At 70.0% G+C, this 56101-nt stretch carries 52 protein-coding genes and 3 tRNA genes (1 of these 55 cut by a window edge); 31 read left to right on the forward strand and 24 right to left on the reverse strand.

Annotated elements, in window-relative coordinates; all coding sequences use genetic code 11:
• Nucleotides 1-244 precede the first annotated feature (244 nt).
• Genes KIP79_RS30300 through KIP79_RS30310 form a run of 3 tightly spaced genes read right to left on the reverse strand, consistent with a single transcriptional unit; the run spans nt 245 to nt 4410 of the window.
• Complete coding sequence (locus KIP79_RS30300) at nt 245-1666, reverse strand: acyltransferase family protein (RefSeq protein ID WP_250214081.1); 1422 nt, start codon at nt 1664-1666, stop codon at nt 245-247.
• A gap of 38 nt (nt 1667-1704) precedes the next feature.
• Complete coding sequence (locus KIP79_RS30305) at nt 1705-3159, reverse strand: tryptophanase (RefSeq protein WP_214108370.1); 1455 nt, start codon at nt 3157-3159, stop codon at nt 1705-1707.
• Between the two features lie 24 nt (nt 3160-3183).
• Complete coding sequence (locus KIP79_RS30310) at nt 3184-4410, reverse strand: FAD-binding protein (RefSeq protein WP_308169971.1); 1227 nt, start codon at nt 4408-4410, stop codon at nt 3184-3186.
• Between KIP79_RS30310 and KIP79_RS49715 the strand changes: the two genes are divergently transcribed.
• The 5 genes from KIP79_RS49715 to phoH2 all read left to right on the forward strand — a co-directional run bounded on the left by KIP79_RS49715 (nt 4318) and on the right by phoH2 (nt 10816).
• Entirely contained in the window at nt 4318-4539 is a 222-nt protein-coding gene (locus KIP79_RS49715) for a hypothetical protein (RefSeq protein ID WP_308169973.1), read from the forward strand. The genes KIP79_RS30310 and KIP79_RS49715 overlap by 93 nt on opposite strands.
• A 372-nt stretch (nt 4540-4911) precedes the next feature.
• Entirely contained in the window at nt 4912-7737 is a 2826-nt protein-coding gene (locus KIP79_RS30315) for a helix-turn-helix transcriptional regulator (protein WP_214108372.1), read from the forward strand.
• 106 nt (nt 7738-7843) lie between these two features.
• The gene (locus KIP79_RS30320) at nt 7844-8404 is read left to right on the forward strand and encodes a hypothetical protein (protein ID WP_250214084.1); all 561 of its coding nucleotides are present in this window, start codon (nt 7844-7846) and stop codon (nt 8402-8404) included.
• A 61-nt stretch (nt 8405-8465) separates the two neighbouring features.
• On the forward strand, nt 8466-9248 hold the full coding sequence (locus KIP79_RS30325) for an isoprenyl transferase (protein WP_214108373.1): 783 nt from the start codon (nt 8466-8468) through the stop codon (nt 9246-9248).
• A 233-nt stretch (nt 9249-9481) separates the two neighbouring features.
• The gene (phoH2, locus tag KIP79_RS30330) at nt 9482-10816 is read left to right on the forward strand and encodes an RNA 5'-3' helicase PhoH2 (protein WP_372453714.1); all 1335 of its coding nucleotides are present in this window, start codon (nt 9482-9484) and stop codon (nt 10814-10816) included.
• A gap of 7 nt (nt 10817-10823) precedes the next feature.
• Here phoH2 and KIP79_RS30335 read toward each other — a convergent pair whose 3' ends face one another.
• From KIP79_RS30335 to KIP79_RS30345, 3 genes are read right to left on the reverse strand one after another with little or no spacing between them, the layout of a single operon-like run.
• The gene (locus KIP79_RS30335; protein ID WP_214108374.1) at nt 10824-11351 is read right to left on the reverse strand and encodes a hypothetical protein; all 528 of its coding nucleotides are present in this window, start codon (nt 11349-11351) and stop codon (nt 10824-10826) included.
• Complete coding sequence (locus KIP79_RS30340) at nt 11348-12769, reverse strand: ATP-binding protein (RefSeq protein WP_308169967.1); 1422 nt, start codon at nt 12767-12769, stop codon at nt 11348-11350. Before KIP79_RS30340 ends, KIP79_RS30335 begins: the two co-directional genes overlap by 4 nt.
• Nucleotides 12766-13440, reverse strand: coding sequence for a response regulator (locus tag KIP79_RS30345; protein WP_214108375.1), 675 nt, complete (start codon nt 13438-13440; stop codon nt 12766-12768). The genes KIP79_RS30340 and KIP79_RS30345 overlap by 4 nt, the downstream gene beginning before the upstream one ends.
• A 255-nt stretch (nt 13441-13695) precedes the next feature.
• On the opposite strand from KIP79_RS30345, the gene KIP79_RS30350 reads away from it, so the two are divergent.
• Nucleotides 13696-14439, forward strand: coding sequence for an aggregation-promoting factor C-terminal-like domain-containing protein (locus KIP79_RS30350; RefSeq protein WP_214108376.1), 744 nt, complete (start codon nt 13696-13698; stop codon nt 14437-14439).
• Nucleotides 14440-14516: 77 nt separating this feature from the next.
• Complete coding sequence (locus tag KIP79_RS30355; protein ID WP_214108377.1) at nt 14517-16442, forward strand: glycosyltransferase family 2 protein; 1926 nt, start codon at nt 14517-14519, stop codon at nt 16440-16442.
• Between the two features lie 30 nt (nt 16443-16472).
• Here the strand turns inward: KIP79_RS30355 and KIP79_RS30360 are convergent, their stop codons facing one another.
• The 6 genes from KIP79_RS30360 to KIP79_RS30385 all read right to left on the reverse strand — a co-directional run bounded on the left by KIP79_RS30360 (nt 16473) and on the right by KIP79_RS30385 (nt 24541).
• On the reverse strand, nt 16473-17117 hold the full coding sequence (locus tag KIP79_RS30360; protein ID WP_214108437.1) for an SDR family NAD(P)-dependent oxidoreductase: 645 nt from the start codon (nt 17115-17117) through the stop codon (nt 16473-16475).
• 66 nt (nt 17118-17183) lie between these two features.
• The gene (locus tag KIP79_RS30365) at nt 17184-18572 is read right to left on the reverse strand and encodes a class II fumarate hydratase (protein ID WP_214108378.1); all 1389 of its coding nucleotides are present in this window, start codon (nt 18570-18572) and stop codon (nt 17184-17186) included.
• Between the two features lie 60 nt (nt 18573-18632).
• Nucleotides 18633-20594, reverse strand: coding sequence for a serine/threonine-protein kinase (locus KIP79_RS30370; RefSeq protein WP_214108379.1), 1962 nt, complete (start codon nt 20592-20594; stop codon nt 18633-18635).
• Between the two features lie 55 nt (nt 20595-20649).
• The gene (locus KIP79_RS30375; protein WP_214108380.1) at nt 20650-21855 is read right to left on the reverse strand and encodes a serine/threonine-protein kinase; all 1206 of its coding nucleotides are present in this window, start codon (nt 21853-21855) and stop codon (nt 20650-20652) included.
• A gap of 125 nt (nt 21856-21980) precedes the next feature.
• A complete protein-coding gene (locus KIP79_RS30380) occupies nt 21981-23621 on the reverse strand; it encodes a fumarate hydratase (RefSeq protein WP_214108381.1) in 1641 nt (546 codons plus the stop codon).
• Between the two features lie 50 nt (nt 23622-23671).
• Nucleotides 23672-24541 (reverse strand): DMT family transporter, encoded by an 870-nt coding sequence (locus tag KIP79_RS30385; RefSeq protein ID WP_250214085.1) that lies wholly within the window; start codon nt 24539-24541, stop codon nt 23672-23674.
• Nucleotides 24542-24625: 84 nt separating this feature from the next.
• Between KIP79_RS30385 and pdxR the strand changes: the two genes are divergently transcribed.
• Complete coding sequence (gene pdxR, locus KIP79_RS30390) at nt 24626-25966, forward strand: MocR-like pyridoxine biosynthesis transcription factor PdxR (protein ID WP_308169968.1); 1341 nt, start codon at nt 24626-24628, stop codon at nt 25964-25966.
• Here pdxR and KIP79_RS30395 read toward each other — a convergent pair.
• Nucleotides 25957-27195, reverse strand: coding sequence for an MFS transporter (locus tag KIP79_RS30395; protein WP_308169969.1), 1239 nt, complete (start codon nt 27193-27195; stop codon nt 25957-25959). The genes pdxR and KIP79_RS30395 overlap by 10 nt on opposite strands.
• A gap of 375 nt (nt 27196-27570) precedes the next feature.
• On the opposite strand from KIP79_RS30395, the gene KIP79_RS30400 reads away from it, so the two are divergent.
• Complete coding sequence (locus tag KIP79_RS30400; RefSeq protein WP_308169970.1) at nt 27571-28194, forward strand: DUF1707 SHOCT-like domain-containing protein; 624 nt, start codon at nt 27571-27573, stop codon at nt 28192-28194.
• Between the two features lie 203 nt (nt 28195-28397).
• Here KIP79_RS30400 and KIP79_RS30405 read toward each other — a convergent pair whose 3' ends face one another.
• Nucleotides 28398-30377, reverse strand: a complete 1980-nt coding sequence (locus KIP79_RS30405) for a M3 family metallopeptidase (RefSeq protein ID WP_214108385.1) — start codon at nt 30375-30377, stop codon at nt 28398-28400.
• 136 nt (nt 30378-30513) lie between these two features.
• Here KIP79_RS30405 and KIP79_RS30410 point away from each other — a divergent pair.
• The 5 genes from KIP79_RS30410 (at nt 30514) to KIP79_RS30430 (ending at nt 31923) form a co-directional block, all read left to right on the forward strand.
• Nucleotides 30514-30585: transfer RNA gene (locus KIP79_RS30410), tRNA-Gln, on the forward strand.
• Nucleotides 30586-30655: 70 nt separating this feature from the next.
• A tRNA-Glu gene (locus KIP79_RS30415) sits at nt 30656-30731 on the forward strand.
• A 53-nt stretch (nt 30732-30784) separates the two neighbouring features.
• Nucleotides 30785-30860 (forward strand) — tRNA-Glu (locus KIP79_RS30420).
• A gap of 175 nt (nt 30861-31035) precedes the next feature.
• Nucleotides 31036-31284 carry a hypothetical protein gene (locus tag KIP79_RS30425; RefSeq protein ID WP_214108386.1) on the forward strand — a complete coding sequence of 83 codons (249 nt, stop codon included), beginning with the start codon at nt 31036-31038 and terminating at the stop codon, nt 31282-31284.
• A gap of 138 nt (nt 31285-31422) precedes the next feature.
• On the forward strand, nt 31423-31923 hold the full coding sequence (locus KIP79_RS30430) for a PaaI family thioesterase (protein WP_250214086.1): 501 nt from the start codon (nt 31423-31425) through the stop codon (nt 31921-31923).
• A gap of 3 nt (nt 31924-31926) precedes the next feature.
• Here the strand turns inward: KIP79_RS30430 and KIP79_RS30435 are convergent, their stop codons facing one another.
• Nucleotides 31927-33633, reverse strand: a complete 1707-nt coding sequence (locus KIP79_RS30435) for a hypothetical protein (RefSeq protein ID WP_214108387.1) — start codon at nt 33631-33633, stop codon at nt 31927-31929.
• A gap of 36 nt (nt 33634-33669) precedes the next feature.
• The gene (locus tag KIP79_RS30440; RefSeq protein ID WP_214108388.1) at nt 33670-34386 is read right to left on the reverse strand and encodes an IclR family transcriptional regulator; all 717 of its coding nucleotides are present in this window, start codon (nt 34384-34386) and stop codon (nt 33670-33672) included.
• A 141-nt stretch (nt 34387-34527) separates the two neighbouring features.
• On the opposite strand from KIP79_RS30440, the gene leuC reads away from it, so the two are divergent.
• The 4 genes from leuC to KIP79_RS30460 all read left to right on the forward strand — a co-directional run bounded on the left by leuC (nt 34528) and on the right by KIP79_RS30460 (nt 37199).
• Nucleotides 34528-35922, forward strand: a complete 1395-nt coding sequence (gene leuC / locus KIP79_RS30445) for a 3-isopropylmalate dehydratase large subunit (RefSeq protein ID WP_214108389.1) — start codon at nt 34528-34530, stop codon at nt 35920-35922.
• Between the two features lie 101 nt (nt 35923-36023).
• Nucleotides 36024-36611 (forward strand): 3-isopropylmalate dehydratase small subunit, encoded by a 588-nt coding sequence (leuD, locus tag KIP79_RS30450; RefSeq protein WP_214108390.1) that lies wholly within the window; start codon nt 36024-36026, stop codon nt 36609-36611.
• A complete protein-coding gene (locus KIP79_RS30455; protein ID WP_214108391.1) occupies nt 36590-36841 on the forward strand; it encodes an SCO5555 family protein in 252 nt (83 codons plus the stop codon). Before leuD ends, KIP79_RS30455 begins: the two co-directional genes overlap by 22 nt.
• Before the next feature lie 58 nt (nt 36842-36899).
• Nucleotides 36900-37199 (forward strand): HU family DNA-binding protein, encoded by a 300-nt coding sequence (locus KIP79_RS30460; RefSeq protein ID WP_214108392.1) that lies wholly within the window; start codon nt 36900-36902, stop codon nt 37197-37199.
• Nucleotides 37200-37242: 43 nt separating this feature from the next.
• On the opposite strand, the gene KIP79_RS30465 is transcribed toward KIP79_RS30460, so the two are convergent.
• A complete protein-coding gene (locus tag KIP79_RS30465) occupies nt 37243-37455 on the reverse strand; it encodes a cold-shock protein (protein ID WP_214108393.1) in 213 nt (70 codons plus the stop codon).
• 16 nt (nt 37456-37471) lie between these two features.
• Complete coding sequence (locus KIP79_RS30470) at nt 37472-38203, reverse strand: TetR/AcrR family transcriptional regulator (protein ID WP_214108394.1); 732 nt, start codon at nt 38201-38203, stop codon at nt 37472-37474.
• A gap of 143 nt (nt 38204-38346) precedes the next feature.
• On the opposite strand from KIP79_RS30470, the gene KIP79_RS30475 reads away from it, so the two are divergent.
• A complete protein-coding gene (locus KIP79_RS30475) occupies nt 38347-39822 on the forward strand; it encodes an MFS transporter (protein ID WP_214108395.1) in 1476 nt (491 codons plus the stop codon).
• On the opposite strand, the gene cofC is transcribed toward KIP79_RS30475, so the two are convergent.
• Nucleotides 39811-40455: a 2-phospho-L-lactate guanylyltransferase gene (gene cofC, locus KIP79_RS30480; protein WP_214108396.1), complete on the reverse strand. Its 645-nt coding sequence runs from the start codon at nt 40453-40455 to the stop codon at nt 39811-39813. The genes KIP79_RS30475 and cofC overlap by 12 nt on opposite strands.
• Nucleotides 40456-40536: 81 nt before the next feature.
• Here cofC and KIP79_RS30485 point away from each other — a divergent pair, with 81 nt between their 5' ends.
• Genes KIP79_RS30485 through KIP79_RS30500 form a run of 4 tightly spaced genes read left to right on the forward strand, consistent with a single transcriptional unit; the run spans nt 40537 to nt 44672 of the window.
• The gene (locus tag KIP79_RS30485; RefSeq protein ID WP_214108397.1) at nt 40537-41247 is read left to right on the forward strand and encodes a lysophospholipid acyltransferase family protein; all 711 of its coding nucleotides are present in this window, start codon (nt 40537-40539) and stop codon (nt 41245-41247) included.
• A gap of 4 nt (nt 41248-41251) precedes the next feature.
• Nucleotides 41252-42274 (forward strand): NAD(P)H-dependent glycerol-3-phosphate dehydrogenase, encoded by a 1023-nt coding sequence (locus KIP79_RS30490; RefSeq protein ID WP_214108398.1) that lies wholly within the window; start codon nt 41252-41254, stop codon nt 42272-42274.
• 33 nt (nt 42275-42307) lie between these two features.
• Nucleotides 42308-43537: a trans-sulfuration enzyme family protein gene (locus tag KIP79_RS30495; RefSeq protein ID WP_214108399.1), complete on the forward strand. Its 1230-nt coding sequence runs from the start codon at nt 42308-42310 to the stop codon at nt 43535-43537.
• A gap of 40 nt (nt 43538-43577) precedes the next feature.
• On the forward strand, nt 43578-44672 hold the full coding sequence (locus tag KIP79_RS30500) for a D-alanine--D-alanine ligase family protein (protein ID WP_214108400.1): 1095 nt from the start codon (nt 43578-43580) through the stop codon (nt 44670-44672).
• On the opposite strand, the gene KIP79_RS30505 is transcribed toward KIP79_RS30500, so the two are convergent.
• A complete protein-coding gene (locus tag KIP79_RS30505) occupies nt 44669-45100 on the reverse strand; it encodes a DUF3515 domain-containing protein (protein ID WP_214108401.1) in 432 nt (143 codons plus the stop codon). The genes KIP79_RS30500 and KIP79_RS30505 overlap by 4 nt on opposite strands.
• Nucleotide 45101: 1 nt before the next feature.
• Nucleotides 45102-45335 (reverse strand): Lrp/AsnC ligand binding domain-containing protein, encoded by a 234-nt coding sequence (locus tag KIP79_RS30510; protein WP_214108402.1) that lies wholly within the window; start codon nt 45333-45335, stop codon nt 45102-45104.
• 64 nt (nt 45336-45399) lie between these two features.
• On the opposite strand from KIP79_RS30510, the gene KIP79_RS30515 reads away from it, so the two are divergent.
• From KIP79_RS30515 to thiD, 5 genes are all read left to right on the forward strand, one after another.
• Nucleotides 45400-46335 carry a thiamine-phosphate kinase gene (locus tag KIP79_RS30515; RefSeq protein WP_214108440.1) on the forward strand — a complete coding sequence of 312 codons (936 nt, stop codon included), beginning with the start codon at nt 45400-45402 and terminating at the stop codon, nt 46333-46335.
• Nucleotides 46336-46406: 71 nt separating this feature from the next.
• On the forward strand, nt 46407-47630 hold the full coding sequence (locus tag KIP79_RS30520) for a hypothetical protein (protein WP_214108403.1): 1224 nt from the start codon (nt 46407-46409) through the stop codon (nt 47628-47630).
• Nucleotides 47630-48550: an ADP-ribosylglycohydrolase family protein gene (locus KIP79_RS30525; protein WP_214108404.1), complete on the forward strand. Its 921-nt coding sequence runs from the start codon at nt 47630-47632 to the stop codon at nt 48548-48550. The genes KIP79_RS30520 and KIP79_RS30525 overlap by 1 nt, the downstream gene beginning before the upstream one ends.
• 9 nt (nt 48551-48559) lie before the next feature.
• A complete protein-coding gene (locus KIP79_RS30530) occupies nt 48560-48931 on the forward strand; it encodes a RidA family protein (protein ID WP_214108405.1) in 372 nt (123 codons plus the stop codon).
• Between the two features lie 130 nt (nt 48932-49061).
• Nucleotides 49062-49862, forward strand: coding sequence for a bifunctional hydroxymethylpyrimidine kinase/phosphomethylpyrimidine kinase (gene thiD, locus KIP79_RS30535; protein WP_250214087.1), 801 nt, complete (start codon nt 49062-49064; stop codon nt 49860-49862).
• A 267-nt stretch (nt 49863-50129) separates the two neighbouring features.
• Here the strand turns inward: thiD and rpmB are convergent, their stop codons facing one another.
• Nucleotides 50130-50315, reverse strand: a complete 186-nt coding sequence (rpmB, locus tag KIP79_RS30540) for a 50S ribosomal protein L28 (protein WP_030456605.1) — start codon at nt 50313-50315, stop codon at nt 50130-50132.
• Between the two features lie 253 nt (nt 50316-50568).
• Between rpmB and KIP79_RS30545 the strand changes: the two genes are divergently transcribed.
• Together KIP79_RS30545 and recG are read left to right on the forward strand one after the other, a co-directional pair.
• The gene (locus KIP79_RS30545) at nt 50569-52119 is read left to right on the forward strand and encodes a DAK2 domain-containing protein (protein WP_214108407.1); all 1551 of its coding nucleotides are present in this window, start codon (nt 50569-50571) and stop codon (nt 52117-52119) included.
• A 34-nt stretch (nt 52120-52153) separates the two neighbouring features.
• The gene (gene recG, locus KIP79_RS30550; RefSeq protein WP_214108441.1) at nt 52154-54319 is read left to right on the forward strand and encodes an ATP-dependent DNA helicase RecG; all 2166 of its coding nucleotides are present in this window, start codon (nt 52154-52156) and stop codon (nt 54317-54319) included.
• A gap of 3 nt (nt 54320-54322) precedes the next feature.
• Here the strand turns inward: recG and KIP79_RS30555 are convergent, their stop codons facing one another.
• Both KIP79_RS30555 and KIP79_RS30560 read right to left on the reverse strand, forming a co-directional pair.
• Complete coding sequence (locus tag KIP79_RS30555; RefSeq protein ID WP_214108408.1) at nt 54323-54457, reverse strand: WD40 repeat domain-containing protein; 135 nt, start codon at nt 54455-54457, stop codon at nt 54323-54325.
• Between the two features lie 217 nt (nt 54458-54674).
• The gene (locus KIP79_RS30560) at nt 54675-55814 is read right to left on the reverse strand and encodes a winged helix DNA-binding domain-containing protein (protein ID WP_214108409.1); all 1140 of its coding nucleotides are present in this window, start codon (nt 55812-55814) and stop codon (nt 54675-54677) included.
• 160 nt (nt 55815-55974) lie between these two features.
• On the opposite strand from KIP79_RS30560, the gene KIP79_RS30565 reads away from it, so the two are divergent.
• Nucleotides 55975-56101, forward strand: the start of a protein-coding gene (locus KIP79_RS30565) for a LamG-like jellyroll fold domain-containing protein (protein WP_214108410.1). 344 nt of this gene lie beyond the right edge of the window; 127 of the gene's 471 nt are visible here — the first part of the coding sequence; the start codon lies at nt 55975-55977; the stop codon falls past the right edge of the window.

The following is a 56101-nucleotide window of genomic DNA, read 5'->3' on the forward strand; positions in this document are numbered from 1 at the left end:
CGCCCACCCATGTTGACCTTCGGTCGGACCCGGCTCCGCCGGGCTGGTGGGCCTCCCTGCTCCGGCTGGCCGGAAGAGGCCCGGGCGAACGGGAGAACCACGACACCCCAAGCCTTCCGCACACCGCCGTGAGGCGATGGGGGTGGCGAAGGAAGGGGTGAAGTCGTCACCTACGCCGACGGTGGCTGTTGCCCAGGTCGCTTCCTGAAACGACGAAGGTTGGCGGCCGAAGCCCGCATCTCTTCTACCGGTGCATCCGGGGCATTGAGGGCGTTCGCCATAGCTGGTTACTGCCGTGCGCCGGTGGGATCGTTCGGAGGAACCGTACTGCCGCTGCGCCGGAGAGGTAGGCGATCAGTGCTGGCGTTGGCCAGCCGAACAGTGTGGGGATCGTGCTGGGGAGCAGGCTGTTGCTGAGTAGGCCCAAGATGACAGCGGCGAACCCTGTGACGGCCAGTGCCAGGCGTGGTGCTGGGTGGCTCGCTGCTTGGGTCAGGGGGAGTGGGATTCCGTTGGGGGGTCGGGCTCGCTGGGGGGTGCTGCGGAGTTCGATTGGTCCGAAGATTGCGACCAGTAGTGCGAGGACGAGGCTGAACATGATCAGCAATGGGATTCGCCAGGCGTACCAGGTCGCTGAGCCGACGCTGGGAGTGGGCAGGATGCCTGCGAAATGCAGTGTGCCCAGGAGCAGGATCGCGGCGCTGATATGCCACAGGAAGATCGTCAAGATGACGGCATTTACGGCGATCACCCCCAGCCACGCGCGCGAGTGCCGAAGCCACTGTTCAACGCGGTCACGCAGCAGTAGCGCCGCCCCGAGTTGGACGGCGGCCACCGAAAGCAGGGCCAGGCTCGGCGGCGACATGTTGTGCAGCCGCTCCCCTGGCACGTCGATCATGCTGACCGGGTAGGGGCCGACCAGTGTGAGCAGCAGCAACGTACCGAACCCGCCGAACAGCAGCGGCAGCGCCACGCGGGCGCGGTTAGCCGGCAGGCCGTCGCGCCAGGCGAACCCCATCTGGTGGATGGCCAGCCAGCCGAACAGGTAGTTGCCGTTGCCCCAGAACGGCTCACCGAGCAGGCGGGCGAGGTCACCGAGGGCGACAAGACCGACCAACACCAAAGGAACCGCCAGGCCGTACCTGCGGTGCAGGGCGTACATCACCGGGGTCAGCACCACCACGACCAGGTACGCCACGAGGAACCACAGCGGAATCGAGGCGAACCACACCACCAGACGGACCCGGGCGGGACTGGCGTCGAAGAACAGGCGGGCGACCAGCGCGCCACCGGCCATGACCAGCACCAGGGTGGTGGTCGGGCGGATCAGCCGGCCACCCCGGTTGAGCAGCCATTCCGTCGCGTTCCCGCCTCGCCGACGTTCGGCGGCCAGCGACACCGCGTTGGCGTACCCGCCGACGAAGAAGAACACCGGCAGAACCTGCGCCACCCAGGTCAGGGGGTACGCCCATGGCAGGTCCGGCAGCGCCGACGAGGCGGTCAGCTCGCCATGCCTGTCGTAGCCGACCACCGTCACCAGCCAGTGCCCGAGGACCACAGCGAGGATCGAGACTCCCCGCAACAGATCGATGAACCGCTCCCGTGACGGCGGCGTCTGCTCAGCCCGCCGCCGAACACCTCGCAGCGCGGCGCCAATGCCGTCCATGTCGTCAGTGCCTCGTGATGATGGGCATCACCCCACCCCTACCCCCTCATCGCCCGTCCACGTGGCTGATTGCCAGGTGGCAGGTGATCGGAAGGTGGTGCGACGGGTTCGAATCGTGCGAAGAAATGGGCCAGTACGCGCGGCGCCGTCACGAGCCGGTAGGCGGGAGATTTGTGAGCTCCGTCGAGTACGTCCCGCATTGATGCGATGACGTGGTCGAGATGGGCCCTTCCGTAGACGCGTCGCGGTAGGGCGAGCCGGGCGCAGGGAAAGTCCCTGTTCACCAGGGTCCCGCTGGTGGGATCGACGGTGGTGAGATGGAACACTCCGGCGGACATCCGCACGCCGCCGTGCAGATAGAGGTCGGCGGTCAGCGCGATGCCGGGGTTGTCCTCCGGCGTGAGGTGGGGGTAGAGCCTGGCCACGTCGACGTACACACCGGAGCCTCCGGCGGGAGTGCTGACCGGCACGCCGACCTCGCGCATGCCGTCGTGCAGGTACTCGATCTGCGCGACGCGGTGCCGGAGGTAGTCCTCGTCCAGGGCCTCGCGCAGCCCGATCGCCAGAGCCTGCAGGTCCCGCCCGGCGAGGCCGCCGTAGGTGGGGAAGCCCTCGAACAGCACCAGCCGCTGCCGGCACTCGTCGGCGAGCTGATCACTCCGCACCGCGACGAAGCCGCCGATGTTGACCAGGCCGTCCTTCTTGGCGCTCATCCAGCAGCCGTCGGCCAGGGCGAAGAAATCCCGGGCGACATCCGCGACCGGGCGGCCACGCTGACCCGCTTCACGCTGGGTCACCAACCAGGCGTTCTCCGCGAATCTCGACGCGTCGATGAAGACCGGGACGCCGAACCGGTCGGCGAGTTCACGGACGCGTCGCATGTTCTCGAGCGAGACGGGGGAGGAACAGGCGAGATTGTTGACGAGGGTCGCGACGATGGCCGACACCCGGCCGCGATGGTTTTCCAGTGCGGCCTGAAGCTTGTCGAGATCGAAGTTGCCCTTGAACGGGTGCGGCTCGTCGAAATCCCATGCGATGTCGGCCAGCAGGTCCACGGGTAGCGCGTCCCGATACTCGACATGGGCCCGGGTCGTGTCGAAAAGCGTGTTGCTGAGGACGATGCCGCCCGGCCGGGCGATGCTCTGCATCACCAGGTGCTCTCCGGCACGGCCTTGGTGCACGGGCACGATGTGGTCGTATCCGGTGATGTCCCGGACCGTCTGCTCGAAGTCGTCGTAGCTCCGCGACCCCGCGTATGTCTCGTCACCGACCATCAAAGCGGCCCACTGCGTATCGCTCATGGCTCCGGTGCCGCTGTCGGTCAGCAGGTCGATGTAGATGTCCTGGGACTTGAGGTAGAACGGGTTGTAGCCGATGCCCCGTAAAAGTCGCTCCCGCTCGGCCCTGGACGGGAGCCGGATGGATTCGACGACTTTCGTCCGATACGGTTCCCGTACGGGCTCCCGCGGTATCCGTTCGCGTTTATCGTTCATTTCTTGCCTCTGATGGGGGAGACGTCAAAATATTCCTGGCCCTGGGGTCAGGATATGGTCGGGATCGAACCTGGTCTTCGCCTCGGCGAAGCCCTTCCACGCCGCCCCATAGCGATCCCGCCACTCTTCGCTGGATAGCGGTAGGGCAGCGTGCGGGTAATGTGTTCCGTTGAGTTCACGAGCTCGCGCGTAAAGGGACCTGTTGTGGGCCACGGCAGTTTCCCAATGGCCTTCTTCGGCCCATTTCAGAATTCCGAACAGGAAGCACTTGTTCTCCTGGTCCGGCACGCGGAACAACGGGAGATCGAGCTTCCTTCGGTCGACGGCGTACTGGACGACGGGAAAGTAGTGGTCGACCTCCGACGGACTCACCTCGGCCAGGGCGTCGGCGGCGAAGGCCTGGATCTCGGAGGCCGGTACGAAGACGTCGCTCCACACATGGCAGAGCCGGTACCGCCCGTCGGTTTTGAGTTCGTCCAACTGCGGACCCATTCGCATGAGCCAGTCCCGGTAGGTGGAATCCACGGAGGACTCCAGCCCTGACTGGAACTTCAGCCCGGAGAGCACACGATCGTCCGCCGGGCGTTCCGCGGACACGTAGGAGACCAGCTGGAGAAGGTGGTTCCATTCCGAACCGGCGCCGGGCAGGGCCAGGCCGATGACGTAATCCGTCCGCCCGTCGTCCACGACCGTCAGGTGGTCGGAAAGCTGGTCCGCCACGGTCGCGTAGGGCAGGTTGTACACGCGTACGTGCGAGGGCGCGGGGATGAGGCGAACCGTCGCCCGTACGATGATCCCGCATTGGCCGAGACCGCCGAGCACCGCCTCGAACAGGTCGCTGTCGCGCCATCGGGAGCAGGTGAGGAGTTCGCCTTCGCCGGTGACGACCTGTAACTCGTAGGTGTTGTCGATCTGCAGCCCGTATCGGAAGGTGCTGCCGCCGATACCGCCCATGGACAGCGTGCCGCCGACGCTGAGGTCGAGGAAGTCGGTGAGCACCGGAGGCGTCAGCCGGTGGGGCAGGGTGTGGTCGACGACGGCGCTCCACAGGATTCCCGCATCGACGGTGACGCGGTCCTCTTCGAGAGCGTGGACGGCCGCGAGTCCGCTCGTTTCCAGCACGATGCCCCCGGCGACCTGCGACTGCCCTGCGAGCGAGTGACCCTGACCGCGTGGGGCGACGGGGATCCCGTGCCGCCGGCAGAATTTCACCACCGTGACGACGTCTTCGACATCCTGTGGCCGGACCACGGCAGCGGGTCGGTTCCTGATGAAGTGACCGAAATCCTGGGATGCGCCTTCCAGCGCTTCCGGAGTGGTGGTGAGGGTGCCGCGGAGCTGCGAGGCGAGCCGTCGCAGCAAACCGTCTCGCTCGGGTGACGGTGAGCGTGATGACATGTGAACCCCTGGGACGTTGAAGATCACGTACTCGAGCGCGCACGACTACGGCAAATGCGCTGACTGGGCGCGACCAAGGCGGGGAACGGCAGGTTGCCCAGCCTGCAACCGATGCTCACAGAGGCGACCACCGAGGCAACTCACTTGAACCGGGTAGTCCGCAGTCGTCGATACTCACGTCCTGAGCGCTCCGCACCCCACCTGAACCGAGTAGTCAGCGGACTTGTGTGCCGGCCGCTGCGCACCTGGGAGCGTGCGTACAAGTCATTGCCAAGTGCTGTCAGCACAATCAGGCGTATGAGGTCGAAGAGCAGCAGGGTTCCTGCCCTGTCCCCGCCGGCGCGAGTCTCCCGCGTGGCACAAGGAATTCCTGGCCTGGCCTCCGACCACGGCTTTCCGCCGTGGAGGCAGGCTGATGACGACAGCCGGGCCGGCGAGCCCAGCCGTTTTGTTGGCCGCGACCACGAGCTCGCCCGCTTGAGGGGATGCGCCGAGCGGGTCCGCTCCGGCCTGACCGAGGTGGTGGTCGTCGAGGGTGAGGCCGGGATCGGCAAGACATCTCTGATCAATCGGCTGTTGCAGGATCTGGATGACTTCCTGGTGTTGCGGGCCACCGGCGACCGGAGTGAAACCGATCTTCCGTTCGGTGTCGTCGACCAGCTGACCAGGTGCGTTCCGGGTGATCAGCTGGAGGAGTTCACGCTCCTCGGGCGGGACGCGCTGACTCCGTACCCCGGGAACCACATGTCGCCCTTCTCGGTGGGCGCACAGTTCACTCGCCTGCTGGACCAGCTTCAGTCCGGGAGCCCGATCGCGATCGTGGTCGACGACGTGAACTGGGCCGACGATTCGTCACAGCGGGCGCTGGCTTTCGTGATCCGACGTCTGTGGGCCGACCGCGTTCTTCTGGTTCTCACGTTGCGACCCGAAGAGATGACGCTTTCACCGGCCGCTGTCGACTGGCGGCGACTGGTGCTCGGCGTCTCCAACGGTGATCGTCTGGTCCTGAGCACGCTCTCCCTGGAAGAGGTCACAGCCTGGGCGGAACGGGAGTTCGCCGGGCGTTCCCTCCCGCCCGGTACGGCAGAAGCCCTTCACCATGTCACCCGAGGGCACCCGCTCCACCTGCAGACGGTCCTGGCGGAGATGGCCGGCCCTCGCCTTGCCCCCGCTCCTGTGCCCCGGCCGCTGTCGGCTGCCCTCCGGCGGCAGGCCGGACTCCTTCCGGTGAATTCCCGAGCCCTTCTCGAAGCGCTGGCCGTGCTGGACACCTGGGTTCCGCTCCGGCTCGCCGGCCATGTGGCGGGCCTGGACGACGCGGAAGCGGCCGTTCAACCCCTCGTTGACACCGGCTTCGTCTGGCACCGTGCCGAGGGTCCGACGAGCAGCGTGTCGATTCGGAACGAGCTCCAGCGGGACGCGGTCGTGAGCACGACCTCCCCATGGCGTCTTCGCGAACTGCACGCCACGGTGGCGCCCCTGGTGAACAGCGCCGCCAGTTGGCGGCACAAGGTCGCCGCCGCCGGAGTGACGTCTCCCGGCCTCGCCGCGGAGCTGGAGGGGGCCGCGGCGAAGGCCCTCGAAACCGGCGACGTCGAACGTGCCGCCACCTATCTGCTCTGGGCCGCGGATCTGCTCGGCGAGCGCGGGCAGCGTGAGCGGTTGCTGCTGACGGCCGCCGCCCATCTGATCTGGATTGACAAGTTCTCGCGGGTGGAGCAGTTGATGGACGAGGTGCGCTCATGCGAGCCCTCAACGCTCCGGGACCTGGTCATCGCGGCTTTCGCGATCTCCCAGGGCGAATCCACGGTTTCGGAGATGCGACTGGCTCGGGCGATGGACTCGGCCGAGTCCGCTCCGGGCATGGCGTGGGCCGCCGCCATGGCGGGGGTCTGGCTGGGGACGTACCTCATCATCAAAGGACAGGGCGAGGAGGCCGCGCGATTCTCGCGACGAGTGCTGCGGATGGACTTTCCGGGCATGCATTTCGCGCGACGCGCCAAAATCAACCTCGTCTACAGTTCCGGCTTTCACGGACCGCAGGCGGCTCTCCGGCGACTGGATGAGGTTTACGGTCCTGCCGGGTCCGCTGCTGAGGACTTCACCGCGGACCACCTCATGTGGCGTGGCATCCACCGTTCCCTGGCCGGCGAGCTGCGGTCCGGCGCCGAGGACATCCAGGAGGGCCTGGACTACGGAAAGGTGCTCGGCCAGCCCATGCTCGACGAGTTCGGGCAGATTCACCTCGGCCTGATCCGGTACCTGTCCGGCGCCTGGGACGACGCGGTGATCAGTACCAGGAAGTCCATCCTGGTGCAGTCCACCGAAGGCAGACCCTGGCTCTACGCGCATTCCTACGGTCTGCTCGCGGCTGTTCACGCGGGACGAGGTGACTTCGTCTCGGCCCAGAAGTGTGCCATGACGGCCGAGGACTCCCTCCTCGGCGTCAGCTGTCTGACCTGGGTGATCATGGCGAAGGCCGCCATCCATCAAGCAGCCGGTGACTATCGGTCGATGCTGGACGCCATGCGCCCGCTGATCGACACGCCGGAAACCACGGGACAGCGAATGCTGGAGTTGTGGTGGTTACCGGTGTACGCGGAGGCGCTCATCGAGTGCGACCGGAGAACGGAGGCGGAGGAAGTCCTGGCGCGACTCGGGTCGCTCGCCGCGGATATCCCCTATCTCCGCCTCGCGGAGCCCTGGTTGTGCGGCAGGTTCGCGGACCGGAGCAGTGACCACGAAACCGCGCTGAGCATGTACGAGCATGCCGTGCGATCTCCGGTGGACCTGGATGAGAACCCGATCCATCGCGCGTTCGCGGAACAGGCCTACGGCACGGCACTGCTCGCCGGCGGTTATGCGGAGGACGGGCACGCCTGGCTGGCCACCGCTCGCGACCGGTTCACGAGTGTCACAGCGTTCGCGTTCGCCCGGCGGTGCGAGAAGCGACTCGCGGGTGCGCGATCTTCCGCGCCGGCGGCGGCCGACAAGCTGGCGGGCATGACGGAACGGGAGCGCCACATCGCCCATCTCGTGGGCAACGGACTGACCAACAAAGAGGTCGCGGCCGAACTCTTCATCAGCACGCACACGGTCAACTACCATCTGCGGAACATCTACGCGAAATTGGGCATCAGCAGTCGGCGCAGCCTGCGGGACCATGTCCGGGGGATTTAGCCAGGAGCGTCGGGCAGGTGCCCGATCGTTCCCCTGTGCGTTGATCTGAGCGAAAGAGGGAAATTCGTCCGTTTTGGGTGGGTTCTGGGGCGGTAACTTTCATGGCATGGGGGGTCTACGTTGTGTGGATGGGTCGTACCTGTCGGTTGATCCGGTGGTCTGCCGGGATCGTACGGGCGCGCCGTACGAGGTCACGCTGGCGCTGAGAAGGGACGGCACGCCCTACGGGACGGTCGGGGAGCGCTGTGGATGGTTCCTGGCTCGGGTCGCGCGGGAGGTGGTCCGGGCTCGGGATGAGAGCGGTGCGTGGGCGGATCCGGACGACCGATTTCCCGAAGGGACGGAGGAGCTGTTCGCGCTGCGGTATCGGGCCCGGACCGATGTGGTGGGGCAGGGGGAGCTGCGGTGCCAGCTCAGGACCATCCCGTCGTGGGTCCCGCGCGAGGGCGGCGGGCAGCGGGGCGAATGGCGGGTGACCAGGCGTGCCTTCCTGGAGGCGTGGGGTGGGAGTGGCGTCGGGCTACGCGCGGTGCTGACCTCCGGGCAGCTGGCCGGTTTCCTCAATGACCTGGTCAGAGAGGCAGAAGCCCGACTTGGCACGCATTACAGGACAGAACCCAACAGCAACGTCATATGGGGAGCGGGCACAGTCCTACGCCCCCGATAATTGCTTGACCCCGGCTGTCTCAGAGTCGGCCTGAGACGGCGGGCCGAAATATGGGGGCCCCATGGGCGTGCGCGAACTCCTCTACCGCAACCTGGTCTACAAGGTCTACGAGCGCAGGCTGGAGCGGAAGCTCGCCGCCGCGGACGGCCCGATCCCCAGGCACGTGGGCGTCATAGTGGACGGCAACCGCCGCTGGGCCAGGATGATGGGCCTGGAGGACGTCAACCGCGGCCACCAGAAGGGCGCCGACAAGATCACCGAACTGCTGGCCTGGTGCCGCGAGGCCGGCGTGGAGTACGTCACGCTCTGGCTGCTCTCAACCGACAACCTGTCCAGGCACAAGTCCGAGCTGGAGCCGTTGCTCCAGGTCATCGAGGGGTTGGTGGGGAAGCTCGTCGATCAGGGATGGCACATCAAGCCGATGGGATCGCTCGATTTGCTCCCAGATCACACGGCTCGTGTCCTGAAAGATGCAAAAGAAGTGACATCGGACCGTCCCGGGCTGATTGTGAACGTTGCGGTTGGGTATGGAGGAAGACGTGAGATCGCTGATGCGGTGCGTTCCCTCCTACAGGAACACGCCAGCAAGGGCGCGAGTATCGAGGACCTCGTGGAGGTCCTCGATGTGGAGCACATCGCCGAGCATCTCTACACCCGCGGCCTGCCCGATCCTGACCTCGTCATCCGGACGTCGGGCGAGCAGCGGCTCTCCGGTTTCCTGCTCTGGCAGAGCGCCCACTCCGAGTTCTACTTCTGCGAGGCCTACTGGCCGGACTTCCGCAGAGTGGACTTCTTGCGGGCGCTGCGCTCCTATGCGGCGCGTCACCGGAGGTACGGCTCCTGAAACGCCACGTGAACAGCCCCGATCAGACAGGGTTGAGGCGTTGGCGGGCGGGGATTCAGGTCGTACCGTAAGAAGGAAGCAGCAGTGCTTTCCTCGGGAGAGGGCCCGTTCTTGCGTCGTTTTGACCTTGCGAGGGGGGCCGGCCCACGGTTCCGCCTCGGCGGGGCACGGGTCCGGTCCGTTCACCACCAGTCAAGGCAGGGCGCCAACCCCTGGCGCCCGGGGGAGAACGCGTGGCATTGTCCTCGACCAACCCGTCCACCTCGGTTCCTACGTCGTCCCGTCGTACGTACATCCTGGACACATCTGTCCTGCTCGCTGACCCGGCGGCGATGAGCCGGTTCGACGAGCACGAGGTTGTACTTCCGATCGTCGTCATCACCGAACTGGAGGCGAAGCGACACCACCCTGAACTGGGCTACTTCGCCCGAAAGGCGCTTCGCACCCTCGACGACCTCCGGGTGCGGCACGGGCGCCTCGACGAACCGATGCCCATGGGCGAGGGCACCATCAGGGTCGAGCTCAACCACAGCGACCCGTCGGGGTTGCCCGCCGGATTCCGGCTGGGCGACAACGACACCCGCATCCTCACCGTCGCACAGAACCTCGCCAGCGAGGGGTTCGACGTGGTGCTCGTCTCCAAGGACCTGCCGATGCGGGTCAAGGCGGCCTCCATCGGGCTGGCCGCGGAGGAGTACCGGGCCGAGCTGATGGCCAACGCCGACACCGGCTGGACCGGGATGGCCGAGCTCCAGGTGACCGCCGAGGACGTGGAGGCCCTGTTCGAGAACGGCACCGCCGACCTGGAGGAAGCCCGCGAGCTGCCCACCCACACCGGGCTGCGGCTGCTGACCAGCAAGGGCTCCGCGCTCGGCCGGGTGCTGCCCGACAAGTCGGTCCGGCTGGTCCGCGGCGACCGCGAGGTGTTCGGCCTGCACGGCCGCTCCGCGGAGCAGCGCATCGCGCTCGACCTGCTGATGGACCCCGAGGTGGGCATCGTCTCGCTCGGCGGCCGGGCCGGCACCGGCAAGTCCGCGCTGGCCCTGTGCGCCGGCCTGGAGGCCGTGCTGGAGCGCCGCCAGCACCGCAAGGTGGTCGTCTTCCGCCCGCTGTACGCGGTGGGCGGCCAGGAGCTGGGCTACCTGCCGGGCACCGAGAACGAGAAGATGGGCCCCTGGGCCCAGGCGGTCTTCGACACGCTCGGCGCGGTGACCACGCCCGAGGTGATCGAGGAGGTGCTCGACCGGGGCATGCTGGAGGTGCTCCCGCTCACCCACATCCGGGGCCGCTCGCTGCACGACGCGTTCGTGATCGTGGACGAGGCCCAGTCCCTGGAGCGCGGGGTGCTGCTCACCGTGCTCTCCCGGATCGGGGCCAACTCCCGGGTGGTGCTCACCCACGACATCGCGCAGCGTGACAACCTGCGGGTGGGCCGGCATGACGGCGTGGTCGCGGTGGTGGAGAAGCTGAAGGGCCACCCGCTCTTCGCCCACGTCACCCTGACCCGCTCGGAGCGCTCGCCCATCGCCGCCCTGGTCACGGAGATGCTGGAGGAGATCGCCCTCTAGCGAGCCCCTAGCGGGGCAGCTGACGGCCCTCGGCGGCGAGGCCCCAGTACTCACGGCAGGTGTGCTCGCCGTAGGAGACGGGGCCGCGCTCGTCGGTGCGGGTGATCTTCACGACCCAGATGTCCTGCCGCTGCCGCATGGCGGTGCAGGTCATCTGGGCCAGGGCCAGTTTGCCGAGCCGTCCGCCGCCGGCCACGAACAGGGAGAGCCGGAAGCCGTCGGCGTTCTCCGGGTCGTTGCGTACCGTGCTGAAACGGGTCAGCTGGCTGGACTGCCAGCGCAGGCCCGTCAGCGCGGTGCTCAGGTTTCCCGTGGTCCGGGTGCCCGCCTCGAACAGGGCCGCCATCACGTGGTCCATCGCGTGCGAGGCCACCGCCACCCGGCTGGGCTCCAGGCGGTTGTCGCGGAGCAGGTAGACGGTGGCGAAGGTGGACTTCGGGCTGATCACGGGGGCCTTGCCGCCGTCCAGGACCTCGGTCGGGCGCACTCCGCAGGCGGTGACCAGCAGGATCAGCAGGATCGCGGTTCGTCTCATGGGCGCGGTATCCACAGGGTGAACTGGGTGCCGGGGTCGCCCAGCTTCACGGTGATCGTCCCTTGGTGCAACTCCGCGTTGGCCTTGGCGATGGACAGGCCGAGGCCGCTGCCGTTGCTCCTGGCCCGGTTGGCCCCGGCCTTGAAGAACCGGTCGAACACGTGCGGCAGCGCCTCCCGGGGAATGCCGGGACCGTGGTCGCGGACCATCACCTCCAGGCCGCTGGGCAGCACCCGGGCGCTGACCAGGACCGGCGGCGCGCCGTGGCTGAGCGCGTTCCCGGCCAGGTTGGCCACGATCACGTCGAACCTGCGCGGGTCCAGCGGATAGGTCAGGCCGCTGGGCACGGTGAGCTTGACCCGGTCGGTCCAGCCGCGTATCTCCAGGCAGTCGGCCAGCGCGTCCCCCACGTCCACGGTCTCCGTGTGCAGCACCGCGGCCCCCGAGTCGAACCGGCTGACCTCGATCAGGTGCTCCACCAGCACCCGGAGCCTGTCGATCTCCCTGACCACCAGGTGCACCGCCTGCCCGGCGTCGGGCGGCAGCCGTTCCGCCTCCTCGCTGAGCATGTCGGTGACCGCGGTCATGGTGGTCAGCGGGGTGCGCAGCTCGTGCGAGACGTCCGCCACGAACCGGCGGGACATGGCCTCCAGGGTGCGCAGTTCGGAGACGGTCTGCTCCAGCGCGCCGGCGGTCTCGTTGAAGGTGGCGGTCAGCTCGGCCAGCTCGTCCCTGCCGTGCACCGGCAGCCGGGTGTCCAGCCGCCCGGCCCCGAGCGCGCGGGCCGCCGCGACCAGCCGCCGCACCGGCAGCAGCACCTGGCGGGCCGACAGCAGCGCCACGGTGAGCGCGATCACCAGGGTGAGCAGGCCGGCCTGGACGAGCGCGGAGCGCAGGTTGGCCAGCACCCGCTCCTCGTTCCGCATGGAGAGGAAGACGTAGAGCGACATGCCGGTGGAGCGGGTGGCGCCACTGCCGGTCAGCCGCTCCACGTCGGTGCCGACCAGCAGCGTCGGCTCGCCCCTGATCACGAGGGTCTGGTAGGAGAGCCGGTGCCGGGCCCGGGCGCGCAGCTCGTCGGGGATGTCGGCCACGCCCAGGGTGGCGCCGGGGCTGAGCCGGGGCGGCTCCTGGCCGTACTCCAGGACGACCTGGCGGTCCGGGCCGCTGAGCGACTGCACCAGGCCCTCCAGGTCGTCGTCGGTGACCGAGGCGTCGTTGGGCCAGAGCAGGTCGCTGGTGCCGATCGGCAGGGTGAGCCGGTCCAGCACGTCCCGGACGTCCTCGATGGCGCTGATCTCGGCGCGGCGCAGCAGTTCCCCCCGGACCAGCTGGTAGCCGATCCCGGCGACCATGGCGGAGGCGGTCACCGCGACGATGGTGAAGGTGACCACCAGCCGGTTGCGCAGGCTCCTCACGGGGGGCTGAAGCGGTACCCGAACCCGCGTACGGTGTGAATGAAGATCGGCTCGGCGGGGACCGGCTCGATCTTGGCCCGGATGCGCTGCACGCAGGCGTCCACCAGCCGGGAGTCGGCCACGTGGGTGTGGTCCCAGACCGAGCGGAGCAGGTAGCGCCGGTTGAGCACCTGCCCGGGGTGGCGGACCAGCTCCAGCAGCAGCCGCAACTCGGTCGGGGTGAGGTGGATCTCCTTGCCGTCCAGGGTGACCTTCAGCGCGCCCCGGTCGATCACCAGGTCGCCGAAGGTGATCCGGTCGGTGGCGGCGGACTCCAGGCGGCGGAGCACCGCCCGGATGCGGGCGTCCAGCACCCGGGGCTCCACCGGCTTCACCACGTAGTCGTCCGCGCCCGCCTCCAGACCGACCACCACGTCCAGGTCGTCGCCGCGCGCGGTGAGCAGGATGATCGGCAGCGAGTCCAGGCGGCGGATGCGGCGGCAGACCTCGACGCCGTCGATGCCGGGCAGCATCACGTCCAGGATCACGATCTCGGGTCGCCGGGCCCGGATGTGGTCGAGGGCCTCCTCGCCCGTGGCGTACGCGGTGATGGAATGCCCCTGCCGGGCGAGCGCGAGCTCCAGTCCGGTACGGACCGAGGGGTCGTCTTCGACCAGGAGGATGCCTGCCATTGGGTAATTATGGGGCTCTGTATGTACTGAAAACGTGACATGAGGCGTACGAGATCCCAACGATCTCACGGAAGGCTGGCCCCAGGGGGGCCGTCCCTGCGGTTCGGGGCTCCGTAGGAGCGGCCCCCTTCGATGTGACAAAAATCACATTCCTCGAAAAGCCCCACGTAACGGACGCTTGGGTCAAGGGAATACCAACTCACTTTCACGTTTCGGTTGCGGACCACCCCCCTTACCACGGCAAGCTCATAGGTCGTGAGTAGTGGACAGCAGTTGCGGGACCGTTCGGCGCCGCCGCGCTCGCGTTCCCGGCGCGCCGCCTCCCGGCGCGCGGAACGCCCCGCCCCCGCGGCTCCGGCCCGCCCGAGCCGCCCGTCCCTGCTGACGCCCAAGCGCCTGGTCATCATGGCGGTGACGGTCGCGGTGGTCGCCGGGGGCACCACGTACCTGGTCAGGACCTCCATCGAGAACTCCCAGCGGCCGCAGGCGCTGATCGACCCCAGCGTGCTGGGCGGGGACCTGGACAACAGCGCCAAGATCGACGCGCTGAAGGCGTACGCCGCCGCCTCACTCCGGCAGGCGGAGATCGACGCCGAGCGGGACGGCCGCGCGGCGCTCGACCCGGCCGTCCAGCCCACCCAGGCGCCCGGTGGTGGCGGGTTCCCGCCCATCGACTTCCCGGTCGGCTCCAAGCCCGACCCCGGCAGCAACAAGGCCCTCGGCCAGCAGATGAACGCGGCCATGGGCTGGTCCGACGAGTGGGGCTGCCTGGAGAAACTCTGGGACAAGGAAAGCCACTGGAACGAGCGCGCGATGAACCGCTACAGCGGCGCGTACGGCATCCCGCAGTCCCTCCCCGGCAGCAAGATGGCCAGCGCGGGCAGCGACTGGCAGACCAATCCGGCCACCCAGATCAAGTGGGGACTCGGATATATCAAGGGCAGGTATGGCTCCCCGTGCGGAGCCTGGGGACACTCCCAGCGGGTGGGCTGGTATTAACGAAATCCGGGTCAGCGTTCCCTGATCCTTCGGCAAGGCGGAGCCGCCTGCCGGGATGAATCGCACACCCTTGCCACATGGGTGTGAAAGTCAGCGTGGTGGTTTCGGTGGCCGACCCCGGACCGGCGGACGACTCTTTCGACGCGTGCGTGCGCTCGGTGCTCGACCTGCCGCCGGACGAGTACGAAGTGATCTTCGCGGACGACCAGTCCACCGACGGGGCGGCCGAGCGGCTGGACGCGGTGGCCGCGGTCCGGGACAACATCCGGGTGCTGCACCTGGAGCGGAGCGGCTCGCCGCTCCCTGGCCGGAACCTGGCCCTGTCCACGGCGCGCGGCGCGTACGTCTTCTTCATGAACGCCCATGACCGGCTGGAGCCGGGCGCGCTGGCCAAGATGTACGACAAGGCGATGGAGACCGACGCCGACGTGCTGGTCGGCCGGCTGGCCTGGGGCGGCCCCCCGCTGGCCGTGTTCGCCCGCAGCCGCGACCGGGCCGACCTGCTCAGGGACCGGCTGCTCACCGTGCCCACCGCGCACAAGCTCTTCCGCCGCGACTTCCTGGACGACCGGCAGCTGCGCTTCGGGGAGCTGCCGCTCGCCGAGTACGCCTTCGTGCTCCGCGCGTACCTGGCCGCCAAGGTGGTCGCCATCCTGGCCGAACCGGTCTGCTGCCACGTCGCCTGGGTCGAGGAGGACCCCGACGATCCCCGGGCGCTGGTCTCCGGGCTCCGCGAGCTGATGGACATCGTGGACATCCGCACCGAGCCCGGCCAGCAGCGGGACCGCGTCCACGCCTACCTGTTCCGGGTGCTCGGGCTGCGGCGGCTCGGCGGGCAGCGCTACCTGGCCGCCTCGGGGGAGCACAGGAACGCCACGTTCACGCTGCTCAGGGAACTGGCCGTGGAGCGCTTCCCAGAGCGTCTGGACCGCTACCTGCCCGTCCATCTGCGGGCCCGCTCGGCGCTGCTGCGCGCGGGCCGGGCGGCCGAGCTGAACGAGCTGGCCCAGGAGTCGCGCGGCACCACGCTCCGGGCCGAGCTGCGGGACGTGCGCTGGGACTCCAGCGTGCTCACCCTCTCCCTCGCCGTCGAGATCGTCCGCGCCGACGGCACCCCGCTCACCTTCCGGTACGACGACGGCCGCCTGTACTGGATCCCGCCGATCAACCTGGACGGGCTGCTCCCCCCGGTCATGACCGAGGTGACCGAGGCGGCGGAGATCGCCCGCATGGAGGTCTACATCCGCAACCCCGACACGGGGGTGAGCTACTTCCTGCCGGTCACCAGCGAGGTGGACCAGAAGATCGACGACAACCGGGCGCGGCTGCGCGCGGTCGGCGTGGCCCGGCTGGACGTGGGCACGGCCGCGCTCGGGCACCCGGTGGATCCCGGCGTCTGGGAGGTGCACGTGCGCATGCGCGGGGCACATCCGGCCAGGACGCGGGTCGGCCGCCCGCCCTCGGGGCTCAACGTGGCCGGGGTGCTCGCGGAGTTCCCGCGCCGCCTGGTGGTGCCCTGCTGGTCGGAGCAGGGGGAGCTGAGCGTGTGCGTGGAGCCGCGGTCGTTCCCCGAGTCGATCGCGCTGGTGTCCACCGGGGTGTCGGTGGCGCGGCGGGACGGGCACGTGTACGTGGCGCTGCCGGTGCCGTACGTGCCGCCCAGCGGGGGGCCGGCGGTGGAGCTGCTGCTCAGGAAGAAGGGGCCCCGGGGGCGTACCGTCGCGGTGCCCGCGCTGGTGGAGCCAGGGGTGCCGGGCAAGCTGGCCGGGCAGCTGGTCGCGAAGGTGCAGTTCCGGCGGATCAGCGGGGAGGGCACGCTGGGACCGGGCGACTGGTGGCCCCGGCTGCGCATGGAGGACAAGGTGGTCGACCTGCGGTTCGGGCTGGAGATCGGCCGGGGCGGACAGGTCCGGCTGATCCCGGTCCTGCGCCGGCGGTCCTGGGTGCGGCGGGTGTTCCTGCGGATCTTCCGTGGGCGGAACAGTCCGTCCCGGTGGCGGTAGGTTCCGGCGGGCGCGTTCGCGTGGGCGCCGTCAGCGGGCGCACAGGTCGGCGACGGTCTCGGCCACGTGCTCGGGACGGGCGTGGCTGGGGGTGACGCAGGCCGCCGTCACTCCGTAGGGGGCGCCTTCCAGCGCCACCGCGGTGGTGAGGCTCTCCAGGGCGTGCCTGGCCGTGGCGTACGTCGCGGCGTGGGCGCGCCCGCCCGGGATGTCGGCGATCGTGATCACCCGTCCCCACCGCTGTTCCTTCATGTACGGCAGGGCGGCGCGCACCAGCTGGTATGGCGCTCCGACGAGCACCTTCAGAATCCTGGCGAACGCCTCCAGCGCTGCTTCTTCTTCGGGTTCCCCCAGAAACCCCGCACTGCTCACCACGACGTCCGGAAATATGCGGATTTCGTCGGGTGGTGAGGCGGCTGTCCATCCGGGTGTGACGGGACTTCTCGCGACCTGGTCCCGCAGCGCCCCCAGGAACCCCGGCTCGGACAGGTCCACCATCACCGGCGTCCCGCCCACCTCGGCCGCCACCTTCTCGACGGTCTCCCCGACCACGTCCACCACCACGACATGCGCGCCCGCCGCCGCCAGCCGCAGCGCGCACGCCCGCCCGATCCCGCTCCCCGCCCCCGTGACCAGGGCGACCCGCCCGGCCAGCACCCCGCCACCGCTCGTCATGGGCTCCACGATTGCCCCTCCCGCCGGGTACGCCCATGGCGGCCAGCGACATACTCCCGTATCGGGTCAGTCCGGTGGACGGGTCATCGAGCGCACGTCCAGCGCGGCGTCCAGCTGGGCTTCGGTGAAGGTGCCGTCTTTCAGGTGGCCCCGGTCGATGACGGCCTGGCGGATGGTCTTCCGCTCGGCCAGGGCCTCCTTGGCCACCCGGGCGGCCTCCTCGTAGCCGAGGTACTGGTTCAGCGGGGTGACGATGGCGGGGGAGGACTCGGCGTACTCGCGGAGGCGGTCGGTGTTGGCGGTGATGCCGGCGACGCAGCGGGTGGCCAGCAGCCGGGAGACGGCGGCGAGCAGGCGTACCGACTCCAGGACGTTGCGGGCGATCACGGGAAGCATGACGTTCAGCTCGAACGCCCCGGAGGCGCCCGCCAGGGTGACGGTGGTGTCGTTGCCGATCACCTGGGCGGCCACCATGGTCACCGCCTCCGGCACGACCGGGTTGACCTTGCCCGGCATGATCGAGGAACCGGGCTGGAGGTCCGGGAGGTTGATCTCGCCGAGCCCGGTCCGGGGGCCGGAGCCCATCCAACGCAGGTCGTTGGCGATCTTGTTGAGGGACACCGCGACGACCTTCAGCACGCCGGAGAGCTCCACCAGGCTGTCCTGCGCGCCCTGGGCCTCGAAGTGGTCGCCCGCCTCGGTGAAGGGCAGGCCCGTGGCCCGGGAGAGCTCGGCGATGACCTTGCCCGCCCAGGCGCGGTCGGGGGTGTTGACGCCGGTGCCCACCGCCGTGCCGCCCAGGGGCAGCTCGGCCACCCGGGGGAGCACGCCGTCCAGGCGCCTGATGCCGTGCCTGATCTGGGTGGTGTAGCCGCCGAACTCCTGGCCGAGGGTGACCGGGGTGGCGTCCATCAGATGGGTACGGCCGGCCTTGACCACGTCGGCGAATTCGGATGATTTGGCGGCCAGGGTGGTCGCCAGATGCTCCAGGGCGGGCTTGAGATCGTCTGTGACGGCCTGGACGGCTGCTATGTGGATCGCGGAAGGGAAGACGTCGTTGGACGACTGAGCGGCGTTGACGTGGTCGTTGGCGTGCACCGGGCGGCCCAGCCGCTCCTCGGCCAGGGTGGCGATCACCTCGTTGGCGTTCATGTTGGACGAGGTTCCCGACCCGGTCTGGAAGACGTCCACGGGGAACTCGCCGTCCCACCGGTTGCCGGCCACCTCCATGGCCGCCTCCCGGACGGCCTCGGCGAGATCCCGGTCCAGCAGGCCGTAGTCGGCGTTGACGGTCGCGGCGGCGGCCTTGATCAGGCCGAGCGCGGCGATGTGCGCCGGTTCCAGGCCGCGCCCGGAGACCGGGAAGTTCTCCACCGCGCGCTGGGTCTGCGCCCGCCATTTGGCCTCGTCCGGTACCCGGACTTCGCCCATGGAGTCATGCTCGATCCGTACCATGACTCCAGTCTGTACCCCGTGTTCCGAGGATCAGTGGGGGCGTCCGGGCCCTCGTCGCCGTTAGATCAAGCCGTCCGCGCCGCCCATCTTGAAGATCACGAAGACTGCCACGGCGGCCAGCGCCAGGACGACCAGGGCGATCACGATGATCAGCAGGGCGCGGTTGCCCTTCTTCTTCTCCTGCCTGGGCGGGCCGGGGCGCTGGCCCTGCATCGCGAACAGGTCGGTGCCCAGGCCGGAGGTCGGAGGGCCGCCGGGGACCTGGACCGCTCGGGTGACGCTGTCCACGTCCCCGTAGGGGCCCATCGGCGGCGTCTCGCCCTGTTGCGGCGGGTACGGCTGGTTGCCGTAGGGCGGCATGATCGGCGGGCCCGGCTGGTACTGCGCGGGCGGCTGCTGGGGGTAGGCCGGGTGCGGTCCGTGTCCGACCCGGGCCGTCGCCTCGGGATCGGCGGGCGGGAACCCCGGGTGACCGTGCTGGGCGGGGTGCCCTGGGTGACCTTGCTGGCCCGGGTATGGCGGCTGGCCCGGCTGGTTGGGGTCGGGGTAGTGGTGGGGCGGGGCGGGGAACTGTGCCGGGCCCGGCCCCGCGTAGTTGGGCTGGCCCGGGAAGTTGGGCTGGGCCGGGGCCGGGTAGGCCTGCGGGTTCTGGGGCGGCTGCTCAGGGGCGCCGACCACGCCGAACTGGCCCGGCTGGCCGCCGTGGCCGGGCATGCCGGGGTGATCCGGGTATCCCGGGTGCGGCGGCTGCTCTGGGGGCGCGAACTGGGGGTGGCCTGGCGCGGGGAAGTAGTTCGGCAGGTGGCCGACATCGACGGTCGGGGGACCCGGGTTGTTGGCCGGCTGCGGCGGGGCGGGAGGCGGGGTGGGGGGCGCGGCGGCCGGGGGTGCCTTGGGGATGCGAGGGGGCGCCGGGGTGGCGTCGCCGTCCGGCGGGAAGACCCGCTTGTCGGGCAGGCGGCCCTCGACGGTGGTGTCCTCGGAGGACTGGGTGGTGGCGCGCGGCTTGTGGACCTCGGGCGGCGGCGGGGGAATCTCGGCGGCGGTCTCGGGCAGGAGCGCGCCGGAGGAACCCCTCATTATGATCATCGTACTGTCGGATTCGTCGTGCGCCGCGGGGGGCGGCGGAGCGACGGGAGCAGGGGGCGGCGGAGCGGCAGGAGGAGGCGGCGCCGCGGGGGCGGGCTCGCCGGGCAGCCGGACCGAGGTGGGCGTGTCGGCGATCGTGCGGAACATGACGGCGGCGCGCTCGGCCGGCAGCCGGGTCCGGTAGTCCTTCTCCAGGAGCCCTTCCAGGACCGGGCGGAGCGGCCCGGCATGGGTGGGCGGGTCGCAGTTCTCGGTCATCAGCGCGGTCAGCGTCTCGGCGACCGTGCGCCGCTCGTACGCGGGACGGCCCTCGACCGCGAAGTACAGGGTCGCGCCCAGCGCCCACAGGTCCGACTCCGGCCCGGCGTAGTCGCCCCTGGCGCGTTCCGGGGCCGTGTAACCGGGCGAGCCGATCACCATGCCGGTCTGCGTCAACGCCGTGTCGCCGAGTGACTTGGCGATGCCGAAGTCGGTCAGCACCACCCGCCCGTTCTCGGTGATCAGCACATTGCTGGGCTTCACGTCCCGGTGCAGGATGCCCTGGCCGTGCGCGGCCCGCAGTGCCCCGAGCAGGTCGTGTCCGATCTCGGCCACCAGGCGGAGCGGCAGCGGCCCCTCCTCCTCGATCACCTGCTCCAGCGAGCGCCCCTCGACCAGCTCCATGATGATCCAGGGCGCGCCCTCGAACTCGATGGCGTCGTAGATGGTGGCCACCGAGGGGTGCCGCACCCGCGCCGCCGTACGGCCTTCGCGGATCATGCGTTCCCGCAGTTCGTGGCGTTGCTCGGCGGTCAGGACCGGGTCTTGCCTGATCTCCTTGACCGCGACGTCGCGGCCCAGCGAACGATCGACGGCACGCCAGACGGTGCCCATGGTGCCGCGACCGAGGGGCGTGATCAGCTCGTAGCGCTCAGCGAGCAGCCTGCTCTGCATGACTAGAAGATAGCGAGAGTTCCTTGACCCTCGCTTTCCGGTCACTTACCAATTTTCACCGACGAAACCGGCGCGGCCAGAAACGACGAGGAAGCACCATCCGGATGAAGTTCTCCAACTGCCGGACGAAAGGGCGTTGGGCCACCTCGAACTCCGCCGGTTTGCGGTGCACGCCTTCGGCGGGACGCCTGCGCTGGGCCGGCACGGCCGCGATGTCGCCCGTGTCGTGCGGTTCGCGGGGGTAGACCGGCGGGGCCGGTTCTGGCCGGCGCGGCGGGACCGGCCGGGGGATCGGACGCGGGTCGGCCCGGTGCTGTCCTCGGTGCGGCGCCTTGCGGGCCGGCGGGGGGAAGGCCTGTGGCGACCCCTTGCGGGCCGGTGGCGGGAAGGCCGGCGGCGACGGCCGGGGCGCCCGGTGTGGCGCGATGGGTTCCTCGGCGCTGCCCCCGGCGGCCACCCGGGCCAGCATCAGCGCGGCCCGCACCGCGTCCAGACGCGCCGCCGGGTCGATCTGGAGCAGCCCGCGCAGCACCGGCGCCAGCGGCCCGGCCCGTTCCATCGGGATCGGCGCGCCGCTGGTCAGCGCGGCCAGCGCGGCGGCGGCCGTACGGCGGCCGTGCAGGCCACGGCCCTCGACGGCGGTGTACAGGGTCGCGCCGAGCGACCACAGGTCGGCGGCCGGGCTGGCCTTGTCGCCCAGCACCCGCTCGGGCGCGATGTACCCGGCCGAGCCCAGCACGATGCCGGCCTGGGTGATCGAGACGTCGCCCTCCAGGGCGGCCAGACCGAAGTCGGTCAGCACCGCCCGGTCCTCGGTGACCAGCACGTTGCTGGGCTTCACGTCCCGGTGCAGGATGCCCTTGGCGTGCACGGCGCGCAGCGCGCCGAGCACCTGGCGGCCGATCTCGGCCACCCGCTGCGGATCCTGCGGGCCGGCGTTCTTGACCAGGTCCTCCAGGGACTCGGCCTTGAGCAGCTCCATCACGATCCACGGCCGGTCGTCCTCGGTGATGACGTCGAAGACGGTGATCACCGAGGGGTGGGCCACCATCGCGGTGGCCCGGCCCTCGCGCTCGGTCCTGGCGCAGAGTTCGGCGCGGAGTTCCTCGTCCAGTACCAGCGGGAGCCGCACCTCCTTGACCGCGACATCACGGTCAAGGAGCTCATCGCGCGCACGCCAGACAGTCCCCATGCCGCCGCGCCCCACCGGCTGGAGTAGCCGGTAACGCGCAGCTAACTGGTATCCGGACGGCGCGCGCATGGGTGGCAGCTTACCCATTTCGGTACAGGTGCCTGTAGGCACCGGGCCGATTAGTTGTCGAGATCTTCTGTCAAATGTGGTCAGGACGGCCGTTTGGTGAACGGGAGGTTTCCTGGGACGCAGGGTCAGCGGCGGCCGATGGTGAGCACGGGGCCGGTGGTGTCCTGGAAGAAATCCTCGCCCTTGTCGTCCACCACGATGAAGGCGGGGAAGTCCACGACCTCGATCTTCCAGACCGCCTCCATGCCCAGCTCCGGGTACTCCAGCACCTCCACCTTCTTGATGCAGTCCTGGGCCAGCCGGGCCGCCGGGCCGCCGATGGAGCCCAGGTAGAAGCCCCCGTACTTCTGGCACGCCTCGGTGACCTGCCGGGAGCGGTTGCCCTTGGCGAGCATGACCAGGGAGCCGCCGGCCGCCTGGAAGCGTTCGACGTAGGAGTCCATGCGGCCGGCCGTGGTGGGGCCGAAGGAGCCGGAGGCGTACCCTTCGGGGGTCTTGGCGGGCCCGGCGTAGTAGACCGCGTGGTCCTTCAGGTAGGCGGGCATCTCGCCGCCGGCGTCCAGCAGCTCGGCGATCTTGGCGTGCGCGATGTCCCGCGCCACCACGAGCGGGCCTGTCAAGCTGAGTCGGGTCTTAACGGGATATTGGGTCAGCTCCGCCAGAATTTCGGACATCGGACGGTTCAGGTCGATGCTCACCACATCGCCGCCGAGGTGCTCGTCGGTGGTGTCCGGGAGGAACCTGGCCGGGTCGGTCTCCAGCTGCTCCAGGAACACGCCCTCGGGGGTGATCTTCGCCAGCGCCTGGCGGTCGGCCGAGCAGGACACCGCGATGGCCACCGGGCAGGACGCGCCGTGCCGGGGCAGCCGGATCACCCGGACGTCGTGGCAGAAGTACTTGCCGCCGAACTGGGCGCCGATGCCCAGCTTCTGGGTGAGCTCGAAGACCTTCTTCTCCAGTTCCAGGTCGCGGAAGCCGTGCCCGGCGGGGGAGCCCTCGGTGGGCAGCTCGTCCAGGTAGCGGGCGCTGGCGTACTTGGCCGTCTTCAGCGCGAACTCGGCGCTGGTGCCGCCCACCACGACCGCCAGATGGTACGGCGGGCAGGCGGCGGTGCCGAGCGAGCGGATCTTCTCCTCCAGGAACTGGAGCATGCGCTTCTCGTTCAGGACCGCCTTGGTCTCCTGGTAGAGGAAGGACTTGTTGGCCGAGCCGCCGCCCTTGGCCATGAACAGGAGCTTGTAGGTGTCGTCGCCCTCCGCGTACAGCTCGATCTGGGCGGGGAGGTTGTTGCCGGTGTTCTTCTCCTCCCACATGGTGAGCGGGGCCATCTGGGAGTAGCGCAGGTTGAGCTTGGTGTAGGCGTCGTAGACGCCGCGCGAGATGTGCTCGGCGTCCCGGCCGTCGGTGAGCACGTGCCGGCCGCGCTTGCCCATCACGATCGCGGTGCCGGTGTCCTGGCACATGGGCAGCACGCCGCCGGCCGAGATGGAGGCGTTCTTGAGCAGGTCGAGCGCGACGAAGCGGTCGTTGCCGCTGGCCTCGGGGTCATCGATGATCTTGCGGAGCTGGGCCAGGTGGGAGGCGCGGAGGTAGTGCGAGATGTCGTGCACGGCCGTCTCGGTGAGCAGGCGGAGCGCTTCCGGGTCGACTTCCAGGAACCGGCGGCCTGCCGCTTCGACCACGCGCACCCCCTCGGTGGTGAGCAGCCGGTACTCCGTCTGATCCGGGCCCAGGGGGAGCAGGTCGGTGTAGTCGAACTCGGGCATCGTCGTTGATCCTCCGTGCGGGGTTGACGCTGCCCCAAACTGTACGACCCCTACTCCGGGCGCAGTCCCAGCAGGATGCCCGCGATCACGATGGCGGCCCCGGCCAGGTCGGCGACGGTGGGAGCCCCAAGGCCGAGGAGGACGCCCGTGGTGATGGCGCCTATGGGGATCATCCCGGCGAACAGGCCCGCCTTTCCGGGGCCGAGGCGGGGCAGGGCGCTGTACCAGAGGAAGAACGCGACCGTGGTGACGATCAGCGCGAGGTAACCGAGTCCTAGCGCTTCGGCGAGGGTCGGCACCCGGAGCATCGCGGTCCCGTCCGTGACGAGGCCGATCAGGAGCAGCATCGGCACCGCCAGGGTGACCGAGTACGCGGAGACCTTCATCGCGCCCAGCCTCGGCAGCAGGGGCAGCGCCAGGAGGGAGAAGCAGACCTCGCAGGCGAGCGCGCCGGCGGCCCAGGCCAGGCCGGGCAGGTTGCCCGAACCCAGGCCGGTGGCGAGCGTGGCGCCCGTCACGACCACGGCGGCGGCCAGCAGGATCCTGCGGTTCAGGGCTCTCGCGCACAGGGCCAGGGCCAGGGGCACGGTGCCGAGCACGGTGCCGACCAGGGCGGGGCCGGCGTGCCTGGCCGACTCGATCACGCACACGTTGAACAGGACCAGGCCGGTGAGGGCGAGCAACGCCAGCTGTCCGACGTCCCGCGCCGACAGGGGTGCGGGTGGATTCGAGGTCAGCCGGACCGCCAGGAGCAGGGCCACCGCGGCCAGCGCGTACCGGACGGCCTGGCCGCCGTACAACGGATAGTCCTGGATCAGATCGGACACGGCCGCCAGGGTGCCGACGAGGAACATCGCCGTGGTGGCCATGGGGGCCGCTCTGGTGTCCAAGCTGGGGGTTGTCTTGAAATCTGTGGTCATGGCGGACGATGCTAGGGAGCCAATGGTTCCCTGAAGTAGTCCAATCAGTCCCTGTGAAAGTGGGCCAATTTGGCCGATCTGCATGTGACGATAAATCGCGAAGAGGGTGGGATCGCCGGGCAGATCGCCCGGGATCTTCGGGAGGCCGTGCGTTCCGGGCGGCTGGCTTCCGCGACCCGGCTTCCGGCCAGCCGGGAGCTGGCGAGGGATCTCGGGGTCTCGCGGGGCGCGGTGGTCGAGGCGTACGAGCAGCTGGTGGCGGAAGGGTTCCTGGAATCACGGGTCGGGGCGGGGACTCGGGTGGCTCTGATCGCGCCGGTCGGATCGCGGTCCCGGGACGCCCGGTCGCTGCCGGAATCGCTGGATGGATATCGGCCGACATCTCCGGATCTGGGGGCGTTTCCGCGGCGGGCGTGGCTGGCCGCGTTGCGGCAGGTTCTCGCGACGTTGCCCAATGACGCGCTGGACTACGGCGATCCCGGCGGGGTCCGGGAGCTCCGGGTCGAGCTGGCCGCCTACCTGCGGCGGGTGCGGGCGGCGGATGTCGTGCCCGAGGACATCGTGATCGTCACCGGGGTCGCGCAGGGGCTGAGCCTCTCCGTACACGTGCTGGCCAAGGCCAAGGGGCGGCCGATCAGGCTGGCTACCGAGGCTCCCACCAGCACCCGCCAGGAGCCGCTGCTCAGGCGGGCCGGAGCCGAGCTCGCCGGTGTTCCGGTCGACGCCGAAGGCATCGACGTGGGGGCGCTCGCCCGTACCGGCGCGGACGCCGTGCTGCTCACCCCGGCACACCACTACCCGACCGGGGTGGTGCTCTCGCCGCGCCGCCGCGCCGAACTGGTCGCCTGGGCCGCGGCCACGGGAGCCGTCATCCTGGAGGACGACTACGACGCCGAGTTCCGTTTCGACCGGGATCCCGTCGGGTGCCTTCAGGGCCTCGCCCCCGGGCGGGTGGTCTTCACGGGCAGTGTCAGCAAGGCGCTCGCCCCCGGCATGCGCCTCGGCTGGCTGGCCGCCCCGCCCGCGCTGGCCGCCGCTGTACGGCGGGCGCGTGCCGAACTCGATCTCGGCTCCCCGGTGCTCGATCAGTACACGCTGGCGTACTTCATCCGATCCGGCGGGTATGACCGCCACCTGCGCCGGATGCGCCGCGAGTACCGGGTCCGCCGGGACGCTCTGGTCACCGCTCTGGCGGAGCATTTCCCTGATGTACGGGTTCAGGGGATCTCGGCGGGACTGCACCTCTATGCCGAGGTGGACGGGGATCCGGCCGCGTTCGCCGGGCAGGCCCAGGCGTACGGCCTGGCCGCCGAATCCGCTGGTCAGGGCGTCGCCATCGGCTTCGCCTGTCTTTCGGAACACCGGATCGCCGGCGCCGTTCGCGCCATGGCGGGGGTCAAGGGTGATCCGGCGGGTCAGGGGTGATCGGTGGTCGCGGGAGCGGGGGTTCTCGGTGCGAAACCCCTGGCCAGGATGACGATCGCGGCGACCAGGACCAAGGGGGCGGCGAACGCGATCCGGAAGTCGGTCGCGTCCGCGATACCGCCGACCAGGGCCGCGCCGACGATGAAGCCGACGTAGTTGAACATGTTGACCCGGGCGATGGCGACCCCCGTGCCCTTCGGATCCAGGCGTCCGGCCGCCGAGAACGACTGGGGGGCGATCACTGACAGGCCCACTCCGGTGAGGGCGAATCCGGCGATGGCCAGCGCCTCGTTCGGCGCGGCCACGATGGCCAGGAAACCGAGCGTGGCCACCGCCGCCCCGGTGCGTACGATCACGGCGGGGCCGAACCTGTGTACCGCGAAGTCGCCACCCACTCGGACCAGGAAGGTCGTCGCCTGGTACGCGCCCAGCGCCCACGGCACCAGCCATGCCTCCGCGTTCATCACCTCGTCGAAGTAGACCGAGCCGAAGTTGGAGATGGCGGCGTCGCCGACGTACAGGAAGGCCATGGCCAGGCAGAGCGGGAGAATCGGCCCCCAGGGGAAACCCGCGCCGCTCGCGGCGGCTCCCATGGGCGCTACGTTCCCCTCGGTCGCTACGTGCTCCCCGGTTGCTACGTGCTCCCCGGTTGTCACGTGCTCCTCGGCTGGCGTGCACAGCCAGTGCGAGGCGCTCAGTGAGATCGCGACGCCGACGGTCATCGCCACGGTGAAGGCCGGTCCGATGGCCCACCCGGCGTCGGCCGCCCACGAGGCCCAGGCCGCGCCGATCACCGCCGCCGCGCTCCACAACGCGTGGAAACCCGTCATCACCGGGCGCGCGTACCGGCGTTCCACCGTGCTGCCCTGCATGTTCATTCCGGCGTCCACGCCGCCCAGGCCGAGGCCGAACAGCACCAGTGTGCCGATCAGCAGGGGAACGTCCGGGGCGAACCCGGTCAGCACGACCGCCAGGCAGGTCAGGGGCTGCGTGCCGCGTAACACCCGGCGGCTGCCGTACCTGGCGGCCAGGGAACCCGCGAGCACGCTACCGGCACCCGCGATGACCGGGACCACGAGCAGCAGCAGGGTCAGCTCACCCTCGCCCAGTCCGTGTTTGTTCTGCAACGCGGCCACCTGGGTGAGCAGGGTGGCGAAGGTCAGCCCTTGGACGAAGAAGACCGCGAAGGTGGCAAGACGTGTCTGCCGGTCACGGGGGGTGGGGGCCACGGTCCCTCCGAGGACGAACATGAGCAGCGTTCAGAATTCCGTCAGGCTAGGCGCGACGCGGGTACCGGTCAATGGGCCGATGGCCACGGGCTGTGGTTGGTTGTCCCGGGCTTGATGTCCGACTGCGATTGGTTGTGCCGGACTGGTGGTGGGGTCCGGCTGTAGTTGGTTGTTCCGGCTCTGAGGTCTGGCTGTGATTGGTTGTGCCGGACCTGGTGGCCCGACTGTGGTCGGTTGTCCTGGGCTTGGGCGGGTCCCGCTGCTATTGGTTGTGCTGGACTCGGTGGTCCGGCTGCTATTGGGGTCGTGCCGGGCCTGGCGATCCGGCTGTGATTGGTCGTACCGGACCTGGCAGCCCGGGCATACCCTCGAAGCGTGAGCACCGATTTTCGTGACTGGATCGCCGCCTGGGTGGCGCCCCGGGACACCAGCGGACCCCGGCCCGAGGAGTTGCGCGCCTCCAACGCCGACCGGGAACGGGTGGTGGCCGCGCTCACCGACGCCGTCTCGGACGGGCGGCTCACGCCGATGGAACACGAGGAACGCATCGAGGCCGCCTACCGCGCGCAGACCCTGGGCGAGCTGGCCGCGCTCACCACCGACCTGCTCCCTCCCGAGCACCAGCCCTTCCTGATGCACGAACGGCCAGTGATGGCGCTGTTCCGCACGGAGAACCGCGGCGGACGCTGGGTGGTCCCCGAGAAGATCCCGGTTACCTCGCTGGTCGGGAACGTCAACATCGACCTGCGGGAGGCCCTGCTCCAGTCCCGCCGCGTCACCGTGCAACTCGCGGTCATGGCGGGCACGGTCACCCTGCTCGTCCCCCATGGCGTACGGGTGGTGCTCGCCCCCGACGCCCGCGTCCGCTCATTCAAGGACGAAACCAGCCCCGCCACCACCCCCGACGCCCCGGTCATCGAACTGGCCGGCTTCAGCTACGGCGGCCGCGTAATAGCCCGCTGCCCCAAACCACCCAAACGCCCATTCTTTCGACGCTAACTGGGGAGAGTCCCCGGCAACTAACTTCCGGGGGAACCCCCCTTCAGGAGAAGGCCCTCCTGCGCGCCCATGGGTGGCCACCGTCCCGGCGGAGCCGGGTCCGGACCCGAAGGGTCGAAAGGGTGGGTGGGTGGGAACCCCACGGTAATCGGGCTACAAGCATGCGGACGGCCTGAGCCTCTTGGGGAGGGGCTCAGGCCGGGTTAGCGGAGGCCGCGGCGTTCGAGGAGGGGGTCGATTCGGGGGTCGCGGCCGCGGAAGGTGTGGAAGGCGGTCATGGGGTCGATGCTGCCGCCCTTGGAGAGGAGTTCCCTGCGGAAGCGGTCGCCGTTTTTGCGGAGGAGGCCGCCGTTTTCGGTGAACCATTCGACGGTGTCGGCGTCCAGGACTTCGCTCCAGATGTAGGAGTAGTAGCCGGCGCTGTAGCCGCTTGACCAGATGTGGGCGAAATAGGTGCTGCGGTAGCGGGGTGGGACGGCGGGGAGGTCCACGCCCGCCCGCTGGAGGGCCTCGGCCTCGAAGGACTCGGCGTCGCCGCCCTGGTAGTCGGTGTGCCAGGCCCAGTCGAGCAGGGTCGCCGCCAGGTACTCCACCGTGGCGAAGCCCTGGTTGAACTTCTCGGCCTCCAGCATGCGGTCAACCAGCTCACGCGGCATCGGCTCACCGGTCTCATGGTGCCGGGCGTAGTTGGCCAGAATCTCCGGGTGGGTCGCCCACATCTCGTTGACCTGAGAGGGGTACTCGACGAAGTCACGCGGCACCGAGGTCCCGGAGAACCGCGGATGACGCACGTCGGAGAAGAGCGCGTGCAGCGCGTGCCCGAACTCGTGGAACATGGTGTTGACCTCGTCGAACGTCATCAGAGTCGGCTCACCCCTGACGATGTTGAGGTTGTTCACCACAACCGGCCGGGTCCCCTCCAACGCCGACTGCTTGACCAGGCTGTTCATCCAGGCCCCCCCACGCTTGGAGGCCCGCGCGTAGAAGTCCCCGAGAAACAGCCCAAGCGGCGACCCGTCCTCGTTGAACACCTCGAAGACCCGCACATCGGGGTGGTACCCCACCAGATCGGGCCGCTCCTCGAAACGCAGCCCGTAGAGCCGCTGAGCGGCGTAGAAGACCCCGTCCTTGAGCACCCGCTCCAGCGCGAAGTAGGGCCGCATCAGACCGCTGTCGATGGCGTACCGCGCCTTGCGCACGCGCTCGGCGTAGAACGCCCAGTCCCACGCCTCGACCGGGAAACCGGCCTCGGCCTCCAGCGCCTCCTGCTCCCGGCGGGCGTTGGCCACCGCGGGCGTGACCAGCTTGTCGAGCATCCCGGTGACGGCCCCCGTGGTGCCCGCGGTCTGGTCGGCCAGCACGTACTCCGCGTGGTCGCGGTACCCGAGCAGCCGGGCCCGCTCCCGGCGGAGCGACGCGATCCTGGTGATCAGCTCGGCGTTGTCCGCGCCCCGCCCGGCGGAGGCCCGATGGACCCTCTCCCGCAGCGCCCGATTGGTCAGCGCGCTGAGCACCGGCTGCCCGGTGGGCAGCACCAGGGTGATCAGGTACTTCCCGTCGTGCCCGCGCGCGGTGGCGGTCTCCCGCAGTCCCTCGATCGCGTCAGGGGTGAGCCCGTCCAGCTCGGCGGGATCCTCCACCAGCACGGCCCGCGCGTTGGTGTCGGCCAGCAGGTTCTGCTGGAACATGGTGCCCAGCGCGGAGAGCTCCGCGTTGATCTCCCGCAGCCGGGCCTGCTGGGCCGCGTCCAGCTCGGCGCCGGCCCGGATGAAGTCGGTACGGTACCGGGCCAGCAGCCACGCCTCGGCCGGGTCGTCGGTCTCGATCGCCTGGAGCCGGGCGAACAGCTCCGCGTTCAGGTGCACCGTGTCGCTGTGCTTGGCCAGTTTGGGCGTGATGTCCTGCTGGATGGCCTGAACGCCCGGGGTGCTGTCGGAGCTGGTCTGGTTGAAGAACACGGTCGACACCCGCTCCAGCAGCTGACCCGACCGCTCCAGCGCCTCCACCGTGTTGGCGAAGGTGGGCGGCTCCGGGTTGGCCGCGATGGCCGCCACCTCGGCCAGGTGCTCGGCCATGCCCTGCTCGAACGCTGGCACATAGTGCTCTTCGCGGATCTCCTGGAAAGGAGGCAGCCGGTAGGGCAGGGAGCTGGGGGACAGGAACGGGTTGTCGGCCTGCGTCATCGCTGGCGGCTCCTCACGGTCATCGGGTGCGTACAGCCTCGCACACGCCGTGCCCGGCAATCGTTTTGGTAGTGGGTCCGTTGCTGGGCTATTCTTTCGGAGTCCGCACGCGAGCCTCGAGGGGCGAGCGAGCTGATGGGGTATGGTGTAATTGGCAGCACGACTGATTCTGGTTCAGTTAGTCTAGGTTCGAGTCCTGGTACCCCAGCTGCACTTTCGGTCAATGGGAAGTTGTTCCAGACATGCGCTGGGTTGACTGCCAAATTGACTCTGTGTATGGTCCCGTCGTCTAGTGGCCTAGGACGCCGCCCTCTCAAGGCGGTAACGGCGGTTCGAATCCGCTCGGGACTACCAACCTCTCCGAGGGGTTGACGCAAGGACGCAGGACTTGCGAGAAAACACAGCTTGGCTCCGTCGTCTAGTGGCCTAGGACGCCGCCCTCTCAAGGCGGTAGCGCCGGTTCGAATCCGGTCGGGGCTACCAAGCAACCGCGTCTCCACCCGGAGGCGCGGTTTTTGTTTCCGCTGAGCCATTGACTAGCGACTTGACTTTTTGTTATGTTTTGATCGTTTGGGGTCTTGTGTCACCCCGGAAGCCTCGACGCGATCATCATTCGCGGGGAACAGGCAAACCTCTCTAGAGAACTTTGCGCAAGCGAATGAAAGCTTGCAAAGCCAACGCCGAGCTGCTCGGACGCCCGGCGCTCGCCGACCACGGCAACGGGATCATCGCCGTGGGGGAGGCTGAGGTGCTCCAGCCCGGCCAGGCGCCGGACTTCACCCTGGACGGCCTCACCTGGCTCACCCAGCCCTTCTGTCGCCGCACGGGAACACCTGGCCGAGGCGGCCCGCCTGGCCCCGCACGACGTCGCGGTACGCCGGAGCCTGATGCCCCTGAACGGAGTTGACCCGTTCGGCGAGGAGTACTTCAAGCTCCGCGCGGAACTGGAGGCCGAGGGCGTCCCCCTCTACCGCCCGCTCCCGGACTGGTCCTGACCGCCGGCGGGATTTGCCTTCCCCGACTCCTGGGTTCGAAAATCAGACCCATGACGACGACGATGAACTCGCGCACCCACACCTTCGCCCCGCCTGGCGTGCTGCCCGCCGACTTCGCCGAGTTGAGCGGTCTGGACTTCCTCCAGGCCATGCTGGACGGCAAGATTCCGGCCCCGCCCATCGCGAGCACCCTGGACTTCACCCTGCTGAGCGTGGCCGAGGGCGTCGCCGTCTTCGAGGGCCAGACCGGGGAGCACCAGTACAACCCGCTCGGCAGCATCCACGGCGGCTACCTGGCCACCCTGCTCGACTCAGCGCTCGGCTGCGCGGTGATGACCACCCTGCCGCCGGGCCAGGGCTACACCACCATCCAGTTGAACGTGAACATGATCCGCCCGGCTTTCGCGCACACCGGACCGCTGCGCTGCGAGGGCCGCACCCTGCACGCGGGACGCACGGTGGCCACGGCGGAAGCGAAGGTGGTGGGCACGCGCGACGGCAAGCTCTACGCGCACGGGACCACCACCTGCGCGATCTTCCCGCTGAAGTAGCGGTTAACGACCCCCGCCCGACCGGGCCTTGAACAGCGCCCGTTTGGCGGCCTTGCCCACCTGCTTGTCCGGGTGGGCCTCGCCGATCGCCTCCAGCAACTCCTCCAGATGCGGGTGGCGGACCTTCCAGATCACGTCCAGCAGGCCGATCAGGTCGGTGGCGGGGCCGATGTCCTCCAGGCTGCTGACGAACTCCGGCCGCCCCAGGCCGGCCGAGATCGTCCACATGTCCAGGATCAGCCAGTGGGTGTCGGCCTGGGTGGGCTCGGGAGCCTCCTCCACGTCCAGCTGGGTGAGGTGGGTCGCCGCGTACGGCCGGAGCGAGGGCTCCTCGAGCGCCTCCAGCCAGGCCGGCACGGCCACCTCGCCGAGCGAGCCCACCATGCTGGCAGCCTGCACCCGGACCAGCGCGTCCGCCGGGTCCTCCACGGCGGCGGCCAGCAGCTCGTGGGCGGCCTTGGCGGGCTCGCGCAGCCGCATCCAGGCCGCGAACTCGGCGTCGGCCTCCTCCTCGGACAGGTCGGCGCTGGTGGAGAGCAGGTCGTGCGCGGTCATCGCGTCGATCGCGGGGCGCGCGTCCACCTCGATGTCGGCGTCGTCCACCAGGTGCACCACGCCCTCCACGCCGAGCGGGGTGAGCGCGACCTGGCCTTCCTCGGTGATCTCGATCATCCCGTACCCACCGAGCCAGGCGAGCGCGGGGGCGAGCGGGTCGCCGGCCGCCTCCCAGGCGTCGGCGCCGAGGTCGTCGTACTCGGCGACCGACTCGGTCAGCTCGGCGCGGAGTTCGGCCAGCGGGCGCTGCAGACCGCCGACCAGCGTCCGGACCAGCAGTTCCCGGGTGAGCCCGGACAGGGCCAGGGTGAGGTCGTCGTCTTCCAGCTCGGGGTCGCCGTAGTCGATGGAGTGCAGGCCCTGCATCCAGACGTCCAGCACGTCCTCGTCGTCCTCGAACGGCCAGGCCTCGGTGTCGGAGTCGACGCTGACCGTGTCATCCCCGTCGGGGGTGAGGAACTCCAGGTCGATGGCGAGGTTCCAGAGGTTCCACAGGTGCTGCGGCTCGGTCAGCGAGAGGGCGGCCAGCGCCTCCCGCACCTCCTCGTCGGTGAGCAGCGTCTCCGCGCCCACCTGGCGCTTGGTGCCCACCCAGACCGCCAGGTCGCGGGCCTGCGTGATGAGCGGCACCGCGCGGGCCAGCGCGGCCAGCTCGCCGTCGGGGCGGAGCCGGATGGTGGGCAGTTCGGCGATCTCGTCGGCGAACGGCTCGAAGTCGCCGAGGCTCTCCTCCTCCTCGAGCTCCTCGTCCTCGTCCTCGTCCCAGTCCCGCTCGGCGATGGTGTCCTCCATCTTGTCGACGAAGTCGTCCTCCAGCTCGTCGAGCTCGGCGAGCAGCGCGTCCAGCGAGTCGGAGCCCTTGCTGAAGCGCCCGGTCTCGGCGAGGAAGGTCAGGTACGCGCGGATCGCCGGGACCATGCCGTCGGCCGCCTCGTCCGGATCCTCCACCACCTGCGGCATGCGCTCCAGCAGCACGGTGCGCAGATCGCCGCGCTTCCAGAGCCCCACGTCGTCGCGCGCGGCCAGCCGGTGCCACAGCGCCGCCGGGCCCACCAGATCCGGGTCGCTGCCCGGCGCGTGGGACGGCGCCCAGAGAATGAACTCCTGGAGCAGGGGACGCAGTTCTGCCGCGGCCGCCTCGATGCGATCTGTCACCCCGCCAGCCTAGGGCTAACAGGGCACGCACTCTAATCAGTTAGCCCGGCGCATCGCTTCGGTGATACGTTCCGCCGCCGAGACGACGGGGGCGGCGTGCAGCCGCCCCGGGGTCCGGCTGAGACGTTCGATGGGGCCGGAGACCGAGACGGCCGCGATGACCTTGCCGCCGGCGCCCCGGATCGGCGCGGAGACGCTGGCCACCCCCTGCTCCCGCTCCCCGACGCTGTGCGCCCAGCCCCGGCGGCGCACGCTGGCCAGCGTGGCGGCGGTGAACTTGGCGCCGCGCAGGCCGCGGTGCAGCCGGTCGGGCTCCTCCCAGGCGAGCAGAATCTGCGCGGCCGAGCCGGCCACCATGGGCAACGCGGAGCCGACCGGGACCGTGTCACGCAGGCCGCTGGAGCGTTCTGCGGCGGCCACGCAGACCCGCTCGTCGCCCTGGCGCCGGTAGAGTTGGGCACTCTCCCCGGTCTGGTCGCGCAGCTGGGTGAGCACCGGGCCGGCCACCGCGAGGAGCCGGTCCTCCCCGGCGGCGGTGGACAGTTCGGACAGGCGCGGGCCGAGGATGAAACGGCCCTGGGTGTCCCGCGACACGATGCGGTGGTGTTCCAGGGCCACGGCGAGGCGGTGCGCCGTGGGCCTGGCCAATCCGGTGGCCTGCACCAACTGGGCCAGCGAAGCCGGGCCGGCTTCCAGGGCGTTGAGCACGAGAACCGCCTTGTCGAGTACCCCGACTCCGCTAGAGTTGTCCATACCCCGATACTGCCGTCTCGCTATCCGAGATGCAAACCCGATAACCGGCAAGCAGCCGGTAGAGTTCCATATCCCGATATTTCCGTCTCATCATAAGAGATGATCACTCGGGGGAGAAGACGCAAGGAGGCGTTGGAAACCATGGGTCGCACACTGGCCGAGAAAGTCTGGGAACAGCACGTCGTACGGCGCGCGGAGGGCGAACCCGACCTGCTCTTCATCGACCTGCACCTCATCCACGAGGTGACCAGCCCGCAGGCGTTCGACGGCCTGCGCATGGCGGACCGGAAGGTCCGGCGACCCGACCTCACCATCGCCACCGAGGACCACAACGTGCCGACCGTGCTCGGCCCGATCAGCGACCCGGTCTCCCGGACCCAGGTGGAGACGCTCCGCAAGAACGCCGCCGAGTTCGGCGTCCGGCTCCACCCGATGGGCGACGCCGGACAGGGCGTGGTGCACATCATCGGCCCGCAGTTCGGGCTCACCCAGCCAGGCATGACCATCGTCTGCGGCGACTCGCACACCTCCACCCACGGCGCCTTCGGGGCCATCGCCTTCGGCATCGGCACCTCCGAGGTGGAGCACGTGCTGGCCACCCAGACCCTCCCGGCCTACCGGCCCAAGACCATGGCCATCGAGGTCAAGGGCGCCCTGCCGTACGGGGTGACGGCCAAGGACCTGATCCTGGCGATCATCGCCAAGATCGGGACCGGCGGCGGGCAGGGCCACATCGTGGAGTACCGCGGTGAGGCGATCAGGAACCTGTCGATGGAGGGCCGCATGACGGTCTGCAACATGTCCATCGAGGCGGGCGCCCGGGCCGGTCTGATCGCTCCCGACGAGACCACCTTCGCCTACCTCAAGGGCCGCCCGCACGCGCCCACGGGGGCCGACTGGGACCAGGCGCTGGCCTACTGGCAGACGCTGAGGACCGACGACGACGCCGTGTTCGACAAGGTGGTGGAGATCGACGCCGCGACGCTGACGCCGTTCGTCACCTGGGGGACCAACCCGGGGCAGGGGGCGCCGCTGGGCAGCGCCGTACCGGCGCCTGAGGAGTTCGCCGACCCGACCGAGCGGGCGGCGGCCGAGCGTGCGCTGGAGTACATGGGCCTCACCGCCGGCACCCCGCTCAGCGAGGTCGCGGTGGACACCGTCTTCGTCGGGTCCTGCACCAACGGGCGGCTGGAGGACCTGCGCGCCGCCGCCGACATCCTGCGGGGGCGTACGGTCAAGACCAGGACGCTGATCGTGCCCGGGTCCATGCTGGTCAAGCTGGAGGCCGAGAAGGAGGGCCTGCACGAGGTGTTCAAGGCGGCCGGGGCCGAGTGGCGGGAGGCCGGGTGCTCCATGTGCCTGGGCATGAACCCCGACACGCTGGCACCGGGGGAGCGCAGCGCCTCCACCTCCAACCGCAACTTCGAGGGCCGGCAGGGCAAGGGCGGCCGGACCCATCTGGTGTCCCCGCAGGTCGCCGCCGCGACCGCCGTCACCGGCAAACTGACCGCCCCCGCCGACCTCGCCAATCAATGAAAAATGCGCTCCCTAAACGAAATGTCCGTTTCAAAAATGTTTGGCCAATGACCAGGCAGATTGTCAATCAGCCGCGCATTTTTCATTGAGGAAGACCGACCATGGAAGCCTTCACCACGCACACCGGCACCGCCGTCCCGCTGCGCCGCAGCAACGTCGACACCGACCAGATCATCCCGGCCGTCTGGCTGAAGCAGGTCAGCCGCACCGGCTTCGAGAAGGGCCTGTTCGCCGCCTGGCGGGAGGACCCCTCCTTCGTCCTGAACAACCCCGTCTACCAGGGCGCCTCCATCCTGCTGGCCGGGCCCGACTTCGGCACCGGCTCCTCCCGCGAGCACGCCGTCTGGGCCCTCCAGCAGTACGGTTTCCGCGTCGTGATCGCCGCCAGGTTCGGCGACATCTTCCGCAACAACTCCACCAAGATGGGCCTGCTGCCGGTGGTGCTGGAGGCCAAGACGGTCGAGGAACTCCAGGCCGCCGTGGAGGCCGACCCGTCCGTGCGGATCACCGTGGACCTGGTGGAGCGGCAGGTACGGCTGGGCGAGGGCGCCTGGGCGTTCGACATCGACGACTACACCCGCTGGCGGCTGATCGAGGGGCTCGACGACATCGGGCTGACCCTGCGGCACGCCGACGACATCACCGCGTACGAGAATGGTCGGCAGCCATGGCTGCCGACGACCGTCTGACCCCTCAGGGCGGACCAGAAGAGGACCTGGCGCGGCGGCTGCGCGACACGCAGCACCGCGTCAGGACCCTGAACGTGCCACCGGAGGAGCGGGCCCGCCTCGCCAAGAGGCTGCTCGCCATCTGCGATGTGGCCAAACGCGACATTTCCCACGCAACTGCCCGGCTGGACGGCTTCATCGCCTACCTGGACGGCGAATTCGACACGCCGAGTGAAGACCAAATCACGTAAGGTGATTGAGTCACGCGCGTTCCTCCCTTACTTTCAAGCGCGTAAGGGGGAGAACCAGATGAACAAGAAGGAACTCGTCGACGCGATCGCGGACCGCGTCGGTGACAAGAAGACGGCCACCGAGGCGGTCAACGCCATCATCGAGGCGATCCAGCACGCGGTCGCCGGCGGCGACAAGGTTTCGATCACCGGCTTCGGCGCCTTTGAGATGGCGCACAAGCCGGCGCGCACGGCTCGGAACCCTTCGACCGGCGAGCCGATCAAGGTGGCCGAGAGCTGGGCGCCCAAGTTCCGTCCGGGCGCGGACTTCAAGGAACTGGTCAACGCCGGCGGCAAGAAGCAAGCCAAAAAGAAGTAACCGGATTCGTCGAACGGCGCCCTAATTCCCAAGGGCGCCGTTCTTATTTTGCCGAGCCAGGCACCGGGAACGTGCTCAACGTCACATAAGTGATCTTGTCGTCGGTGAGGACGAGGTTGACGCGCTGGCCCGGGCGGAGCAGGCGGAGCGGGCCCGCGTCGAAGGCGGCGGTGGAGAAGGGCAGTTCGGTGCCGTCGTCGAGGTAGACCGAACCCGAGCGGGTCGTGTCGTCGAAGGTCTTCACGGTGGCCTGCACCCGATCAGCGTAACCCTCAGGATTCCTCGGGGGTCTTCTCGACGTAGGAGGCCAGGCCGCGGACCAGGATGTCCAGGCCCAGCTCGAAACGGTAGTCGTTGGACTCGTCCACCATGAGCCCGGCCATCGCGACCATGTTGGGGAACCGGTCCGGGGGCAGGGTCGCGAAGTAGTCGGTGATCTCCTGGCGTTTGACCTCCCAGGTCGAGGGGTCCATGTCCTTGTAGCGCTCAAGCCACATGCCCTCCTCCAGGGTGAACCCCTCGATGTAGGTGGAGAGCAGGTCGCCCGCCATGGCCGCCACCCGGTCGGGCATGCCGCTGGCCCGGATGATGGCCATCAGCCGCTCCACGTGGGGGAGCAGGGTGGGCGTGAACGGCAGCTGGCCCATCGAGATGCGGGCCATGTCCCGGTGGCGCAGGAGCGCGGCCCGGCCGTCCCTGGCGAACTCCTTGAGCTGCTCCTGCCAGCGCTCCGGGTCGGGGTCCGGCAGCTCGCGGCCCTCGAACAGGCGCAGGTACATCAGCTCGAAGAGCTCGTCCTTGTTGGCGACGTGCACGTACAGCGCGGAGACGGCGACGCCGAGTTCCAGCGCGACCTGGCGCATGCTCAGCCGGTCATAGCCCTCCCGGTCCAGCACGGTGAAGGCCGCTTCCACGATCCGTTCGCGGGTGAGAGGCACCTTCGCGGGCGCCGGCCGCCGCCGTCGGCGGTCCCAGGGCGCGGCCGGAAGGTCGGTCTCGCTCATTTCTCCATCACCTCTCGACCCGCACTCTATTGAACATCGCTCGTGAAAGCGAACAGCACACTTGTTCACTGAACAGTGTTCATGCTAGAACAGTGTTCATCGTGACCTGAACACTGTTCTTCTCCCCTTCTGGAGCTTCAAAGATGACCACCACGGTACCCCCCGCCACGGGCGAACCCGGGTCCGCGGAATCCGGCGAGGCCGCCGGTTACCGCTGGCGCTGGGCGGCCCTCTTCGTGATCCTCGGCGCGGAGATCATGGACCTGATCGACGCCATGGTCACCAACATCGCCGCCCCCCACATCCGCGCCGAGCTGGGCGGCTCGGCCGGCGTCATCCAGTGGCTCGGCGCCGCGTACATGCTCGCCATGGCCACCGGCCTGCTCACCGGCGGGCGGCTGGGCGACATCTACGGCCGCCGCCGCATGTTCCTGGTGGGCGCGGCCGGCTTCACCCTCGGCTCGCTGCTCTGCGGGCTGGCCCAGTCGCCGGAGATACTGGTCGGGGCCCGCGTGTTCCAGGGGCTCTTCGCGGCCGTCATGATCCCGCAGGGCCTCGGCATGATCAGGGAGATGTTCTCGCCCAAGGAGATGGCCACCGCGTTCGGCCTGTTCGGGCCGGTCATGGGCCTGGCCTCGGTGGGCGGCCCGATCCTGGCCGGGTGGCTGATCGACGCCGACTACTTCGGCTCCGGCTGGCGCATGATCTTCCTGATCAACCTGCCGGTCGGCCTGCTCGCCTTCGCCGCCGGGCTGCGCTTCCTGCCCGAGTCCCGCTCGCCGCACCCGCTCCGGCTGGACCTGCTCGGCGTCGCGCTGGCCTCGGCGGCCGGGCTGCTCGTCGTCTTCCCGCTGGTGCAGGGCCGCGAGCACGACTGGCCGGCCTGGGCGTTCGTGATGATCGCCGCCTCGGCCGCGGTGTTCGGCCTGTTCGGCTGGTACCAGTCCCGCCGGGCCGCCACCGGGCGGGACCCGCTGGTCGTGCCCAGCCTCTTCCGCAAGCGCGCCTTCAACGGCGGCCTGGTCACCGGCATGGTGTTCTTCGCGGGCATGTCCGGCTTCATGCTGGTCTTCAACCTGTACACGCAGATCGGCCTGGGCTACTCGCCGCTGAAGGCCGGTCTGGCCGGGGTGCCCTGGTCGGTCGGCATGATCTTCGGCTTCGGCCTGGCCCAGCCGCTGCTCAAGTTCGGCCGCCGCTGCTTCCAGGCGGGCACGATCATCATGATGGCCGGCGCGGCCGGTGTCTGGTTCACCCTCCACCTGGAGGGCCTGGGCGTGACCCCCTGGCAGCTCACCCCCGCCCTGGTGGTCACCGGCCTCGGCATGGGCCTGCTCATGGCCCCCTTCTTCGACCTGGTCCTGGCCGGGGTGGAGGACCACGAGTCCGGGTCGGCCTCCGGCACGCTGACCGCCGTCCAGCAGCTCGGCAACGCCTTCGGGGTGGCGCTGCTCGGCACCGTCTTCTTCGACCTGCTCGGCGTGCGGCCCACCGGGGCGAGCTTCGAGAACGCGATGGAGACCACGCTCTGGGTGGTGGTCGGCATGCTGGCGCTGACCTTCGTGGTCTCCTTCCTGCTGCCGCGCAGGGCCAGGGAGGACCAGCCGTCAGCGCACTAGCAGGCGGGCCACGGCGGCGGTGTGCGGGCCCAGGCCCAGCCTCGCCGCCTCGGCCAGGTCCTCGATGGTGTCCACGTCCCGCCGGACCGTGGCGACCCCTTCCAGGCGCAGCTCCTTGGCCCCGCCCGACAGGTGCCGGGCCCGGGACTCACCGCCGAAACCGGGGCGGAAGGGGATGCCGGGGCCGGTGGCGTACAGCGTGGTGCCGACCTCGGCCGCGTCCGGGAGGAAGGCCGCGTCGAACTCCCCGGCCGCGGCCAGCACGGTGGCCAGCTCGGCAGGGCGGAGCGCGGGCAGATCGGCCTGGAGGGCGGCCACGGGGGCGCCGGGCGTCAGCCGTACGGCGTGGGCGTGGCCGGCCCGGAGGGCGGCGTTGAGGCCCCGGCCGGGGTCGGGGACCACCAGGGCGCCGAGTGCGGCCAGCCGGGCGGCGGGCACGGGATCGGCGGTCACCACGATCACCCGGGCCACCAGGGCGCAGGCCAGCGCGGCCCCGACGGTGTCGGCGGCGACGGCCACCGCCAGCTCCTCCCGGTGCGGCCCCGCCGCCCCGGCCAACCGGGTCTTGGCCTTGATCAGGGTCTTGACCGGGACGACCACCGACCATCGCCGGTCCTGTCCAACCTGCTGCATAACCTTAAGCATCGCGCCTCGACATCGGCTCGGGCCAACCGGGAGACTGACCCGGAAAGACCCGCCGAGTGAGGAACACGCATGAGCCGCCGCCCTGGACGGCCGACCCGCTTCTGGGAAGCGGTCGCCGTGGTGATCGTCAAGCCTCTGTCGCGGCTGCTGGTGAAGCGGGACTGGCGGCGTGGGGACCGGATTCCGCGCCAGGGCGGGATCATCGTCGCCGCCAACCACCTGTCCTGGGCCGATCCGGTGCTGCTCGCGCACTACCTGCACCACAACGGGCGCTGGCCGGTGATCCTGGCCAAGGCGGGGTTGTTCCGGGTGCCGGTGCTCGGCTACCTGGTCCGGGAGCTGCGGGCGATCCCGGTCGAGCGGAACAGCTCCGCGGCCACCGACTCGCTGGCGGTGGCCGAGCGGCGGCTGCGGGAGGGCTCCTGCGTGCTCTTCTACCCGGAGGGCACGATCACCCGCGATCCGGACCTGTGGCCGATGGCCGGCAAGACCGGCGTGGCCCGGCTGGCGCTGATGACCGGCGCCCCCGTGATCCCGATCGCGCACTGGGGGGCCCAGGAGCTGTTGCCGTACGGGCAGACCCGGCCACGGCTGTTCCCCCGCAAGACCTTCCGGGTGCTGGCCGGGCCGCCGGTGGACCTGTCGGCGTACGACGGGAAGGAAGCGCACGGTGAGGTGCTGCGGGAGGCCACCGCCGACATCATGGCCGCCGTGACGGCGCAGCTCGCCGAGCTCAGGGGTGAGAAAGAACCGCTAACCGATGACGACGGCGTACGGTGAGGGGATGACCGTACAGGGATCAACCAAGGCTGCCGTGTTCGGGACCGGCTCGTGGGGCACCACTTTCGGGATGATCCTCGCCGAGGCGGGCACCGAGACGACATTGTGGGGGCGGCGCAAGGAGATCGTCGAGGCCATCGACGTCCGGCACGAGAACCCTGAGTACCTGCCGGGCCTGCGGCTGCCGGAGGGCCTGCGGGCCACCGTTGATCCGGCCGAGGCGATGCACGGCGCCGACTTCGTGGTGCTGGCCGTCCCGGCCCAGACCCTGCGGGCCAACCTGACGGCCTGGAAGCCGTACCTGCCGCGGGACGCGGTGCTGGTCAGCCTGATGAAGGGCATCGAGCTGGGCACCACCAAGCGGATGAGCGAGGTCATCGTGGAGGTGGCCGAGGTGCCGCAGGACCAGGTGGCCGTGGTTTCCGGGCCCAACCTGGTGCCCGAGCTGGCCCGGCGGCAGCCGGCTGGGGCCGTGGTGGCCTGCTCCGACCTGACGGTGGCCGACCGGCTCCAGGATGCCTGCCACCTGCCCTGGTTCCGCACCTACACCAACCCGGACGTGGTCGGGGTGGAGCTGGGCGGCGCGGTGAAGAACGTGATCGCGCTGGCCGTGGGGGTCGGGGTCGGCATGGGCCTGGGTGACAACCTGGCCGCCACCCTGATGACCCGGGGTCTGGCCGAGATCTCCCGGCTGGGTGCCGCGCTCGGCGCCGACCCGCACACCTTCGCCGGTCTGGCCGGTATGGGGGATCTGATCGCGACCTGCACCTCGCCGCTCTCCAGGAACCGCACCTTCGGCGAGAACCTCGGGCGGGGCATGTCGCTGGCCGAGGTGGTGGCGGTCACCAAGCAGACCGCGGAGGGCGTGAAGTCCTGCGAGTCGGTGCTGGACCTGGCCACCAAGCACGACGTGGAGATGCCGATCACCGAGGTGGTGGTCGCGGTGGTGCACGACGGGATGACCCCCGGCGAGGCCGCGATGCTCCTGATGTCACGAACGCCCAAGCCCGAACGATATGGCGTGTGATTTCTGTTTCCTGAGGAAGCTGGTGATTCGCCGGTGAAGCGCAGCCAGAGGAGGCTCGGGGAGAACTCCCGGGCCGTCCACCTGCCCGAGCCGACCACCCCACGCCAGGTCCCGATCGGGCTGCCCATCTGGCGGAGCGCGGCCTGGACCTTCGACAGCACCTCGCAGCAGGCCGACGTGCTGGCCGAGCACATCCCGGGCTACGCCTACAGCCGCATCGACAACCCCACGGTGGCCGCCTTCGCGGCGGGGGTGGCCTCCCTGGAGGGGGCCGCCGCGCCGGAGGACGTGGCCGGGCAGGCGTTCTCCTCCGGGATGGCCGCGATCAACGCGGTCCTGATGACCTTCCTGCGGGCCGGCTCGCACGTGGTGGCCCCCGCCCCCGTGCACGGGGCCACGTACTCGCTGCTCGCCAACGTGCTCTCCCGGTTCGGGGTCTCCGCCGACTTCGTCGACTACGCCGACCTGCGCCGGGTGCGCGGCGCCGTCCGCACCAGCACCAAGATCCTGTACGCGGAGACGCTGGCCAACCCGACCATGGCGGTGGCCGACATCCGCGGCCTCTACCGGGTGGCCAGGGAGGCGGGCGCGCTGCTGGTGGTGGACTCCACCTTCGCCACCCCCGTGGTCTGCCGCCCGCTGGAGCACGGCGCCGACCTGGTGGTGCACTCGGCCACCAAGTACCTGGGCGGGCACGACGACTGCATGGGCGGGGTGGTGGTGGGCCGCCCCGACCTGATCGGCCAGCTCCGCGAGGTGCGCATCGACACCGGCGCCTCGCTCTCCCCTGACGACGCCTTCCTGCTCCGGCGCGGCCTGGAGACGCTGCCGCTCCGGGTGCGCCGGATGTGCTCCACCGCCATGGTCTTCGCCGCCGCCATCGCCAAGCATCCGGCGGTCCGGCGGGTGGACTACCCCGGCCTGCCCAGCCATCGGGGGCACCAGCTGGCCCGGCAGCTCTTCGACTCGGGACCGGAGGGCACCCGGTTCGGCGCGGTGGTCACGGTCACCCCGCACGGCGGGTACGCGGCGGGGGTGGCGCTGGCCGACGCGCTGCAGATGGCCAGGATCGCCACCTCGATGGGCGGCACCCACACCAAGGTCGCTCACCTGGCCTCGGTCACCCGCGCCGACGAGGCGCTCTCCGGGGTGGACGCGGGAGCCGTACGGTTCGCCATCGGCCTGGAGGACGCCGAGGATCTGATCGCGGATGCCACCCAGGCCCTGGACGCGCTCAGGAGCGTGTCACCCTCGCGTGGCTGACAAGGCCTTTTGACTGTCACTCAGGGTAGATTCGGGCGTCATGAGCAAGATTCGTGTAGCGGTGGTATTCGGCGGGCGCAACTCCGAGCATGCGGTCTCCCTGATGGGCGCCGGCAGCGTGCTGGCGGCGATCGACCGGGACAAGTACGAGGTGATCCCGATCGGGATCGCCCAGGACGGGCGGTGGGTGCTCGCCGCCGCCGGTCAGCGCTACGCGATCGAGGGCGCCCAGCTACCCGAGGTGGACACCTCGGGCGCGGAGCTTGCGCTGCCCTCCCACGCGGGGACCGTGGTGGCGCTCTCGCCCGGTGAGATCCCGCGCCCGCTGGGGGAGGTGGACGTGGTCTTCCCGGTGCTGCACGGGGCGTTCGGGGAGGACGGCACGTTGCAGGGGCTGCTGGAGATGGCCGGGGTGCCGTACGTGGGGTCGGGGGTGCTGGCCAGTTCGGTCGGCATGGACAAGGGCTACATGAAGCTGGTGCTGAAGGCGGCGGGGCTGCCGACGGTGGCGCACGTCGTGGTGCCGGACCGGGCCTGGCGTACCGACCGGGCCCGGGTGCTGAAGGAGATCGAGGAACTCGGCTGGCCGGTCTTCGTGAAGCCGGCCAGGGCCGGGTCCTCCCAGGGCATCTCCAAGGCCGAGGACCAGGCGCAGCTGGAGGCGGCCATCGAGTTCGCGCGTACGCACGATCCGAAGGTGCTGGTGGAGGCGGCCGTCACCGGGCGGGAGATCGAGTGCGCGGTGCTGGAGTCGCTGGGAGACGCGGCCCCGGAGGCGAGCGTGCCGGGGGAGGTGGTGGTCCAGGGCGGGCAGGTGTTCTACGACTTCGAGGCCAAGTACTACCCCGACCAGATCACCCTGGAAGTGCCCGCCGACCTGCCCGCCGACGCCACCCAGGAGCTGCGGTCGATGGCGGTCCGGGCGTACGAGGCGCTGGGGTGCGAGGGGCTGGCCCGGGTGGACTTCTTCTACACCCCGGACGGGGAACTGATCGTCAACGAGATCAACACGATGCCCGGGTTCACCTCGACCTCGGTGGCGCCGCAGCTGTGGATGGCCACGGGGCTCGCCTACCCGCAGCTGGTGGACCGGCTCATTCAGCTGGCCCTGGACCGTCCGGTGGGGTTGCGCTAGGGGATCGTCGCCTTGATGGGGTCGGCAAGCTCGACCAGTACGGCGCCCACCTGGTGGGTGGGGGCGATGGTCACCTCGACGTACGCCTCCCGGTTCACCGTCGTGAAAAGTGCAGGCTTCTGGGGATCGGCGTACCAGCCGACGCCGTTGACGTCGGTGACGTTGTCGGTGGGCGCCATCTTCGCCGGCCGGTCCACGCCGCAGCGCACCGTGATCTCTCCGGCGCCCCAGACCGCCACGTACGGCGAGTGGGGTTCGGACTCGGCCCGGATCAGCCCGTCCACGGTGCGCGGCAGCGCGGACTCCAGCTTCACGCAGTCCTCGGCCACCCGGCCCGTCGGCGTGGGCGGTTCGACGCGAACGGTGGCAGAGCAGGCCACCAGCGTCAACGCGGCGGCTCCGCCCAGCAGGAGCTTGCTCGGAGTCATCTCAAATATGAACGATCGGACACGTAAGCGTACGTGTGATCCCTTCCACGGCCTGGATCTGGGCCACCACGAGCTTGCCGAGCTCGTCGACGTTCCGCGCCTCCGCCCGGACGATCACATCGTACGGACCGGTGACGTCCTCGGCCTGCGTGACACCGGGAATCGCGGCGATCGCGCCGGCCACGGCGGCGGCCTTGCCGACCTCGGTCTGGATAAGGATGTAGGCCTGCACCATCAGGTCCTCCCGGGATTGATCACCACCGAAAGGTCAACGTACCCCGAACACCAGGAGGTGTGACATCACAGTCGGAGAACTAGGCGAATTCGGAGTAGTTGGTCGCATTGCGGGGCGTCTGTCCCAAGGTGTGGCGGTGCAACTCGGACCCGGCGACGACGCCGCGGTCGTCGCGGCACCGGACGGTCGGGTGGTCGTGACAACGGACTTGCTCCTTGAGGGTAGACATTTCCGCCGTGATTGGTCCAGTGGGTATGAAATCGGGCGTAAAGCGGCGGCACAGAACCTTGCCGACGTCGTTGCCATGGGGGCCAGGCCGACCGCGCTGGTGGTCGGGCTCGGGCTGCCCGCCGACGCGCCCGTGTCCTGGCTGGACGCCCTCGCCGACGGCTTCCGCGACGAGACCGCCCTGGTTGGGGCCAGCGTGGCCGGGGGCGACATCGCCCGCTCCGCCACCGTGGTGCTCGGTGTCACGGCCATGGGCGACCTCGGCGGGCGGGCGCCGGTCACCCGCTCGGGGGCCAGGCCGGGGGACGTGATCGCCATCGCGGGGCGGCTGGGGTACGCGGCGGCGGGGCTGGCCCTGCTGCACGCCTCCGTCGACCGGTTCCCCGAACTGCTGGACGCGCACCGGCGGCCGGAACCGCCCTACGCGTGCGGGCCGGAGGCCGCGGAACTCGGGGCGACGGCGATGCTGGACGTGAGCGACGGGCTCCTCCAGGACCTAGGCCACGTTGCGGCGGCCAGTGAGGTGGGGATCGTGCTCGACCCTGCTTCCTTCGAGGTAGGCGCGCTGGCCGAGGCGGCGGCCACGCTGGGGGTCGATCCGCTGGAGTGGGCGCTCACCGGGGGTGATGATCACGCTCTCGCCGCCGCCTTTCCCCGAGGGGTACGGCTTCCGCCGCATTGGCGGGTGGTCGGGGAGGTTGTCGACGGTACGGGGGTGCGGGTCACCGGGTGGGAGTCCGCCGCCGGGGGCTGGGATCACTTCCGGGGATGATGTGAAATTTGTGACAAAGGCGTTTTAGATCTGTTATGAAGTATGACGGTCGCCAACAGGAAGGACCGTCGATGGGTCGGCACACGAGTGGACGACAGAACGGCGAGGACGCGGAGAATCCCTCCGAGGAGGGATCCGAGCAGTTCACGCAATGGCTCGGGCACCTGACCGGGGACGGGCCCGACCTGTCGTACCGGTGGCCCGAAGACGCCACCTCGTCACCCGCCTCGCCTTCCTCTCCCTCCGCGCCCCCATCGCGGGATTCGGCTTCGGAGGAGCAGCCGTACATCCACCCGGCCTACCGCTGGGATCTCCCCGCCAAGCCGAAGCCCGCGGGCGATGACGGCATGGTTTTCGACCGCCAGGTCCGCCCGGATCGGGGACAGCCGTACGCGGCGCCGGTGCCGGATCAGCCCTCGCCGGAGGTCACCTACCGGTGGCCGGAGGAGCCCACGGAGATCGCGGGAGCTCCGCAGACCGTGGAAATCTCCGGTCCCGAGCCGGTCGATCTCGCGTCTCGTTCCCGGTTCGGGAAGGCGGCGCTGCTGTCCGGAATCTCCGTGCTGGCGGCGGTGGGGCTCACGTTCGCGGGTGTGCGGCTGGTCGGCAGCAACACCTCACTGGTCCTGGAACCGCCGGCCGCCAGCTGCGCGCCCGGAACCTGCGAGGCGGCGCCCGCCAGGACCGGGGCGCTGCCCGATCCGCTGGACACGGCCACCGCCACGCCGGAGGCCGCGCCCACCACGGCGTCTCCGGAACCGAGCCCGTCCGAGGCGGAAGCCGCGCCCGTCAAGGTCAAATCGGCGCCCTCGCCTTCGGCGGTACGGCCGACGCCCAGCCGTACCCCCAAGCCCAAGAAGTCGGCCACTCCCAGCCCGACCCCCACCGAGGAGCCCACCCGGGCGGACGTGGGCCTGGAGGAGGGGGGTGAGCCGTCCGGCACCTCGCCCTCGCCGTCGCCTGCGCGTCTGCGGTCGGCGGTTCCGCACGTCACAGTGGGCTTCGAGGTCTTCCAGGAGGATCCGGAGGGCTACAGCGCTCGGCTCATCGTGCAAACGGATCGTGATATTTCCGGTCTGTCGCTCACCATTCCGTTCACCGGCGAACTGCTCACCGTCGGCGGCGCCGAGGCCACGGTGCACGGCGACCGGCTGACCCTGACCTCCGCCACGCCGCTGCTCGCCGGTGAGGAGCTCGTCATCAGCCTGATCGCCAACGGCACCCCCGAGCCACCGGCCGAATGCACCGTCAAGGGCGGAGACTGCGCTATCGCCGGACCCCCTTCGATCGGCTGATGCTCGCCGCGCAGATCGCTTCGGCCATCCGTGGCCTGGCCGCCGGGGACGCGCTGGGCGTGCCCTGGGAGACCGCGCCACCGGAGAAGATCGACCGAGCCCGGCTTCACGAGCTGCCCGCCAGCCGTGACTGGCCGCCCGGCGCAACCTCCGACGACACCGACCAGATGCTGATTGTGGCCCGGCTGCTCGCGGACACCTTGGGTCAGCCGACTGCTGAGGAGTTCATGCGTCGGTTGTCCGCCCAGGCCGGCGAGATTCGGGGGCTGGGCTCGACCACCAGGCGCGCCTTGCGGGATTTCGCCGAAACCGGCCGCGTCGCCAACCCCGGGGTGCTGATCTCCTCTGCCGGGGCGCTGATCTCCTCCGACATTTCGGACATGCGGCGAGCGAGCAACGGTGCCGCCATGCGGATCGCCCCCGTGGGCTGGATGGTCCCCGCCGGCCAGGCGCGGCGACGACGCGAACTGGTCGTGGAGCTGTCCCGCGGCACCCATGGCCATCCGGTCGCGATCGGCGCGGCGGCCATCGTGGCGGCCATGGCCGCGTACGCGATCGAGGACCCGGACGGCATCCTGCCCGCCGCGGTCGCCGAAGCCGAATGGCTGTCGATGCCGGAATTCGCCGACGTCCGCCACGCCGCCGAAGGATCGTGGACCCCGCCCTCCGGCGGGATCAGCGTCCTGGCGGCCCCCACCGTCGCCGCCGTCACCCACGCCATCCACCACTCCACCGACCTGGCCACCGCCCAGACCTTCGCGGTGACCATGGGCGGCGACACCGACACCGTGGCCGCCATCGTGGGCGGCATCCTCGGCGCGGTCCCCGGCCAGCCCGTACCCCCGTGGTGGGACAAGGTCCACTTCCCCGCCGACCCGGAGGCCGACGCCCTGGCCGCCCGGCTCGCCGAGCTCCGATAGGTTCCTCGCATGATCGTTCCTGGGCCGGTGGTGCCCGACGGCGGCGGGTACCGGCATTCGTACGAGGTGGGCGGGTCCGCCCGGGTGGTGTACGTCTCCGGGCAGATTCCGGTCACGCCGGACGGACAGGTGCCGGAGGGTTTCCCGGCCCAGTGCCGTCAGGTGTGGGCCAACGTGGCCTCGGCGCTGGCCGCGCACGGGATGGAGCTCTCCGATCTGGTGAAGGTCACCACGTACCTGTCGGACCGGGCGTACCGGCGGGAGAACTCCGAGATCCGGCGCGAGGTGCTGAACGGTCACGCCCCCGCGCTGACGGTGATCATCGCCGGGATCTACGACGAGGCGTGGTTGCTGGAGATCGAGGCGGTCGCGGCGCGGTAGCGGCCTGTCACGCAACCTTGACCCGGCAATTCGCGGCCCCCGCCCTCGACCGAATCCGGGCCAAGGTTCGGAGACACCCCACTGGCGCCCTCCTCCGGGCCCCGGGAACCGGGCTGGTTGGATGGTGGGCATGACTCCCGCACGTGTGCTGACGGTGGCCGGTTCGGATTCCGGTGGTGGCGCCGGCATTCAGGCCGATCTCAAGACGATGCTGGCCCTCGGGGTGCACGGCATGAGCGTGGTCGCGGCGGTGACCGCGCAGAACTCGGTGGGGGTGCAGGGGTACTGGGAGCTCCCGGTGGAGGCCGTCCAGGCCCAGCTGGCCTCGGTGCTCGGGGACATCGGGGTGCAGGCGGTGAAGACCGGCATGCTCGCGTCTCCGGCGCTGGTGGCGGCGGTCGCGGAGGTGCTTGCCACGGTGGACGCGCCTGTGGTGGTCGACCCGGTCGGGGTGTCCAAGCACGGCGACTCGCTGCTCGCGCCCGAGGCGGTGGGCAACGTGAAAACCCGCCTGCTGCCCACGGCCACCGTGGTCACCCCCAACCTCTGGGAGGTGGAGCAGCTCACCGGCGTCAAGGTCGAGGACGAGGACGATCTCCCCAGGGCGGCCGACGCGATCCTCGCCCTGGGCCCGAAATGGGCGCTCATCAAGGGCGGCCACCTCCCTGGCGAGGCGGTCGACCTGCTCACCGACGGCACCATCGAACACCACTACCGCGCCGAACGCCTGGACAACCGCCACACCCACGGCACCGGTTGCACCCTGGCCAGCGCCATCGCCTCATACCTGGCCCTCGGCCACGACATGCCCACAGCGGTGGAACAGGCCAAGACGTACGTCACCGGAGCCATCGCCCACGGCTTCCCCCTGGGCGTGGGAATCGGCCCAGTGGACCACGGCTGGCGCTGGCGAAACGACGAGCTGCCGTAAATCCCGAGCATGTCGGGTCGGCGGCCACCCTTCTCGGCGAAACCGGCCCCTGACCCGGAGGGGTCCCAAGGGCGGTTGGGATTGCCTCGGCTGCCAATTTCCTGTGTGTGGAGGCGACACCCGGGGATTCTGGTCGCCGTGGTCCTCCCGCCCACCCGCCCCCTCCATTACCGTTGGGCCCCGCCCACCCCCCGGTAACCAATGTCCCGCGGGGCAAGGAATGCGAAAACCCGCCACGAGGGTGGCGGGTTTCGTCAAGGGGTGGGGCTAGCGGGTGACCTTGCCTGCCTTGATGCAGGAGGTGCACACGTTGAGCCGCTTCGGCGTCCCGTTGACCGTCGCGCGCACGGTCTGGATGTTCGGCTTCCAGTTCCGCCGGGTGCGGCGGTGCGAGTGGGAGACGTTGTTGCCGAAGATCGGCTTCTTAGCGCAGACGTCGCAGACGGAAGCCACGGTCATCGCTCCTTCAGATCAAGTCTTAGATCAGTCGATACGGCCCGGCCCGCCGAGGGGCGGCTCTTACGAGCATGCCGGGACAACCGGCTGGCCACACGAGGATAGCCGATTCCGGCCGCTGCACGCCAAACGCGGGCACGGCAGATCGGGATAACCTCGTACCTGCCAACGGTAGCGCATCGGGGGAGCAGACCGGCTGCCGTCCGCCCAGGCCGGGCCGAACGGCGGTCTGAGGAGCGGAGGGCTGATCATGCTGGAGGTGCTCGATCCGGCGGCGGTCCGGCGCTGGGCACGCTGGTCCGCGGAGGCCCTGAGCGGCGCCCGAGCGGAGATCGACGCGCTGAACGTGTTCCCCGTACCCGACGGCGACACCGGCACCAACCTGCACCTGACCCTGCTGGCGGCGGCCGAGGCGCTGGACGCGCTGCCACCGGACGCCGGGCCGGACAAAACCTGGCAGACGCTGGCCCACGGGGCGCTGCTCGGGGCCAGGGGCAACTCCGGAGTCATCGTCAGCCAGGCCCTCCGAGGACTGGCCGAGGCGCTGCGGCAGGCCGAGGGACGCGGCGGGGATCTCCGGAACGGGCTGGTGCTGGCCGCCCGGCTGGCCAGGGACGCGGTGGTCCGCCCGGTGGAGGGAACCGTGCTGAGCGTGCTGGCCGCCGTGGCGGCAGCCGTACCGGAGGGGGATCTCGGCGCGGTCGCGACGGCGGCGGCGCGCGAGGGACGGCGGGCCCTCGGCCGGACCACCGGGCAGCTGGACGTGCTGGCGCGCAGCGGGGTGGTGGACGCGGGCGCCGCCGGACTGGTGATCCTGCTGGAGACACTGGCCGAAGTGGTGCTGGAGGCCCGCGCGGACCAGCACGAGGTGCCCGCGCCGCAGACCCGGGTCACGCCTCCGACCACGGAGGGAGATGCCGGATACGAGGTGATGTATCTGCTCCACGCCGATGACACGTCGATCGACCGGCTTCGCGGGGAGCTGGACCGGCTGGGCGAGTCGCTGGTGATCGTCGGCGGCGACGGGCTCTGGAACGTCCACGTCCACACCGACGACGCCGGGGCGGCGATCGAAGCCGCGCTGGAGGTGGGCAGGCCGTACCGGATCCGGGTGAGCCACCTCGGCGGCGGGGCGCCGCGGGCAAGGCGCGGGGTGGTCGCGGTCGCCGCCGGCACCGGGCTGGCGGCCCTGTTCCAGCAGGCCGGGGCGGTCGTGGTACGGCGGGAGCCCGGCTCCAGCCCGCCGCTGGCCGCCCTCCTGGAGGCGATCAGAGAGGCGGGTACGGAGGTCAGCGTCCTGCCCAACGACACCGGCGTGCGCGCGGTCGCCGCGGCCGCCGCCGAGATCGCCAGGGACGAGGGCCTGACCGTGAGCGTGCTGCCCACCAAGGCGTCCGTGCAGGGTCTGGCCGCGCTGGCCGTACACGACCCGCTCAGGAGGTTCGACGACGACGTGGTGGCGATGACCGACGCGGCGGGACACACCCGGCACGGCCACGTCTGGATGGCCAACCGGGAGGCGATGACCAGCGCCGGCCTGTGCCGCCCAGGTGACGTGCTCGGCGTGGTCGACGGCGACGTCTCGCTGATCGGTACGGCGCTGGCCCCGGTCGCCGTGGAGGTAGTCCGGCGCATGGTGTCGGCCAGCAGCGAGTTGGTGACGCTGGTGTCGGGGGCGGACGCGCCGGAGTCGCTGGTCCGGGCGGTCGAGGATTATCTCGCGGTAGAACGTCCGGATATCGAGGTAGTGCGGGTCGCGGGTGGGCAGGGGGGTTATCCCTTGCTCATCGGCGTGGAGTGAATCCTGTCGGTCGGAGGTTGTAGAACTGGTGGACGTGACCAGGTTCGACGAGCCCCTGAAGCTGGCGGTCGGGGCGAAGACGGCCGCGCCGCTGGAGAGCGCGCTCGGCATCGCCACCGTGGGCGAGCTGCTCCGCCACTATCCCCGGCGCTATGCCGAGCGGGGCGAGCTGACGCCGATCGCCTCCCTGGAGCATGACGATCACGTGACCGTGGTCGGCAGGGTGTCGGCGGTGCAGCGGCGGCCGATGAAGAACCGGCAGGGCACCTGGCTCGATGTCGAGGTCACCGACGGGAAGGACCGGCTGCGCCTGGCGTTCTTCGGCAAGGGGGCGTTCGTCGCGGAGCAGCGCCTCCAGCCCGGCACCGAAGCCACCTTTTCCGGAAAAGTCAACGTATTCGTCGCCTCGAACGGGACGAAACGGCGGTCCCTCGCCCATCCGGATTACGTCACCGAGGACGAGGAGACCTCCGAGGAGTTCGCCACCGCCCCGGTGCCGATCTACCCGTCGGCCCAGAACCTGGCCAGCTGGAAGATCCAGCGCGCGGTGCGGACCGTCCTTGACGTGCTGGACCTCGACGACCCCCTCCCCGCCGAGCTGCGCCGCCGCCTGCGCCTGCCGGGCCTGGCCGACGCGCTCCGCGACATCCACCGGCCCCGCGACTTCGGGGACGTGGCCAGGGCCACCAAACGGCTCAAGTTCGACGAGGCGTTCCTGCTCCAGGCCGTGCTGGTCCGGCGGCGCATCGCGGCGGCCGCCCTGCCCGCCCGGGCCCGGCCGGGGAAGCCGGACGGGCTGCTCGCGGACTTCGACGCCCGGCTGCCGTTCAAGCTCACCGAAGGGCAGCGGGCGGTGGGGGAGGAGATCGCCGCCGACCTGGCCGTCGAGCATCCGATGCACCGGCTGCTCCAGGGGGAGGTCGGCGCCGGCAAGACCGTGGTCGCGCTGCGGGCGATGCTGCAGGTGGTGGACTCCGGCGGGCAGGCCGCCCTGCTAGCACCCACCGAGGTGCTCGCCCAGCAGCACCACCGGTCGATCGTGACCATGCTCGGCGACCTGGCCGGAGGCGGCATGTTCGGCGGGACCGGGGTGGCCCTGCTGACCGGCTCCATGGGCGCGGCGGCGCGCCGCGCCAACCTGCTGGACGCGGCCTCCGGGGCGGCCGGGATCGTCGTCGGCACCCACGCGCTGCTCCAGGACAAGGTGCAGTTCGCCGACCTCGGGCTGATCGTGGTGGACGAGCAGCACCGGTTCGGCGTGGAACAGCGCGACGCGCTCCGCGAGAAGTCCCAGGGCGGGCGGCCGCACGTGCTGGTGATGACCGCCACCCCCATCCCCCGCACGGTCGCGATGACCGTCTTCGGAGACCTGGAGGTCTCCACGCTCAGCCAGCTGCCGTCCGGACGGGCGCCCATCACCTCCCACGTCGTGCCGGCCGCCGAGAAGCCGCACTACCTGGAGCGCACCTGGGAGCGGATCCGGGAGGAGGTCGGGCTCGGACGGCAGGCGTACATCGTCTGCCCCCGAATCGGCGACCAGGAGGGCGACGAGGGCGACCTGTCCGCCGCCGACGACAGCGAACGCCGCCCACCCCTGGCCGTGATCGAGGTCGCCGAAATGCTCGCCACCGGCCCCCTGAACGGCCTCAACGTGGCCGTCCTGCACGGCAAACTCCCCCCCGAGGAGAAGGACGCCATCATGCGCTCCTTCACCCGCGGCGAGACCGACGTCCTGGTCGCCACCACCGTCATCGAGGTCGGCGTAGACGTCCGCAACGCCTCCGTCATGGTCATCATGGACGCCGACCGCTTCGGCGTCTCCCAACTCCACCAGCTCCGCGGCCGCGTCGGCCGAGGCGGCCTCCCCGGCCTCTGCCTCCTGGTCACCGACGCCCTCCCAGAAACGCCCGCCCGCGCCCGCCTGGACGCGGTCGCCGCCACCCTGGACGGCTTCGAGCTCTCCCGGGTGGACCTGGAACAACGCCGGGAAGGTGATGTTCTCGGCGCGGCCCAATCCGGCCGCAAGTCCTCTCTCCGCATGCTCCAGCTCCTCCGGGACGAAGACGTCATTGAAACCGCCCGTCAGGAAGCCCTCGCGCTGATGGCTGAAGATCCGCTGCTGGAGTCCCACCCTCAGCTCAAGGCGGAGCTGGATGCGATGGTGGCCGACGAGCGCGCCGAATTCCTGGAGAAGACCTGATCGTCAGCTCTGCGTGGCCTGGCGGGTGCTCCAGACGCGGACGGTGTTGTCCCCGCCAATGGTGATCAGCCGCTGGGCGCTCCGGTCGAACCGGCCGTCCGTTGCCTTCTCCAAGTGGCCGGTCATCCGCTGGCGCACGATCATCCATCGGGAGCAACCGCAGCGCGGCGAAGGTGTTCGTTAAGGCGAGATAGGCCAGGCGAAAGAGCACGACCGGTCATCCTGCCGCACTGTCTCCTTTTCAGGAATCGAAGCCTGCCTACAAGAGAAGCCTTGCAAGGCTGTGACCTGGATGGATGGAATTGTCGGCAGGCGCAGGGCTGGAGTCGCGTAAACGGGCGACTCCGTCGGCCGGTCAGCTCCGGACTGTCACGCTCTCGACACCGGGGAACCCCTTGTCCCACCAATGTCCGTAGCGCCGGTAGACGACGGGGTCGCGGCCGGCGATGAACGCCGACAACCTCTCCGCCTCCTCTTTCAGACCTCGCCAGGCGGCCTTGCCGAGCCTTTGGAAGGCCGTCAACTCCACTCCGTTGTCGACCGCGCGCCACACTCCGGCGATCTGCCCGTCGACGAGCAGACAGGGCAGCGTGTCGCCGTTGCGCCGGACGACCAACGGCCGGTACTCCTCCGGCACGATCCGCCCGGGGCCGCCGTGGGCCAGTAGCGTGCTGTCCCACATCGGCAGCAGCCTCGGCGGCGCCGGAGTGTCCTCGGTCGGCACGGTGGCCTCCGCCAGGTCGAACAGGGCAGTACGGCCCGGGCCGGCGACCCGTACCAACCGGTCGTGGAGCTCCTGCAGTGCCCGTATGATCACCGGACGCTTCAACATGGTGAACCGGGCGAAGTCCTGGGCCGACGCGGGCCCGAACGCCCGCAGGTAGGCGATCAGCAGTAGACGCGCCCCGGCGGCCGCTTCCTCCGGCTCGGCCTCGGGGGCGGCCGAGGAGGAGAGGTAGGCGTTCGGCTGTCCGAACGACCAGGGACCGCCGGTCGGCGCGTGATACGCGGGCGCGTAAGTGCGCAGCGCCCACCACACGCGGTGCGCGTGCTCGCCGAACTGGCCGGTGACCTTCTCCTCCACCTCGGCCCCGGTGCGGGGCTGCGCCAGGAACCCGGCGAGCTCCGGGAGCAGCGCGTCGGCGTCGGCGGAGGTCAGCCCCGTCGAGGTGAAGCGTCGGTCGTACAGCCGCGACGCCCGCAGAGTGTTCAGCATGGCTGCGTGATAGGGCTCGTAGTCCTCGGCATGGACGGCGTGCAGCGTGATCCGCATGAGGGTCGCCTTCACGATCCGGCGGTCCGCGAACGCCCCGTCGAGATCCTCGGGCACGAAGTCCCGCACGCGGTTCCACAGCGCCAGGTACGGCGACGCGGGTGCCTGGGCCTGCAGAGCGCAGATCCGGCGGACCGCCTCGGCCACATCGAGGCGCCGGCGTTCGAGCAGCAGTTGGCGGTCTAGGGTGGCCAGCGCGAGTTGTCGTGCGGTAAGGCTCATGCCGGGATTGTGCCGCCCCCGGCCGTCCCGAGCACCAGCCGCCGAAACGAGCGACACGAACGCCGCACGCGGATTCGCCCCGGGCCGGATGAGTCACACACCAAACGCATTGCCGGGGCATGGAATCCGCTCAGCCCCGGCTGCGCGAGCGCTCGCGTGGATGCGGTGGAGCGACAAGGACGGCGACTACACCGTCGCCGAGCAGCGCGGCACCCACCAGGCGCCGTTCCGGCTGGGCAACACCGCTGAGCACGGTCTGGTGTTCACCTTCACCAACGCTGATGCCA

The sequence above is a fragment of the Acrocarpospora catenulata genome, assembly GCF_018476525.1.
Classification (GTDB): Bacteria; Actinomycetota; Actinomycetes; order Streptosporangiales; family Streptosporangiaceae; genus Acrocarpospora; species Acrocarpospora catenulata.

What these genes read in the sequence shown, in the direction of transcription:
- KIP79_RS30300 (WP_250214081.1), bottom strand. Translation starts at nt 1,666, where the DNA reads ATGGACGGCATTGGCGCCGCGCTGCGAGGTGTTCGGCGGCGGGCTGAG.
- KIP79_RS30305 (WP_214108370.1), bottom strand. Translation starts at nt 3,159, where the DNA reads ATGAACGATAAACGCGAACGGATACCGCGGGAGCCCGTACGGGAACCG.
- KIP79_RS30320 (WP_250214084.1), top strand. Translation starts at nt 7,844, where the DNA reads ATGGGGGGTCTACGTTGTGTGGATGGGTCGTACCTGTCGGTTGATCCG.
- KIP79_RS30325 (WP_214108373.1), top strand. Translation starts at nt 8,466, where the DNA reads ATGGGCGTGCGCGAACTCCTCTACCGCAACCTGGTCTACAAGGTCTAC.
- KIP79_RS30335 (WP_214108374.1), bottom strand. Translation starts at nt 11,351, where the DNA reads ATGAGACGAACCGCGATCCTGCTGATCCTGCTGGTCACCGCCTGCGGA.
- KIP79_RS30345 (WP_214108375.1), bottom strand. Translation starts at nt 13,440, where the DNA reads ATGGCAGGCATCCTCCTGGTCGAAGACGACCCCTCGGTCCGTACCGGA.
- KIP79_RS30355 (WP_214108377.1), top strand. Translation starts at nt 14,517, where the DNA reads ATGGGTGTGAAAGTCAGCGTGGTGGTTTCGGTGGCCGACCCCGGACCG.
- KIP79_RS30360 (WP_214108437.1), bottom strand. Translation starts at nt 17,117, where the DNA reads ATGACGAGCGGTGGCGGGGTGCTGGCCGGGCGGGTCGCCCTGGTCACG.
- KIP79_RS30365 (WP_214108378.1), bottom strand. Translation starts at nt 18,572, where the DNA reads ATGGTACGGATCGAGCATGACTCCATGGGCGAAGTCCGGGTACCGGAC.
- KIP79_RS30370 (WP_214108379.1), bottom strand. Translation starts at nt 20,594, where the DNA reads ATGCAGAGCAGGCTGCTCGCTGAGCGCTACGAGCTGATCACGCCCCTC.
- KIP79_RS30375 (WP_214108380.1), bottom strand. Translation starts at nt 21,855, where the DNA reads ATGCGCGCGCCGTCCGGATACCAGTTAGCTGCGCGTTACCGGCTACTC.
- KIP79_RS30380 (WP_214108381.1), bottom strand. Translation starts at nt 23,621, where the DNA reads ATGCCCGAGTTCGACTACACCGACCTGCTCCCCCTGGGCCCGGATCAG.
- KIP79_RS30385 (WP_250214085.1), bottom strand. Translation starts at nt 24,541, where the DNA reads ATGACCACAGATTTCAAGACAACCCCCAGCTTGGACACCAGAGCGGCC.
- KIP79_RS30405 (WP_214108385.1), bottom strand. Translation starts at nt 30,377, where the DNA reads ATGACGCAGGCCGACAACCCGTTCCTGTCCCCCAGCTCCCTGCCCTAC.
- KIP79_RS30425 (WP_214108386.1), top strand. Translation starts at nt 31,036, where the DNA reads ATGAAAGCTTGCAAAGCCAACGCCGAGCTGCTCGGACGCCCGGCGCTC.
- KIP79_RS30430 (WP_250214086.1), top strand. Translation starts at nt 31,423, where the DNA reads ATGACGACGACGATGAACTCGCGCACCCACACCTTCGCCCCGCCTGGC.
- KIP79_RS30440 (WP_214108388.1), bottom strand. Translation starts at nt 34,386, where the DNA reads ATGGACAACTCTAGCGGAGTCGGGGTACTCGACAAGGCGGTTCTCGTG.
- leuC (WP_214108389.1), top strand. Translation starts at nt 34,528, where the DNA reads ATGGGTCGCACACTGGCCGAGAAAGTCTGGGAACAGCACGTCGTACGG.
- leuD (WP_214108390.1), top strand. Translation starts at nt 36,024, where the DNA reads ATGGAAGCCTTCACCACGCACACCGGCACCGCCGTCCCGCTGCGCCGC.
- KIP79_RS30455 (WP_214108391.1), top strand. Translation starts at nt 36,590, where the DNA reads ATGGCTGCCGACGACCGTCTGACCCCTCAGGGCGGACCAGAAGAGGAC.
- KIP79_RS30460 (WP_214108392.1), top strand. Translation starts at nt 36,900, where the DNA reads ATGAACAAGAAGGAACTCGTCGACGCGATCGCGGACCGCGTCGGTGAC.
- KIP79_RS30470 (WP_214108394.1), bottom strand. Translation starts at nt 38,203, where the DNA reads ATGAGCGAGACCGACCTTCCGGCCGCGCCCTGGGACCGCCGACGGCGG.
- KIP79_RS30475 (WP_214108395.1), top strand. Translation starts at nt 38,347, where the DNA reads ATGACCACCACGGTACCCCCCGCCACGGGCGAACCCGGGTCCGCGGAA.
- cofC (WP_214108396.1), bottom strand. Translation starts at nt 40,455, where the DNA reads ATGCAGCAGGTTGGACAGGACCGGCGATGGTCGGTGGTCGTCCCGGTC.
- KIP79_RS30485 (WP_214108397.1), top strand. Translation starts at nt 40,537, where the DNA reads ATGAGCCGCCGCCCTGGACGGCCGACCCGCTTCTGGGAAGCGGTCGCC.
- KIP79_RS30490 (WP_214108398.1), top strand. Translation starts at nt 41,252, where the DNA reads ATGACCGTACAGGGATCAACCAAGGCTGCCGTGTTCGGGACCGGCTCG.
- KIP79_RS30500 (WP_214108400.1), top strand. Translation starts at nt 43,578, where the DNA reads ATGAGCAAGATTCGTGTAGCGGTGGTATTCGGCGGGCGCAACTCCGAG.
- KIP79_RS30505 (WP_214108401.1), bottom strand. Translation starts at nt 45,100, where the DNA reads ATGACTCCGAGCAAGCTCCTGCTGGGCGGAGCCGCCGCGTTGACGCTG.
- KIP79_RS30510 (WP_214108402.1), bottom strand. Translation starts at nt 45,335, where the DNA reads ATGGTGCAGGCCTACATCCTTATCCAGACCGAGGTCGGCAAGGCCGCC.
- KIP79_RS30520 (WP_214108403.1), top strand. Translation starts at nt 46,407, where the DNA reads ATGGGTCGGCACACGAGTGGACGACAGAACGGCGAGGACGCGGAGAAT.
- KIP79_RS30525 (WP_214108404.1), top strand. Translation starts at nt 47,630, where the DNA reads ATGCTCGCCGCGCAGATCGCTTCGGCCATCCGTGGCCTGGCCGCCGGG.
- KIP79_RS30530 (WP_214108405.1), top strand. Translation starts at nt 48,560, where the DNA reads ATGATCGTTCCTGGGCCGGTGGTGCCCGACGGCGGCGGGTACCGGCAT.
- thiD (WP_250214087.1), top strand. Translation starts at nt 49,062, where the DNA reads ATGACTCCCGCACGTGTGCTGACGGTGGCCGGTTCGGATTCCGGTGGT.
- KIP79_RS30545 (WP_214108407.1), top strand. Translation starts at nt 50,569, where the DNA reads ATGCTGGAGGTGCTCGATCCGGCGGCGGTCCGGCGCTGGGCACGCTGG.
- KIP79_RS30560 (WP_214108409.1), bottom strand. Translation starts at nt 55,814, where the DNA reads ATGAGCCTTACCGCACGACAACTCGCGCTGGCCACCCTAGACCGCCAA.